This is a genomic window from Leifsonia lichenia, assembly GCF_054780215.1.
Window position 1 is genome coordinate 227,425 of sequence record NZ_BAAGWT010000004.1, and the last position, 55,515, is coordinate 282,939.

General features: G+C 69.0%; 54 protein-coding genes, 1 tRNA gene and 1 pseudogene (1 of these 56 only partly in view). 26 read left to right on the plus strand and 30 right to left on the minus strand.

The genetic code is table 11. From position 1 onward, the window contains the following. The 10 genes from atpD to ACYVGI_RS11595 form a co-directional block, all read right to left on the minus strand. On the minus strand, positions 1–1,076 hold the 5' portion of the coding sequence (gene atpD, locus ACYVGI_RS11550) for a F0F1 ATP synthase subunit beta (RefSeq protein ID WP_055892055.1). The gene continues 388 nt to the left of window position 1, outside the view; 1,076 of the gene's 1,464 nt are visible here — the first part of the coding sequence; it begins with the start codon at positions 1,074–1,076; its stop codon lies beyond the left edge, outside the window. Positions 1,077–1,117: 41 nt separating this feature from the next. Next, the gene (locus ACYVGI_RS11555) at positions 1,118–2,017 is read right to left on the minus strand and encodes a F0F1 ATP synthase subunit gamma (protein ID WP_055892052.1); all 900 of its coding nucleotides are present in this window, start codon (positions 2,015–2,017) and stop codon (positions 1,118–1,120) included. Positions 2,018–2,062: 45 nt separating this feature from the next. Then, a complete protein-coding gene (gene atpA / locus ACYVGI_RS11560; protein WP_460632761.1) occupies positions 2,063–3,700 on the minus strand; it encodes a F0F1 ATP synthase subunit alpha in 1,638 nt (545 codons plus the stop codon). 23 nt (positions 3,701–3,723) lie between these two features. After that, positions 3,724–4,518 (minus strand): F0F1 ATP synthase subunit delta, encoded by a 795-nt coding sequence (locus ACYVGI_RS11565; RefSeq protein WP_460632762.1) that lies wholly within the window; start codon positions 4,516–4,518, stop codon positions 3,724–3,726. Next, on the minus strand, positions 4,518–5,072 hold the full coding sequence (locus ACYVGI_RS11570; protein WP_055894311.1) for a F0F1 ATP synthase subunit B: 555 nt from the start codon (positions 5,070–5,072) through the stop codon (positions 4,518–4,520). Before ACYVGI_RS11570 ends, ACYVGI_RS11565 begins: the two co-directional genes overlap by 1 nt. 35 nt (positions 5,073–5,107) lie before the next feature. Then, positions 5,108–5,332 (minus strand): ATP synthase F0 subunit C, encoded by a 225-nt coding sequence (atpE, locus tag ACYVGI_RS11575; RefSeq protein ID WP_055892042.1) that lies wholly within the window; start codon positions 5,330–5,332, stop codon positions 5,108–5,110. A gap of 51 nt (positions 5,333–5,383) precedes the next feature. Next, on the minus strand, positions 5,384–6,181 hold the full coding sequence (gene atpB / locus ACYVGI_RS11580) for a F0F1 ATP synthase subunit A (protein WP_055892038.1): 798 nt from the start codon (positions 6,179–6,181) through the stop codon (positions 5,384–5,386). A 172-nt stretch (positions 6,182–6,353) separates the two neighbouring features. Then, on the minus strand, positions 6,354–6,884 hold the full coding sequence (locus tag ACYVGI_RS11585; protein ID WP_460632763.1) for a hypothetical protein: 531 nt from the start codon (positions 6,882–6,884) through the stop codon (positions 6,354–6,356). Beyond that, entirely contained in the window at positions 6,881–8,149 is a 1,269-nt protein-coding gene (locus ACYVGI_RS11590) for an MraY family glycosyltransferase (RefSeq protein WP_460632764.1), read from the minus strand. The genes ACYVGI_RS11585 and ACYVGI_RS11590 overlap by 4 nt, the downstream gene beginning before the upstream one ends. Before the next feature lie 3 nt (positions 8,150–8,152). Beyond that, the gene (locus tag ACYVGI_RS11595; RefSeq protein WP_460632765.1) at positions 8,153–8,875 is read right to left on the minus strand and encodes an L-threonylcarbamoyladenylate synthase; all 723 of its coding nucleotides are present in this window, start codon (positions 8,873–8,875) and stop codon (positions 8,153–8,155) included. A 62-nt stretch (positions 8,876–8,937) separates the two neighbouring features. On the opposite strand from ACYVGI_RS11595, the gene ACYVGI_RS11600 reads away from it, so the two are divergent. Next, complete coding sequence (locus ACYVGI_RS11600; RefSeq protein WP_460632766.1) at positions 8,938–9,585, plus strand: HAD family hydrolase; 648 nt, start codon at positions 8,938–8,940, stop codon at positions 9,583–9,585. Positions 9,586–9,666: 81 nt separating this feature from the next. Here ACYVGI_RS11600 and ACYVGI_RS11605 read toward each other — a convergent pair whose 3' ends face one another. Both ACYVGI_RS11605 and ACYVGI_RS11610 read right to left on the minus strand, forming a co-directional pair. Continuing rightward, on the minus strand, positions 9,667–10,485 hold the full coding sequence (locus tag ACYVGI_RS11605; protein ID WP_460632767.1) for an ABC transporter permease: 819 nt from the start codon (positions 10,483–10,485) through the stop codon (positions 9,667–9,669). Next, positions 10,482–11,414, minus strand: a complete 933-nt coding sequence (locus ACYVGI_RS11610) for an ATP-binding cassette domain-containing protein (RefSeq protein ID WP_460632768.1) — start codon at positions 11,412–11,414, stop codon at positions 10,482–10,484. The genes ACYVGI_RS11605 and ACYVGI_RS11610 overlap by 4 nt, the downstream gene beginning before the upstream one ends. A gap of 91 nt (positions 11,415–11,505) precedes the next feature. Here ACYVGI_RS11610 and ACYVGI_RS11615 point away from each other — a divergent pair, with 91 nt between their 5' ends. After that, positions 11,506–12,480 (plus strand): TetR/AcrR family transcriptional regulator, encoded by a 975-nt coding sequence (locus tag ACYVGI_RS11615; protein WP_460632769.1) that lies wholly within the window; start codon positions 11,506–11,508, stop codon positions 12,478–12,480. On the opposite strand, the gene prmC is transcribed toward ACYVGI_RS11615, so the two are convergent. After that, on the minus strand, positions 12,477–13,355 hold the full coding sequence (gene prmC, locus ACYVGI_RS11620) for a peptide chain release factor N(5)-glutamine methyltransferase (RefSeq protein WP_460632770.1): 879 nt from the start codon (positions 13,353–13,355) through the stop codon (positions 12,477–12,479). The genes ACYVGI_RS11615 and prmC overlap by 4 nt on opposite strands. A 112-nt stretch (positions 13,356–13,467) precedes the next feature. Between prmC and cysK the strand changes: the two genes are divergently transcribed. Both cysK and epsC read left to right on the plus strand, forming a co-directional pair. Beyond that, positions 13,468–14,406 carry a cysteine synthase A gene (cysK, locus tag ACYVGI_RS11625; RefSeq protein WP_460632771.1) on the plus strand — a complete coding sequence of 313 codons (939 nt, stop codon included), beginning with the start codon at positions 13,468–13,470 and terminating at the stop codon, positions 14,404–14,406. Positions 14,407–14,412: 6 nt separating this feature from the next. Beyond that, positions 14,413–14,985: a serine O-acetyltransferase EpsC gene (gene epsC / locus ACYVGI_RS11630; protein WP_402848513.1), complete on the plus strand. Its 573-nt coding sequence runs from the start codon at positions 14,413–14,415 to the stop codon at positions 14,983–14,985. Between the two features lie 81 nt (positions 14,986–15,066). Here epsC and prfA read toward each other — a convergent pair whose 3' ends face one another. From prfA to argS, 8 genes are all read right to left on the minus strand, one after another. After that, positions 15,067–16,143: a peptide chain release factor 1 gene (prfA, locus tag ACYVGI_RS11635; RefSeq protein ID WP_055891997.1), complete on the minus strand. Its 1,077-nt coding sequence runs from the start codon at positions 16,141–16,143 to the stop codon at positions 15,067–15,069. 109 nt (positions 16,144–16,252) lie between these two features. Further along, the gene (rho, locus tag ACYVGI_RS11640; RefSeq protein ID WP_460632772.1) at positions 16,253–18,481 is read right to left on the minus strand and encodes a transcription termination factor Rho; all 2,229 of its coding nucleotides are present in this window, start codon (positions 18,479–18,481) and stop codon (positions 16,253–16,255) included. Between the two features lie 219 nt (positions 18,482–18,700). Next, entirely contained in the window at positions 18,701–19,663 is a 963-nt protein-coding gene (thrB, locus tag ACYVGI_RS11645; RefSeq protein ID WP_460632773.1) for a homoserine kinase, read from the minus strand. Next, positions 19,660–20,766 (minus strand): threonine synthase, encoded by a 1,107-nt coding sequence (thrC, locus tag ACYVGI_RS11650; RefSeq protein ID WP_460632774.1) that lies wholly within the window; start codon positions 20,764–20,766, stop codon positions 19,660–19,662. Before thrC ends, thrB begins: the two co-directional genes overlap by 4 nt. Further along, a complete protein-coding gene (locus tag ACYVGI_RS11655; protein ID WP_460632775.1) occupies positions 20,766–22,136 on the minus strand; it encodes a homoserine dehydrogenase in 1,371 nt (456 codons plus the stop codon). Before ACYVGI_RS11655 ends, thrC begins: the two co-directional genes overlap by 1 nt. Then, complete coding sequence (gene lysA, locus ACYVGI_RS11660) at positions 22,133–23,548, minus strand: diaminopimelate decarboxylase (protein WP_460632895.1); 1,416 nt, start codon at positions 23,546–23,548, stop codon at positions 22,133–22,135. The genes ACYVGI_RS11655 and lysA overlap by 4 nt, the downstream gene beginning before the upstream one ends. 176 nt (positions 23,549–23,724) lie before the next feature. Next, positions 23,725–24,516 (minus strand): LmeA family phospholipid-binding protein, encoded by a 792-nt coding sequence (locus tag ACYVGI_RS11665; protein WP_460632776.1) that lies wholly within the window; start codon positions 24,514–24,516, stop codon positions 23,725–23,727. A gap of 9 nt (positions 24,517–24,525) precedes the next feature. Continuing rightward, positions 24,526–26,205, minus strand: a complete 1,680-nt coding sequence (argS, locus tag ACYVGI_RS11670) for an arginine--tRNA ligase (RefSeq protein WP_460632777.1) — start codon at positions 26,203–26,205, stop codon at positions 24,526–24,528. Positions 26,206–26,362: 157 nt separating this feature from the next. Between argS and ACYVGI_RS11675 the strand changes: the two genes are divergently transcribed. Together ACYVGI_RS11675 and ACYVGI_RS11680 are read left to right on the plus strand one after the other, a co-directional pair. Next, the gene (locus tag ACYVGI_RS11675) at positions 26,363–26,983 is read left to right on the plus strand and encodes an iron ABC transporter ATP-binding protein (protein ID WP_460632778.1); all 621 of its coding nucleotides are present in this window, start codon (positions 26,363–26,365) and stop codon (positions 26,981–26,983) included. A 128-nt stretch (positions 26,984–27,111) separates the two neighbouring features. After that, a tRNA-Arg gene (locus tag ACYVGI_RS11680) sits at positions 27,112–27,187 on the plus strand. Positions 27,188–27,283: 96 nt separating this feature from the next. Here the strand turns inward: ACYVGI_RS11680 and msrA are convergent. Continuing rightward, positions 27,284–27,820, minus strand: coding sequence for a peptide-methionine (S)-S-oxide reductase MsrA (gene msrA / locus ACYVGI_RS11685; protein WP_460632779.1), 537 nt, complete (start codon positions 27,818–27,820; stop codon positions 27,284–27,286). Beyond that, the gene (gene msrB, locus ACYVGI_RS11690) at positions 27,817–28,278 is read right to left on the minus strand and encodes a peptide-methionine (R)-S-oxide reductase MsrB (protein WP_055891965.1); all 462 of its coding nucleotides are present in this window, start codon (positions 28,276–28,278) and stop codon (positions 27,817–27,819) included. Before msrB ends, msrA begins: the two co-directional genes overlap by 4 nt. A gap of 238 nt (positions 28,279–28,516) precedes the next feature. Here msrB and ACYVGI_RS11695 point away from each other — a divergent pair, with 238 nt between their 5' ends. Further along, on the plus strand, positions 28,517–29,245 hold the full coding sequence (locus ACYVGI_RS11695) for an alpha/beta fold hydrolase (protein ID WP_460632780.1): 729 nt from the start codon (positions 28,517–28,519) through the stop codon (positions 29,243–29,245). A gap of 35 nt (positions 29,246–29,280) precedes the next feature. On the opposite strand, the gene ACYVGI_RS11700 is transcribed toward ACYVGI_RS11695, so the two are convergent. After that, positions 29,281–30,513 carry a mechanosensitive ion channel family protein gene (locus tag ACYVGI_RS11700; RefSeq protein ID WP_460632781.1) on the minus strand — a complete coding sequence of 411 codons (1,233 nt, stop codon included), beginning with the start codon at positions 30,511–30,513 and terminating at the stop codon, positions 29,281–29,283. A 97-nt stretch (positions 30,514–30,610) separates the two neighbouring features. Between ACYVGI_RS11700 and ACYVGI_RS11705 the strand changes: the two genes are divergently transcribed. Then, the gene (locus ACYVGI_RS11705) at positions 30,611–31,606 is read left to right on the plus strand and encodes an SDR family oxidoreductase (RefSeq protein ID WP_460632782.1); all 996 of its coding nucleotides are present in this window, start codon (positions 30,611–30,613) and stop codon (positions 31,604–31,606) included. Positions 31,607–31,629: 23 nt separating this feature from the next. Here ACYVGI_RS11705 and ACYVGI_RS11710 read toward each other — a convergent pair whose 3' ends face one another. Then, the gene (locus ACYVGI_RS11710; RefSeq protein ID WP_460632783.1) at positions 31,630–32,019 is read right to left on the minus strand and encodes a RidA family protein; all 390 of its coding nucleotides are present in this window, start codon (positions 32,017–32,019) and stop codon (positions 31,630–31,632) included. 133 nt (positions 32,020–32,152) lie between these two features. Between ACYVGI_RS11710 and ACYVGI_RS11715 the strand changes: the two genes are divergently transcribed. From ACYVGI_RS11715 to ACYVGI_RS11745, 7 genes and pseudogenes are all read left to right on the plus strand, one after another. Further along, on the plus strand, positions 32,153–33,334 hold the full coding sequence (locus tag ACYVGI_RS11715; RefSeq protein ID WP_460632784.1) for an ROK family transcriptional regulator: 1,182 nt from the start codon (positions 32,153–32,155) through the stop codon (positions 33,332–33,334). A 95-nt stretch (positions 33,335–33,429) separates the two neighbouring features. Next, entirely contained in the window at positions 33,430–34,767 is a 1,338-nt protein-coding gene (locus ACYVGI_RS11720; RefSeq protein WP_460632785.1) for an ABC transporter substrate-binding protein, read from the plus strand. Between the two features lie 4 nt (positions 34,768–34,771). Then, positions 34,772–35,749, plus strand: a complete 978-nt coding sequence (locus ACYVGI_RS11725) for a carbohydrate ABC transporter permease (RefSeq protein WP_460632786.1) — start codon at positions 34,772–34,774, stop codon at positions 35,747–35,749. Next, positions 35,746–36,648, plus strand: coding sequence for a carbohydrate ABC transporter permease (locus ACYVGI_RS11730; protein ID WP_460632787.1), 903 nt, complete (start codon positions 35,746–35,748; stop codon positions 36,646–36,648). Before ACYVGI_RS11725 ends, ACYVGI_RS11730 begins: the two co-directional genes overlap by 4 nt. A gap of 2 nt (positions 36,649–36,650) precedes the next feature. Continuing rightward, the gene (locus tag ACYVGI_RS11735; protein ID WP_460632788.1) at positions 36,651–37,922 is read left to right on the plus strand and encodes a 6-phospho-beta-glucosidase; all 1,272 of its coding nucleotides are present in this window, start codon (positions 36,651–36,653) and stop codon (positions 37,920–37,922) included. Continuing rightward, positions 37,910–38,944, plus strand: a complete 1,035-nt coding sequence (locus tag ACYVGI_RS11740) for an N-acetylglucosamine kinase (RefSeq protein WP_460632789.1) — start codon at positions 37,910–37,912, stop codon at positions 38,942–38,944. The genes ACYVGI_RS11735 and ACYVGI_RS11740 overlap by 13 nt, the downstream gene beginning before the upstream one ends. Before the next feature lie 31 nt (positions 38,945–38,975). After that, positions 38,976–39,602, plus strand: a pseudogene (locus ACYVGI_RS11745) (protein-L-isoaspartate(D-aspartate) O-methyltransferase); the annotation flags it as partial. Positions 39,603–39,711: 109 nt separating this feature from the next. Here ACYVGI_RS11745 and ACYVGI_RS11750 read toward each other — a convergent pair. Next, on the minus strand, positions 39,712–40,458 hold the full coding sequence (locus tag ACYVGI_RS11750; protein WP_460632790.1) for a gamma-glutamyl-gamma-aminobutyrate hydrolase family protein: 747 nt from the start codon (positions 40,456–40,458) through the stop codon (positions 39,712–39,714). 169 nt (positions 40,459–40,627) lie between these two features. Between ACYVGI_RS11750 and ACYVGI_RS11755 the strand changes: the two genes are divergently transcribed. Genes ACYVGI_RS11755 through ACYVGI_RS11785 form a run of 7 tightly spaced genes read left to right on the plus strand, consistent with a single transcriptional unit; the run spans position 40,628 to position 48,077 of the window. Next, on the plus strand, positions 40,628–42,679 hold the full coding sequence (locus ACYVGI_RS11755; protein WP_460632791.1) for a TPM domain-containing protein: 2,052 nt from the start codon (positions 40,628–40,630) through the stop codon (positions 42,677–42,679). Between the two features lie 40 nt (positions 42,680–42,719). Continuing rightward, positions 42,720–43,496 carry a PspA/IM30 family protein gene (locus ACYVGI_RS11760; RefSeq protein WP_055891932.1) on the plus strand — a complete coding sequence of 259 codons (777 nt, stop codon included), beginning with the start codon at positions 42,720–42,722 and terminating at the stop codon, positions 43,494–43,496. A 52-nt stretch (positions 43,497–43,548) separates the two neighbouring features. Further along, a complete protein-coding gene (locus ACYVGI_RS11765; RefSeq protein WP_460632792.1) occupies positions 43,549–44,535 on the plus strand; it encodes an arginase family protein in 987 nt (328 codons plus the stop codon). Positions 44,536–44,557: 22 nt separating this feature from the next. Next, a complete protein-coding gene (locus tag ACYVGI_RS11770; protein WP_460632793.1) occupies positions 44,558–45,343 on the plus strand; it encodes a crotonase/enoyl-CoA hydratase family protein in 786 nt (261 codons plus the stop codon). A 52-nt stretch (positions 45,344–45,395) separates the two neighbouring features. Continuing rightward, positions 45,396–46,844 (plus strand): dihydrolipoyl dehydrogenase family protein, encoded by a 1,449-nt coding sequence (locus ACYVGI_RS11775; protein WP_460632794.1) that lies wholly within the window; start codon positions 45,396–45,398, stop codon positions 46,842–46,844. 4 nt (positions 46,845–46,848) lie between these two features. After that, a complete protein-coding gene (locus ACYVGI_RS11780; RefSeq protein ID WP_460632795.1) occupies positions 46,849–47,214 on the plus strand; it encodes a Fe-S oxidoreductase in 366 nt (121 codons plus the stop codon). After that, positions 47,211–48,077, plus strand: coding sequence for an SDR family NAD(P)-dependent oxidoreductase (locus ACYVGI_RS11785; protein WP_460632796.1), 867 nt, complete (start codon positions 47,211–47,213; stop codon positions 48,075–48,077). Before ACYVGI_RS11780 ends, ACYVGI_RS11785 begins: the two co-directional genes overlap by 4 nt. 76 nt (positions 48,078–48,153) lie before the next feature. Here ACYVGI_RS11785 and ACYVGI_RS11790 read toward each other — a convergent pair whose 3' ends face one another. Continuing rightward, positions 48,154–48,600, minus strand: a complete 447-nt coding sequence (locus ACYVGI_RS11790; RefSeq protein WP_460632797.1) for an SIP domain-containing protein — start codon at positions 48,598–48,600, stop codon at positions 48,154–48,156. A 105-nt stretch (positions 48,601–48,705) separates the two neighbouring features. Between ACYVGI_RS11790 and ACYVGI_RS11795 the strand changes: the two genes are divergently transcribed. Then, on the plus strand, positions 48,706–49,776 hold the full coding sequence (locus ACYVGI_RS11795; RefSeq protein ID WP_460632798.1) for an ATP-dependent DNA ligase: 1,071 nt from the start codon (positions 48,706–48,708) through the stop codon (positions 49,774–49,776). Between the two features lie 16 nt (positions 49,777–49,792). Here the strand turns inward: ACYVGI_RS11795 and ligD are convergent, their stop codons facing one another. Continuing rightward, positions 49,793–50,812, minus strand: a complete 1,020-nt coding sequence (gene ligD / locus ACYVGI_RS11800; protein WP_460632799.1) for a non-homologous end-joining DNA ligase — start codon at positions 50,810–50,812, stop codon at positions 49,793–49,795. Between the two features lie 147 nt (positions 50,813–50,959). Between ligD and ACYVGI_RS11805 the strand changes: the two genes are divergently transcribed. Continuing rightward, positions 50,960–51,631 (plus strand): endonuclease/exonuclease/phosphatase family protein, encoded by a 672-nt coding sequence (locus ACYVGI_RS11805; protein WP_460632896.1) that lies wholly within the window; start codon positions 50,960–50,962, stop codon positions 51,629–51,631. A 528-nt stretch (positions 51,632–52,159) separates the two neighbouring features. After that, on the plus strand, positions 52,160–53,599 hold the full coding sequence (locus tag ACYVGI_RS11810) for a lipase maturation factor family protein (protein ID WP_460632800.1): 1,440 nt from the start codon (positions 52,160–52,162) through the stop codon (positions 53,597–53,599). A gap of 83 nt (positions 53,600–53,682) precedes the next feature. On the opposite strand, the gene ACYVGI_RS11815 is transcribed toward ACYVGI_RS11810, so the two are convergent. Beyond that, the gene (locus ACYVGI_RS11815) at positions 53,683–54,306 is read right to left on the minus strand and encodes a hypothetical protein (RefSeq protein WP_460632801.1); all 624 of its coding nucleotides are present in this window, start codon (positions 54,304–54,306) and stop codon (positions 53,683–53,685) included. Positions 54,307–54,400: 94 nt separating this feature from the next. On the opposite strand from ACYVGI_RS11815, the gene ACYVGI_RS11820 reads away from it, so the two are divergent. Next, positions 54,401–54,703, plus strand: coding sequence for a DUF1905 domain-containing protein (locus tag ACYVGI_RS11820; protein ID WP_460632802.1), 303 nt, complete (start codon positions 54,401–54,403; stop codon positions 54,701–54,703). Positions 54,704–54,774: 71 nt separating this feature from the next. On the opposite strand, the gene ACYVGI_RS11825 is transcribed toward ACYVGI_RS11820, so the two are convergent. Then, positions 54,775–55,473: a hypothetical protein gene (locus ACYVGI_RS11825; protein WP_460632803.1), complete on the minus strand. Its 699-nt coding sequence runs from the start codon at positions 55,471–55,473 to the stop codon at positions 54,775–54,777. Positions 55,474–55,515: the final 42 nt, after the last annotated feature.

The following is a 55,515-nucleotide window of genomic DNA, read 5'->3' on the forward strand; positions in this document are numbered from 1 at the left end:
GGGTCGACGGCCGGGTACAGACCCTTCGACGCGATCTCACGGGAGAGCTCCGTGGTGGCGTCGAGGTGGGCGAACGTGGTCGCAGGAGCCGGGTCGGTGTAGTCGTCGGCGGGCACGTAGATCGCCTGCAGCGAGGTGATCGAGTGTCCACGGGTCGAGGTGATGCGCTCCTGGAGGAGACCCATCTCGTCGGCGAGGTTCGGCTGGTAACCCACGGCGGACGGCATACGGCCGAGCAGCGTGGAGACCTCGGAGCCGGCCTGCGTGAAGCGGAAGATGTTGTCGATGAAGAGCAGCACGTCCTGCTTCTGGACATCGCGGAAGTACTCCGCCATGGTCAGCGCAGAAAGGGCGACGCGCAGACGCGTTCCCGGCGGCTCGTCCATCTGGCCGAAGACAAGGGCGGTCTTGTCGAAGACGCCCGCCTCCTCCATCTCGTGGATGAGGTCGTTGCCCTCACGGGTGCGCTCACCGACACCGGCGAACACCGACACACCACCGTGGTCCTGCGCGACGCGCTGGATCATCTCCTGGATGAGGACCGTCTTGCCGACGCCCGCACCGCCGAAGAGGCCGATCTTTCCACCCTGAACGTACGGGGTGAGGAGGTCGATGACCTTGATGCCGGTCTCGAAGAGCTGCGTCTTCGACTCGAGCTGGTCGAACGCCGGTGGCTGGCGGTGGATCGGCCAGCGCTCGGTGATCTCGATGGTCTCGCCGGGCTCTGCGTTGAGAACGTCGCCCGTGACGTTGAACACCTTGCCCTTGGTCACGTCGCCGACGGGCACCGAGATCGGTGCGCCGGTGTCGCGGACCTCTCCGCCACGGACCAGGCCGTCGGTCGGCTTGAGCGCGATGGCGCGGACGAGGTCGTCGCCGAGGTGCTGCGCGACCTCGAGCGTGATCTCGGTCGACTCCTCGCCGATCGTGATCGTCGTCTTGAGGGCGTTGTAGATGCCAGGGATCGAGTCGTGAGGGAACTCGATGTCGACGACAGGGCCGGTGACGCGGGCGATGCGCCCGACGCCTGCCGGCTGCGCGGTCGAAGCCTGGGCTTCGGCGGTTGCGGTAGTCATGGTGTCTTCTCTTCTCGTTTGCTAAACGTGTGTCGTCCGAGTTACTTGGCGGAGCTCAGTGCGTCCGCACCGCCGACGATCTCGGAAATCTGCTGGGTGATCTCGGACTGGCGCGCGTTGTTGGCCAGGCGGGTGTAGTCGGTGATGAGCTTGTCCGCGTTGTCGCTCGCGGACTTCATCGCCTTCTGGGTTGCGGCGTGCTTGGAAGCGGCCGACTGCAGCATGGCGTTGAAGATACGGCTCTCGATGTACACCGGGAGGAGCGAGTCGAGCACGGTTGCGACGTCGGGCTCGAACTCGTAGAGCGGAAGGATCTGCTTGTCGCCGGGCTCCTCGACACCTTCCACGACCTCGAGCGGAAGCAGACGGACCACTTCCGGCTCCTGCGTGAGCATGCTCACGAAGCGGTTGTAGATGACGTGGATCTCGTCGACGCCGCCGTCCGACGCATCGCGAAGGAAGGATTCGAGGATCGCGTCGGCGATCTCCTTGGCCTGCTCGAACTCCGGAGCATCCGTTCCGCCCGTCCAGACCCGCTCGAACGCGCGACGGCGGAAGCTGAAGTATCCGCTCGCCTTGCGTCCGACCAGGAAGTAGACGACATCCTTGCCCTGGCTGCGAAGCAGCTCTGCGAGCTTCTCCGACTCCTTGAGCACGTTCGTGTTGAACGCGCCGGCGAGACCACGGTCGGAGGAGAAGATGACGATCGCTGCGCGCTCGATCTTCTCCGGCTCCGTGGTGAGGACGTGCTCGACGTTCGAGTACGTCGCCACCGCCGACACCGCGCGCGTGATGGCGCGGGCGTACGGCGACGACGCAGCGACTCGCGCCTGCGCCTTCTGGATGCGTGAGGCGGAGATCAGCTCCATGGCCCGAGTGATCTTCTTGGTCGTCTGGGCAGACTTGATCTTCTGCCGGTAGACCCGAAGTTGCGCTCCCATGTCTCTCCTAGGTAACTATCTGCTGTCGCCGGGCGGTGCCGCGGCTCAGCGCTTCGCCTTGACGATGCGCTCCTGGTTGACATCCTCTTCGGCGATCGCCTCGAACTCTTCGCGCCCGACCGATGCGAGGGGCTTGCCCTCGCCGGTCTGGAACTCGAGCTTGAACTTGTCGACCTCTGCCTCGAGCGTCGCGACGGTCTCGTCGGAGAGCTGGTTGGTCTCGCGCAGGACGTTCAGCACGTCCGTGTTGCGACGCAGGTGGTCGAGCAGCTCGGCCTCGAAGCGCAGCACGTCCTCGACGGCGACCTCGTCCAGCTTGCCGTTCGTGCCTGCCCAGATCGAGACGACCTGCTCCTCGACGGGGAACGGCGAGTACTGCGGCTGCTTGAGCAGCTCGGTGAGGCGTGCGCCGCGAGCGAGCTGACGACGGCTGGCCTGGTCGAGGTCGGATGCGAACATCGCGAAGGCTTCGAGCGAGCGGTACTGGGCGAGCTCGAGCTTGAGCGTGCCGGAGACCTTCTTGATCGACTTCACCTGCGCGTCGCCACCGACACGGGAGACCGAGATACCCACGTCGACCGCCGGACGCTGGTTGGCGTTGAAGAGGTCGGACTGCAGGAAGATCTGGCCGTCCGTGATCGAGATCACGTTGGTTGGGATGTACGCCGAGACGTCGTTCGCCTTGGTCTCGATGATCGGGAGTCCGGTCATCGAGCCTGCGCCGAGCTCGTCGGACAGCTTGGCGCAACGCTCGAGCAGGCGGGAGTGCAGGTAGAACACGTCACCGGGGTATGCCTCGCGTCCCGGCGGACGACGCAGGAGGAGCGAGACGGCGCGGTAGGCCTCAGCCTGCTTCGACAGGTCGTCGAAGATGATGAGGACGTGCTTGCCGCCGTACATCCAGTGCTGGCCGATGGCCGAGCCGGTGTACGGGGCGAGGTACTTGAAGCCGGCGGGGTCGGAGGCCGGAGCCGCGACAATGGTGGTGTACTCCATCGCGCCTGCGTCCTCGAGCGCGCCCTTCACCGAGGCGATGGTCGAGCCCTTCTGGCCGATGGCGACGTAGATGCAGCGCACCTGCTTGTTGACGTCGCCGGACTCCCAGTTGGCCTTCTGGTTGATGATCGTGTCGATCGCGATGGCCGTCTTACCGGTCTGGCGGTCGCCGATGATGAGCTGACGCTGGCCACGGCCGACGGGGATCATGGCGTCGATCGCCTTGATGCCGGTCTGCAGGGGCTCGTGCACACTCTTGCGCTGCATGACGCCCGGCGCCTGCAGTTCGAGTGCGCGGCGACCCTCGGATGCGATCTCGCCGAGACCGTCGATGGGCTTGCCCAGCGGGTCGACGACGCGGCCGAGGTAGCCGTCTCCGACGGGCACCGAGAGGACCTCGCCTGTGCGGGTCACCTCCATGCCCTCGACGATGCCGTCGAACTCACCGAGGACGACGACGCCGATCTCGTTCTCGTCGAGGTTCTGGGCCAGGCCCAGGGTGCCGTCGGAGAAGCGGATGAGCTCGTTCGCCATCACGCCGGGGAGACCCTCGACGTGCGCAATGCCGTCGGACGCGTCGATGACGTGTCCGACCTCGGTGGTCGCGGCCTTCGTGGGCTCGTACTTGGTGACGAAGTCCTTGAGCGCGTCCCGGATCTCGTCGGGGCTGATCGTTAGTTCTGCCATCGTTGTTCCCTATCTTGGGGCGGTCAGCCCGCCAGCTGAAGTCGTAAATCGGTGATGCGCGAGGCGATGCTGCCGTCGATCACGTCGTCGCCGATCTGCACACGCAGCCCACCGAGGATGGTGGGGTCGACGACCTGGTTGATCTTGAGTTTCTGTCCGTACTTCGCTGCGAGCCCTGCCTGCAGGCGCTCGGCCTGTGCAGCGGGGAGCTGCTTCGCGGTGAAGACCGTCGCGACCGTGAGGCCGGACTGGGCCGCCACGACGCGTGCGGCTTCGCGAAGACCTTCGCGGATGCTGCGGCCGCGCGGCTGCAGCACGAGCTGACGCACGATGGCGACGGTCTGCACGGACGCCTTGCCGTTGAGCAGACGCTCGACGAGCTCGCTCTTGGCCGTCGGGTCCGCGAGCTTGCTGCGCAGCGCGAGTTCGAGCTGTGCGTCGGAGGTCACGGCGCCCCCGAACGCGAACAGCTCTGCTGCGATGTCGACACCCGCGGGCGCCGACTGGGCGATCGACCGGACACCGAGCTCTTCGATCGCGGCGAGGACGTCGTTCTGGCTCGACCAGCGCTCAGCGGCGATCGCGCCGAGGAGCTCCACGGCCGGAGCCGAGAGCGAGGCGAAGACGCGCTGCACGAGCGCGGTCTTGCCGGCAGGGTCTGCCGATGGATCGCTGACCACTGCTCGGAGCTGGGCGGAGTCTGCGACGACTCGTCCTGCGGCGAACAGGTCTTCGGCCGTCGCCAGATCGGCCTTGGAGCCCTGCGCGGCGAGAGCCGACACGGACCTGGCCAGTGCTTCTCTGGAGGCGCTTCCCATTACTTGTTCGACCCTGCCTTTTCGCTGGCGTCCAGGTCGGCCAGGAAGCGGTCGACGATCGCCTGCGACTTCTTGTCGTCGTTGAGAGCCTCACCGATGACACCGGATGCCAGGTCGATGGCGAGCGAGCCGACCTCGCTGCGAAGAGCGACGACGGCGGACTGGCGCTCGGCCTCGATCTGCGCCTGGGCGTTGGCGGTGACGCGGGCGGCCTCGACCGTCGCGTTGTCCTTCGCCTCGGCGACGATCTTCTGACCGTCGGTGCGAGCCTGCTCACGGATCTTGGCCGCTTCGGCGCGTGCGTCGGCGAGCTGGGCGGTGTACTCCTCGAGGAGCGCCTCCGCCTTGTGCTGAGCCTCGTCGGCCTTCGCGATGTTGCCCTCGATCGCCTCTGCACGCTCGTCCAGGAGCTTCTTCACGCGAGGAAGCACGAGCTTCCAGAAGAAGAACAGGATGATGAGGAAGCAGATCAGCGAACCGATGACGTCGTACCACTCGGGGATGAGCGGATTACGCGGTGCCTCCGTTGCGGCGATAACCACACCGTGGAGCATCATTCCTCCTTACTGAGAGAGATAAAGAGGGCTGATTAGGAGGTGAAGATGAAGTAGGTAGCGATACCGATGAACGCGAGCGCCTCGGTGAATGCGATACCGATGTACATCAGAACCTGGAGACGGCCGGCGAGCTCGGGCTGGCGAGCGACGCCCTCGATCGTCTTGCCGACGACGATGCCGACGCCGATGGCCGGGCCGATGGCCGCGAGACCGTATCCAACGGTGGCAATGTTGCCGGAGATAGCAGCGATGTCCACGTTATGTGTTTCCTTCCGTGATGGCGTTCCGTGCGAGTGCGCGGAACGTTATTAGTGTTCCTCGGCGACTGCGAGCTGAATGTAGACAGCCGTGAGCAGTGCGAAGACGTAGGCCTGGAGGACTGCGACCAGGATCTCGAACAGGGTGAATGCGAAGCCGAACGCGAAGGTGCCGATTCCGAAGAGCGACCACCAGCTTCCGGCGGTGAAGAGGAAGAACGCCGTCGCGCTGAAGAACAGCACGAGGAGCAGGTGTCCGACGACCATGTTCATCAGGAGTCGGAGCGTCAGGGTGATCGGACGCAGGACGAAGGTCGAGATGAACTCGATCGGCGTGACGATGATGTACAGCGCTTTCGGCACACCGGGCGGGAACAGCGAGTTCTTGAAGAAGTTGCCTGGGCTCGCCTTGATGCCTGCGTAGATGAACGAGATGTACGCGACGATCGCGAGCACCAGCGGAACACCGATCACCGAGGTGCCTGCGATGTTCAGACCGGGGATGATACCGGTCAGGTTCATGAACAGCACCATGAAGAAGATGGTGGTGAGGATCGGCAGGAAGCGACGGCCGTCTTTCTTGCCGAGCAGGTCTTCTGCGATGTTGACCCGAACGAAGTCGAGCCCCATCTCCACGACGGACTGGAATCGTCCTGGGACGATCTTCATGCGCCGGGTGCCGAGCCAGAAGATCAGGACGATGGCCAGAACCGCGATGAAGCGGATGACCATGATCCGGTTGACCTCGAAGCCACCGATGGAAAAGATTGCGGGCGGGAAGAACTCATCGATCGACGGACCGTGGAAGCTGCCATCATCGGAGCTTGCGGTCTGGACCAGCAGGTTCACAGCGTTAGCTAACAGCGCTATCTCCTGTTTCGGGGCGTCGAGCCAAAGCTCTCGCAGCGACGAACATTTGGACACCCGGGATCATGCGCCAAGTGGAGCCTGAGGCGCTATGCGGGTGGGGAATCACCACAACTCTACAAGAGTTTTCGCAGGGTAACGAATCGGACACAGGTCAGCGCTTCTCGCCGGGCAGCGTGACGTCGCTGACGTATGGCACGCGGGACCGGAAGACGACGATCATGTCGACGACGAGCGAGCCGATCACCCCCGCGATGAGGCTGAGGAACAGCACGACGGGGTTGATCCACGGCTGGTCTCTGAGCACGAACGCGAGCACGAGGAACAGCACGAATTTGAGCAGCCACCCGCCCAGCACGATGCCGAAGAAGAGGCCGACGAACAGGTCGGTGCCCACGAACTTGTTGGCGATCAGGATGCTCAGAGCAGTGATGCTGAGGAAGACGACGGCCATCGCTGTGCCGATGAGCGCGCTGGTGACGCCGATCCATCCAGCGAAGACCCCGCCGAGGATCATCCCGACCACGGCGATGATCACCGCGAGGATGAGGCCGTACTTGAGCACGTCCTTGAGGATGGGTGTGGAGGACGGCTGGGCGGGCGGTGTGGCCTGCGGTGCCGCTGGCGGTGCGACGGGTTCGGCGGGCCGGCCGTCGGCGGGGGTTCCGCCGTCGTGGTCGGTCATCGTGTCTCCTTGCTGAGCGGGGCGGGGGTGATGGTCTGCGCCGTCGTCGGGGCGGTGCCAGGAGCGTGCTCGCTCGCGGCGTCGAGCTGGTCGTAGCGGGCCGTGGCGTCTGCCTCGTCCGTGCCGGCCGGAGCGAGCTCCGCTGCGGCCTCGTTGGCCTTCCTGCGGCTCAGCGGGGCGAGGGTGAACGCGGCGCAGACCACCAGCCCGACGGCGATGAACACGATCGCCATCCAGTACGGGTCGAAGAAGAACAGCAGGCAGCCGATCGACAGCACGGCGGTCCAGCCGTAGAAGATCAGCACGGCGTGCAGGTGGGTGTGCCCCATGTCGAGCAGCCGATGGTGCAGGTGCTTGCGGTCGGCGCTGAACGGCGACTTGCCCGCGCGCAGCCGCCGGATGACCGCGAGCCCGAAGTCGAGCAGCGGCACGATCAGCACAGCGAACGGCAGGATGATCGGGATGAAGGCGGGGACGAGCGACGACTTGCCGAGCGTCTGCAGCGCCTCGGGGTTGATCGTGCCGGTGACCGAGATGGCCGACGTCGCCATCAGCAAGCCGATGAGCAGCGCGCCCGCATCCCCCATGAACATCTTCGCCGGATGCCAGTTGAGGGGGAGGAAGCCCGCGCATGCCCCGACCAGGATCGCCGCGATGACCCCGGCGAGGCTGAAGTAGTTCTGCGGGCTGATCTCGCGCTGCAGGAGGTAGGTGTAGACGAGGAACGAACCGTTGGCGATGAGCGCCACACCGGCGACGAGACCGTCGAGGCCGTCGATGAAGTTGATGGCGTTCATGACGAGCACGATCGCGAACAGCGTGATGATGATGCTCATCACGGGCGATCCGACCGTCAGGCCGCCGATCGGCAGCGAGTAGATCTGCACGCCAAGCCAGGCCACGAGCCCTGCGGCCACGAACTGACCGGCGAGCTTGGTCATCCAGTCGAGGTCCCAGATGTCGTCCGCGACGCCGATCACCACGATCAGCAGGGATGCGCCGAGGATCGCGAGGATCGGCCCGGAGTCCGAGAAGATCAGCGTCAGGACGCCGAACTGGCTCGACAGCAGCCAGGCGACGCCGAACGCGACCAGGATGCCGAGGAACATCGCGATCCCGCCGAGTCTGGGCGTCGGCCTGGTGTGCACATCCCGTGCCCGGATCTTCGGGTAGAGCCGGTACTTCAGGCTCAACTTGTAGACGACCAGGGACATCCCGAACGTGATGACGGCCGAGATGAGCGCGAGGGCGAGGAGGAGGGTCACGGCTCAGGCGTCCGTCGACGTCTCGGAGGGCTCCTCCGCGCTGTCGCCCGCGAGCTGGTCGCCGACGACGGCACGGATCTGCTCCGCCGAGATCACGCCGTGACGCAGGATGCGGAGCTTTCCCGTTCCCGCGGCCAGCGCAGTCGCATCGACGATCGTGGACGAACTGTCCTTGCCGTCGACGCGGTCGTAACCGGCGCCCGCCTCTCCCCCGTCGAGATACACGGAGACGGAGTCGGCGAGCATGGCCTCGGCTTCCGCGGCGGTGCGGGCGGCCGGGCGGCCGGTGAGGTTGGCGGACGAGACGGCGAGAGGACCGGTCTCGGAGAGGAGTTCGAGGGCGATGGTGTCGCTCGGCATCCGCAGAGCGACGGTTCCCCTGGTCTCCCCCAGGTCCCAGACGAGCGACGGCTGGGCAGGGAGCACGACGGTGAGCCCGCCCGGCCAGAACTCCTGGACCAGGTCGGTCACGGCCTGCGGCACGTCCTCGGCCAGCGCGGCCAGGGTGGGGATGCCCGGGATGAGGACAGGCGGAGGCGACTGGCGGCCGCGACCCTTCGCATCCAGCAGCCGTTGGACGGCGGCGGGGTTGAAAGCGTCCGCTGCGACGCCGTAAACCGTGTCCGTCGGAATGACGACGAGTTCGCCCCGCCCGATGGCGGCGCGTGCCAGCCTCATGCCGGAAAGGAGTTCGGAGTCGACCGAGCAGTCGTAGATGGGAGCCATGTCGGAACCATGATAGTTGAGCGATCAGGGCGTTCCCTGTCTGGAGGTCGATACTTGTGGTGATGGATGTCTACTTCTTCGACTGCGACAAGACCCTCTACGACTACGACTTCCACAAGCGCCTGCCGGCGCTGGCGAGTCTGGGTGGCGTGAGCCAGTACCATCTGGCGTCGAGCTGGTGGGCGGGCGGCTTCGAGCGCGCGGCCGAGATCGGCGAGTACTCCACCAGCGCCGAGTACCTGGATGCGTTCGCCGACGTGACGGGCGCGCGTCTCACCCTCGAGCAGTGGCAGGAGGCGAGAAAGGCCGCGATGACGCCCATCCAGGGCTCGATCGACGCCCTGCACGAGGCGGCGTCGCTCGGCACGGTTTCGCTGCTGTCGAACAACCCCATCCCGTTCAAGGACTCGCTCCCCGTGCTGACGCCGGAGATCGTCGACGTGCTGCAGGGCAACGACCTCGTCTCCGCCGTGCTCGGTGCGCGCAAGCCTGAGCGTCGCATCTATACCCGCGCGCTCGGACGCTTCGGCGTCCCCGCCGGCGACGCGATCCTGTTCGACGACTCCCTCGCCAACGTCGAGGGCGCCAGGGAGGCGGGGATGCACGCCTTCCACTTCACCAAGCGCGACGACGGAACCTTCGACACCGACGGCCTCCTCGCCGCCATCCACGCTTTCGCCGACCGCCCCCGCTCCGTCCCCGCCCACTGACCATCGAGCCGGGACTTGTGCACGCCTGCCCCCGGCGTGTCGCGTGCACAAGTCCCGGCTCGATTGCTGGGGGAGGAAGGGTCAGCGGCGGCCGGCCTTGCGGCGGAACTGCCAGGCGGCCCAGAGGTAGGCTCCGGCGATGATCGCGACGCACCAGCCGAGCGCCCAGAGCGGCCTGGTGCCAGCATCCGTGCCGAAGAGCAGGCTGCGGATGGTCTCGATGATGGGCGTGATCGGCTGGTTCTCCGCGATCCACTGCAGCCAGCTCGGCATCGTGTCCGTCGGGACGAACGCGCTGGACAGGTAGGGCAGGAACAGCAGGGCGAAACCGTAGCCGTTCGCTGCGGTCGGGTTCTTCGCAGCGAGACCGATGGCGGCGTACAGCCAGGTGATCGCGAGGATGAACAGCGCGATCACGCCGATCGCTCCCAGCCACTCTGCCGCGTCGGCGGTCGGCCGGAAGCCGACGGCCAGGGCGACGCCGATGACGACACCGGTCGCCAGCAGGTTGCGCACCAGGCTCGCGAGCACGTGGCCGGTGATGACCCCGTTGGCGTGCAGCGGCATGGTGCGGAACCGATCGACGATGCCGTTCGTCATGTCGTCGGCGACGTCGACCGCTGTGCTCGACGAGCCGAAGCCAGCGCAGAGCAGGATGATGCCGGGCACGACGTAGTTCACGTAGTCTCCGCCGCCGTCGATCGCGCCGCCGAACACGTAGGTGAACAGCAGCATCAGCATGATCGGGAGGAGGATCGCCATGGTCAGCGCCTCGACGTTCCGGACGGTGTGGCGGAGGCTCCTGCCGATGAACACAGTGGTGCTGGTCAGGCGGGAGACGGCGCGGTCGACGGTGGCGACCTGCGTGGCGGTGGTGCGGGGGTCCAGTGCGACGGTCATCGGGTGACCTCCATTTCTTCTGCTGCACGGGATGCGGTGGGTGCGGTGGACGCCGGCGTCGCTGCGCCGGAGGTGAGCGCGAGGAACACGTCGTCCATACTCGGTTTGCGGATGCTGACGCTCCCGCCTGGCAGGGCGGCCGCATCCAACTGGTCGATGGCGGCGCGCAGCCCGTGGACGGTGCCGTCCGTCGGCAGTTCGCGGACGATCTCGTCGTCGGCGTCCCTGAGCTCGACGACCTCTCCCCCGACGCGCGACTTGAGCTCTGCTGCCGTGCCCTCCGCCACGACGACGCCGTGGTCGATCACGGCGATGCGGTCGGCCAACTGGTCGGCCTCCTCCAGGTACTGCGTGGTGAGGAGGATGGTGATCCCCTGTGCGGCGAGGTCGAGGATCATCGCCCAGAGCGCCTGCCTGCTGCGCGTGTCGAGGCCGGTGGTCGGCTCGTCGAGGAAGATCACGGGAGGAGTCGCGACCAGGCTGAGCGCGAGGTCGAGTCGGCGACGCATCCCTCCTGAGTACGCCTTGACGCGTTTGCGGGCGGCATCGCCCAGGTCGAAGCGCTCGATGAGCTCTGCCGTCCGCGCCCGTGCTCCCGCTGCGGTGTAGCCGGAGAGCCGCGCCATCATGCGCAGGTTCTCCTCTCCGGTGAGCACGTCGTCCACGGCGGCGGACTGGCCGGTGAGGCTGATCGCGCGCTTCACGCCCTCTCTGTCGTGCACGACGTCGTGGCCGCAGACGCTCGCAGTGCCCTCGTCCGGAGCGACCAGTGTGGACAGGATGTTGATGAGCGTCGTCTTGCCAGCGCCGTTCGGTCCGAGCAGCGCGAAGACGCTGCCGGCGCTGACCGAGAGGTCGATGCCGTCCAGCACGCGCTGGTCGCCGAATGACTTCCGGAGACCGGCAATCTGGATCGCTTGAGCTGTCATGATCGGTTCCTTTCCGCGTCGACTCTTATTGAGTACGACGCAAACTGTTTATGGTGCACACGGTTTTGTTTAAGGTATACACAGTTCTAGGATGAGTGTCAACAACCGAAAGGGCGCGTTCATGGCCGATGCCGTCGAAGAAGCACTCCCCCGCGCCGTCGCGCTGAGCTGGGGGGTCGCCGAGCGTCCGCAGCGCGGGCCGAAGCGCGAACTGAGCATCGAGCGGATCGTGGATGCGGCGATCCAGCTCGCCGACGACGAGGGCCTCTCCGCCGTCTCGATGAGCAAGATCGCGACCACCCTCGGCTTCACGACGATGTCGCTCTATCGCTACGTCACCAGCAAGGACGACGTGCTCGCACTGATGCAGGACGCGGTCTGCGCCGTGCCGATCCCACCGGAGGACGAGGACGCCGACTGGCGCAGCGGCCTGCGGCTCTGGGCCATGGCGAGCATTCAGGTGATCCAGGCGCACCCGTGGTTCCCCGACATCCCGATCTCCGGAATGCCGCTGATGCCGAACAACCTCGCGGTGCTCGACTGGGGCCTGCGGGTGATGAAAGACCTGCCGCTCACCGAGCCGGAGAAGATGTCGACCGCGCTGCTGCTGAGCTCGTACGCGCGCGCCACCGCTGTGGTGGAGCGGGATGTGACCAGGTCACGGCAGGTCGACGGGCCGCCGAAGCGCGGCGAGGCGTTCACCGCCGCCCTCGCCGAACTGGTCACGCCGGAGCGATTCCCGAACCTGGCGCCGCTGGTGCTGTCCGGCGTCTACAGCGACGCGGAGGGCGAGGACGACCAGGACGACTTCGCGTTCGGGCTCGAACGCATCCTGGACGGCATCGAGCACTACGTCGCGTCGCGTCGCAGCGGCGAGGAGGTCGTGGCGTACGAGCCGCGCCCGGAGCCCGTGCCGAACGACAAGGCGATCCGCGAAGCAGCCAAGGCGCGCAGAGAGGCCGAGTCCCGGTTGCGGGAGGCGCGCAAGCGCGAGCGCGAGGTCATCGCGAAGGTGCGCGAGCGGATGGCCAAGGAGGCGGAGCGCCGCGCGCGCGAGCGCGGCTAGCGGATCGCCGTGGTGGTGCGGTCGCGCGTCGTGAGGTCGCGGTGGGTCGCGGCGGCACGCCAGCCGTCCGCGGTGAGCAGCTCCCGGATCTCCGCACCCTGCAGTTCGCCGTGCTCCAGCACGAGCGTTCCTCCCTCGTGCAGCAGGCGCTGGGCGACGCGCGAAATGGTGCGCACCACATCCAGGCCGTCCTGCCCGCCGTAGAGCGCGGCCGGCGGGTCGTAGAGCCGCACCTCCGGGTCGCGCGGGATGGCCTCGGCCGGGATGTACGGCGGGTTCGAGATGACGACGTCGACGGTCCCGTCGAGCTCAGGCAGTGCATCCGCCAGGTCGATGAACACGACGCGGGCGTTGGTCGCGCCGGACTCCTCGACGTTGCGCTTCGCCCAGATGAACGCCTCCGGCGAGTTCTCGACCGCGTGGATCCGCGCGTGGGGCACCTCGGTGGCCATCGCCAGCGCGATCGCCCCGCTCCCCGTGCCCAGGTCGACGCCGATCGGCTCTGCACTCGGCACAGCACGCAGAGCGTCGATCGCGAACTGCACGACGTGCTCGGTCTCCGGCCGCGGCACGAACACGCCGGGGCCGACGGCGAGCTCCAGCGAGCGGAACGGCGCCCGCCCTGTGATGTGCTGCAGCGGCTCCCTGGTGGCGCGGCGCTCGGCCAGCTCGTGGATGCGCGACACGTCCGCATCCCGAACCGTCGCATCCAGGTGGATGAGGGCCTGCACCCGTCCGCGCCCCTCGCCGAGCACATGGCCGACGAGCAGGTCGGCATCCACCTCAGGGTCGGGGACCCCTGCGCGTGCGAGGACGGCGACGACCTCGTCGCGGACAGCGCGGACGGTGGGCTCTGATGGCGCTTCGGATGACATGGCCCATCGAGCCTACGGCACGTCAGGCGGCGTCACACAGGCCGCCGCCCTCCCGGACGGAATAGAGTTGTAAGGCTTTCACACCGTCCACCAGCGTCAACGAGGAAGAGCCATGACAGGTCACGTCTACGACAACATCACCGAGGCGGTCGGGAAGACCCCGCTCGTGAAGCTCAATCGCATCGCGGAGGGCGTCGGGGCGACCGTGCTCGCCAAGCTGGAGTTCTACAACCCGGCCGGCAGCGTCAAGGACCGCATCGGCGTCGCCATCATCGACGCGGCGGAGAAGGCAGGAGCGCTGCGACCAGGCGGCACCATCGTGGAGGGCACGAGCGGCAACACCGGAATCGCGCTCGCGATGGTCGGCGCAGCCCGCGGCTACACGGTGATCCTCACCATGCCGGAGACGATGAGCAAGGAGCGCCGCGTGCTGCTGCGCGCGTTCGGGGCGCAGATCGTCCTCACCCCCGGTCCGGAGGGGATGCGCGGAGCGGTCGAGAAGGCGAAGGAGATCGTCGCCAACACCGAGAACGCCATCTGGGCGCAGCAGTTCGCGAACGAGGCCAACCCCGCCATCCACCGGGCGACGACCGCTGAGGAGATCTGGGCGGACACCGACGGCGGCGTCGACATCTTCGTCGCCGGAGTGGGAACGGGCGGCACCATCACGGGCGTCGGCCAGGTGCTCAAGGAGCGCAAGCCGGGCGTGCAGGTGGTCGCCGTGGAGCCGATCGACTCCCCCATCCTGAACGGCGGCAAGCCGGGGCCGCACAAGATCCAGGGCATCGGCGCCAACTTCGTGCCGGAGATCCTCGACACGACCGTCTACGACGAGGTCATCGACGCGTCGTTCGACGACGCGATCGACATCGCCAAGAAGCTGGCGAGCGAGGAGGGCATCCTCGCCGGGATCTCGTCGGGCGCGATCGTCTGGGCGGCGCTCCAGCTCGCCAAGCGGCCGGAGAACGCGGGCAAGACCATCGTCGCCATCGTGTGCGACACCGGTGAGCGCTACATCTCGACCCCGCTCTGGGCCGACCTGCTGGACTGACCGGCGTTGGCGTTCATCTCCCGCGTCCGTGAGGACATCGCGAACGCGCGCAAGCACGATCCTGCTGCGCGCAGCGGCTTCGAGGTCTTCACGGCGTACTCCGGGCTGCACGCGATCTGGTCGTACCGTCTCGCCCACCGGATGTGGCGGTCCGGCCTGAAGATGCCGGCCAGGTTCCTCTCGCAGTTCACCCGATTCCTGACCGGCATCGAGATCCACCCTGGCGCGACGATCGGGCGGCGCTTCTTCATCGACCACGGGATGGGCGTAGTGATCGGCGAGACCACGTTCGTCGGCGACGACGTGATGCTGTACCACGGCGTCACGCTCGGCGGGAAGGGCAGGGGCCACGGCAAGCGGCATCCCACCATCGGCAACGGCGTGATCGTCGGCGCGGGTGCGAAGGTGCTCGGCGCGATCACGCTCGGGGCGCACAGCGTCGTCGGCGCGAACGCCGTCGTCATCCACGACGCGCCAGAAGGCTCGGTCCTCACCGGAGTCCCCGCTCGCGCCCGCCCTCGCACCGGCCACGAGCAGATCCCCGGCGACGACTGGATCGACCCGGCCATCTACATCTGACGTCCCCAAGCAATCGAGCCCAGGCTTTCTCCCCTTAAACGCGCGGAATACGGTGAAAAAGCCTGGGCTCGATTGCGGGGGTCAGTCGGTGGCGAGGTCGGCGAGGCGGGACTCCTCGTCGGCGGCGATGCAGGAGTCGATGACGGGCTCGAGGGCGCCGTTCATCACGGCGTCGAGGTTGTACGCCTTATAGCCGGTGCGGTGGTCCGCGATGCGGTTCTCCGGGAAGTTGTACGTGCGGATGCGCTCCGAACGGTCCATCGTGCGGATCTGGCTCTTGCGGACCGCGGCGGCCTCCGCATCCAGTTCCTCCTGCTGGCGGGCGAGCACGCGGGCGCGCAGCACGCGCATCCCGGCCTCGCGGTTCTGCAACTGGCTCTTCTCGTTCTGCATCGCCACGACGATGCCGGTCGGGAGGTGCGTGATGCGCACGGCGGAGTCGGTGGTGTTCACCGACTGGCCACCGGGGCCGCTCGACCGGTAGACGTCGATCTTGAGGTCGTTCTGGTTGATCTCGACCTCCTCCGGCTCGTCCACCTCGGGGAAGACGAGCACGCCCGCGGCGGACGTGTGGATGCGTCCCTGCGACTCGGTCGCCGGCACACGCTGCACGCGGTGCACACCGCCCTCGTACTTGAGGTGCGCCCAGACACCCTCAGCCGGGTCGCTGGAAGACCCCTTGATCGCGAGCTGGACGTCCTTGATGCCGCCCAGGTCGCTGGAGGTCTGCTCCAGGATCTCGGTCTTCCACTTCTTGGACTCCGCGTAGTGCAGATACATCCGGAGGAGGTCGGCGGCGAACAGCGCGGACTCCGCCCCGCCCTCGCCCATCTTGATCTCCATGATGACGTCGCGGCTGTCGTTGGGGTCGCGCGGGATGAGGAGCCTGCGCAGCTTCTCCCCCGACTCCTCCAGGCTGGCCTCGAGTCCCGGGACCTCCTCGGCGAAGGCCTCGTCTTCCGCCGCGAGCTCCTTGGCGGCGGCGAGGTCGTCCTCGAGCTGCTTCCACTGGTGATAGGCGGCGACGATGCGGCTGAGCTCGGCGTAGCGCCGGTTGACCTTCTTGGAGCGCACAGGGTCGCTGTGCAGTTCAGGGTCGGCGAGCTGCTCCTGCAGGTCGTCGTGCTCGGCGATCAGGCTGTTCACCGATTCGAACATGGGACTTCTTTCTGGAAGGGTCGGGCTTTCTGGAGGGGGACGAGCGTGTCCGGGAACGGAAAAGTGCCCGTCGACGTCGCGTGTGGCGACGTCGGCGGGCACTCCTCAGCTAGCGGTGGTCGTTCTCGTGGCCGTGCGAGTGCGCGGTGCCGTGGCCGTTGGCCGGCGCCGGCATCGACTTCTGCACCTGCATCAGGAACTCGACGTTGCTGGAGGTCTCCTTGAGGCGGCCGAGCACGATCTCGAGCGCCTGCTGCTGGTCGAGGCCAGCCAGGGCACGACGCAGCTTCCAGGTGATCTTGACCTCGTCGGCGCCCATCAGCATCTCTTCGCGGCGGGTGCCGGAGGCGTTGACGTCGACGGCGGGGAAGATCCGCTTGTCGGCGAGCTGACGCGAGAGGCGCAGCTCCATGTTGCCAGTGCCCTTGAACTCCTCGAAGATGACCTCGTCCATCTTGGACCCGGTCTCCACGAGAGCCGAGGCGAGGATCGTGAGCGATCCGCCGTGCTCGATGTTGCGGGCTGCGCCGAAGAAGCGCTTCGGCGGGTACAGCGCCGAGGCGTCGACACCGCCGGAGAGGATGCGACCGGATGCGGGAGCAGCCAGGTTGTACGCGCGTCCCAGGCGGGTGATCGAGTCGAGCAGCACGACGACGTCGTGGCCGAGCTCCACCAGGCGCTTCGCACGCTCGATGGCGAGCTCGGCGACCGTGGTGTGGTCTTCTGCAGGACGGTCGAAGGTGGAGGCGATGACCTCGCCCTTCACCGTGCGCTGCATGTCGGTGACCTCTTCCGGACGCTCGTCCACCAGGACGACCATGAGGTGAACCTCGGGGTTGTTCGTGGTGATGGCGTTCGCGATCTGCTGCATGACGATCGTCTTGCCCGCCTTCGGGGGCGCGACGATGAGGCCGCGCTGGCCCTTGCCGATCGGGGCGACGAGGTCGATGATGCGCTGGGTCAGCTTGCCCGGCTCGGTCTCGAGGCGCAGACGCTCCTGCGGGTAGAGCGGGGTCAGCTTGCCGAACTCGACGCGGCCAGCGGCCTCGTCGATGGTCTGGCCGTTGATCGAGTCGACCTTGACGATCGCGTTGTACTTCTGGCGGGCGTTGTTCTCGCCCTCGCGCGGCTGGCGGATGGCGCCGACCACGGCGTCGCCCTTGCGCAGGTTGTACTTCTTGACCTGGCCGAGGGAGACGTACACGTCGCTCGCGCCCGGCAGGTAGCCGGAGGTGCGGACGAACGCGTAGTTGTCGAGCACGTCGAGGATGCCGGCGACGGGGATGAGGACGTCGTCCTCGCTGATCTCCGGCTCGAGGTCGTCCGTTCCGACACCGCCGCGACGCTTGCGGTCGCGGTAGCGGCTGCGGCCGGAGCGGTCGTCGGCCTGGTTCGCGTCCTGGCCGCCGTTGCGGTTCTGCTGACCGTTGCGGTTCTGCTGGCCGTTCTGGCCGCCCTGCTTCTGGTCGTCGCGGTCGGCCTGCTGGCCCTGGCCCTGCTGGTTCTGCGCCTGCTGGCCGTCGCCGCTCTGCTGGCCGCCCTGGTTCTGGCCGTTCTGGCCGTTCTGGCCGCCCTGGTTCTGGCCGCCCTGGGCGTTCTTGTTGCGGTTCCGGTTGCGGTTGCGGCCCTGGCGGGGCTGCTGGTCGCCGTCGGCCTGGGCATCGCCCTGGACCTGCGCGTCGGCGGCGTCCTGCGCGCCAGCGCCGTTCTCGGCCTTCTCGCCCTGGTCCTGCTGGGCGTTCTGGTCGCTGCTCTGGCCGCGTCCGCGACGGCGGTTGCGCCCCTGGCCCTGGGCCTGCTCGGCCGGCTTGTCGCCCTCGGTGCCCGTTGCCTGCTGGGCGGCGGACTCGCGGTTGGCGAGCGCGGAGTCGAGCAGTGCATCCACATCGGGGATGAGCGACTCGACGCCGGTGGCGCCGGTGTTGACGTGCGTCGCTGCTGCGATTCCGGTGCCGTCAGCACTGGATGCGCGGCGCGAGCCACGGCGACGCGGCGCCTGCGCGGCGGGCGCGGCGTCTGGCAGCACAGCCTCGCCGACATGCGGCTCAGCGGAGAGCGGCTCTGCGATGAGCGGCTCGATGAGCACCTGGGATGCTGCGCGCGCGTTCTCCTGCCCGGCCGCCGGTGCGTCCGCGGAGTCGGCAGCAGGGGCGTCGGCGGTCGCGGAACCCGCGGCCTCCGTGCGCGCGGCGGCGATGGCCGCCACGAGCTCGCCCTTGCGAAGCTTGGTCGCTCCCTGAAGTCCCAACTGAGCGGCGAGAGCCTGAAGCTCTGCCACCTTGAGGGAGGTCAGGTCGCTGGTGTCCACGCCCCCGGCGTGGAGTTCGACATCAGTCACTGAAGAGGATTCCTTTCCCCCGACGCGCGATTCTCGCCGTCGTTCTGGAGCACTCGTCACATGAACTACCGCTTCTGTGGTGTCACCGAAAGGTACTCGGGTGCACAGGTAGGAGTGACGGCATGATTGCTAGAAATCACCCGAAGATCAGATTCGCTCATGAAGAGGTTTCTGCGGGTGCACGCACAGTTTACCACTGTTGCCGGACTGCTCTTGACGCTAGACGACCGGCGTGTCCGCCTGTCGCGCCGCGACCTGCGTCACCGTCGCTCCCTTGAAGTCGACGGCGAGCATCAGAGCCTGCCACGGCGTCTCCGAGTGCGCGGCCGCGAGCTCCGCCGCGGCGAGCCGCTGGCTCGGGTCGCTGCACAGCACGAGGACGGACGGACCGGCTCCGGAGACGACGGCGGCGAAGCCGTTCTCGCGCAGCAGCGTGATCAGCCGATCGGTCTCCGGCATCGCGGAGGCGCGGTAGCTCTGGTGGAGCTTGTCCTCCGTCGCGGCGTGGAGCAGCTCCGGGCTCTGGATGAGGGCCGCGACGAGCAGGGCGGAGCGCGAGACGTTGAAGACCGCATCCTCGTGGGGCACGGACTGCGGCTGCAGGCTGCGGGCGAGCGCCGTCGACATCACGTGCTGCGGCACGAGCACGAGCGGCGAGACACCACGGTGCACGATCAGCTTCTTGAACCGCGGACCATCCGGAGTGACCCAGGCGATCGTCAGGCCGCCGAACAGCGCGGGCGCGACGTTGTCCGGGTGGCCCTCCATGTCGTTGGCAAGGGCGAGCAGGCCCTGCGCGTCGATGTCGACGATGCCGTCGAGCAGACCCTTGGCCGCCATGATGCCGGACACGATCGCCGCGCCGGACGACCCCATCCCCCTGCCGTGCGGGATGCTGTTGCGGGCGACCAGGTCGAGGCCGGGCACAGGCACCCCGACCGACGCGAAGGTGTGCGCGATGGCGCGCACGACCAGGTTGGTCTCGTCGGTGGGCACCTCGCCGGCGCCGACGCCGATGACGTCGACGGTCGCGCCCGGCTCGTCGCGGACGGTCACCTGCAGCTCGTCGTAGAGCGCGAGCGCGAGTCCGAGCGTGTCGAAACCGGGGCCGAGGTTGGCGCTGGTCGCCGGGACCTTGACCGTGACGGCGCGGCCGCTCAGATCAGCGGCCTGGAAGGTCACGCGTTCGCCTTGTCGGCCGCCACCAGACCGAGCACGTCGGCGATGGTGGTGGTGTCGACGGGGACGACGGTGGGCTGCACGTCGGAGCCGTCCGCGGTGCGCAGCGCCCACTGGGGGTCCTTGAGACCGTGGCCGGTCACCGTGAGGACGACCGTGGCTCCAGCAGGGATGACGCCGGCCGCCGAGCGCTCGAGGAGGCCCGCGACGCTGATCGCCGACGCCGGCTCGACGAAGATGCCGACCTCGGCCGACAGGATGCGCTGCGCCTCGAGGATGTGCTCGTCCGAGATCGCGCCGAAGTAGCCGTCGCTGTCGTCGCGCGCGTTGAGCGCGAGCTCCCACGACGCCGGGTTGCCGATGCGGATGGCGGTGGCGATGGTGTCCGGGTTCTTCACCGGCTGGCCGAGGACGATCGGGGCGCTGCCCGCGGCCTGGAAGCCGAACATCCTGGGCAGCTTGGTGGCCTCCCCGCGCTGAAGCTCCTCGGTGTATCCGCGGTGGTACGCCGTGTAGTTGCCCGCGTTGCCGACGGGGACGATGTGGAAGTCCGGCGCGTCTCCGAGAACCTCGACGACCTCGAAGGCCGCCGTCTTCTGACCCTCGATGCGGTCGGGGTTGACCGAGTTGACGAGGTGGACCGGGTAGTTGGTCGCGAGGTCGCGAGCGATGTCGAGACAGTCGTCGAAGTTGCCCTGCACCTGCAGCAACTGCGCATTGTGCGCGATGGCCTGGCTCAGCTTGCCCATCGCGATCTTGCCCTCCGGCACGAGCACGACGGCCTGGATGCCCGCGTGCGTCGCGTACGCCGCCGCCGACGCCGAGGTGTTGCCGGTGGATGCGCAGATCACGGCCTTCGCGCCGTGCTCGACGGCCTTCGAGATCGCCATCGTCATGCCGCGGTCCTTGAAGGAGCCGGTGGGGTTCATTCCCTCGAACTTGACGAACACGTTCGCACCCGTGCGCGCGGAGAGCGCCGGGGCGGGAAGGAGCGGAGTGCCGCCTTCGCCGAGCGTCACGATCGGAGTGGCCTCTGTGATGTTCAGGCGGTCCGCGTATTCACGCAGGACGCCCCGCCACTGACGACTATTCGCTTTCTCGGGCATTACGATCCTTCGACTCGGAGTACGGATGAGATGGCTGTCACGGCGTCGCTCGCCGCGAGAGCCTCCACGGTGGCCGCAAGCGCGGCCTCCTCGGCCTCGTGGGTGCCGATAACCAGGGTAGCGGTGGGCGCGCCGTTGCCGTGAACCGGGGCGTTGCCCGCGATGACGGCTCCGGGGAGCTGGACAGGTCCCGTCGTGCTCGGAACCGACTGCTGCACCGTCTCGACACTCACCCCGCCATCGCTCAGGATGCGCGCGACCGCGGCGAGCACGCCCGGCTGGTCCGCCACATCCAGCGTGATCTGGTAGCGGGTGACCACGCGGCCGATGTCGAGCACCGGCAACTGCGCGTGCGTGGACTCGGCGACTCCAGGGCCGCCGACGACGTGACGGCGCGCGGCGGAGACCAGGTCGCCGAGCACGGCGGACGCCGTCTCCACTCCCCCGGCTCCCGCGCCGTAGAACATGAGGTCGCCTGCTGCGGCGGCCTGGACGAAGACGGCGTTGTGTGCACCGTGCACGGCGGCCAGTGGATGGTCGCGGCTGATCAGCGCCGGGTACACGCGGGCGGACACGCCCTCTTCGCCGGTCTCCTGGTCGGTGAGGCGCTCGCAGATCGCGAGCAGCTTGATGACGGAGCCGGCTTCACGGGCGGCGTCCACCTGCGCGGTGCTGACGGAGGTGATGCCCTCGCGGTAGACCGACTCCAGCGGAACCGTGGTGTGGAAGGCGAGGCTGGCGAGGATCGCGGCCTTCTGCGCCGCGTCGTACCCGCCGATGTCCGCGGTCGGATCGGCCTCCGCGTACCCGCGGTCGGTCGCGGTGGCGAGGGCGTCCTGAAGGGACTCGCCGTTCACATCCATGCGGTCGAGGATGAAGTTGGTGGTGCCGTTCACGATGCCGAGGATGCGGTTGACCCTGTCGCCGGCGAGGCTGTCTCGCAGCGGACGGATGATCGGGATGGCGCCGGCGACGGCCGCCTCGTAGTAGAGCTGAGCGCCGACCTGCTCGGCCGCCTCGAACAGCTCAGGGCCGTGGGTGGCGAGCAGCGCCTTGTTGGCGGTGATGACGTCCGCGCCCGAGTTGAGCGCCTGCAGCACGTAGCCGCGAGCCGGTTCGACGCCGCCCATCAGCTCGACCACGATGTCGGCGCCGAGGATGAGCGACGACGCGTCCGTGGTGAAGAGCTCGCGCGGCAGATCGACGTCGCGCTGCGCATCCACGTCGCGCACCGCGATGCCCACCAGTTCGAGCTTCGCGCCGATCCGGGAGGCGAACTCGTCGCCCTGCTCGAGCAGCAGCCGCGCCACCTGCGATCCGACGGAGCCCGCGCCAAGCAGGGCCACCCGGAGGTTGCGGTACTCGATCATGCCTGTGCTCCTTCGTACGCGGCGTCTCTCGACAGCAGGTCGGCCTCGGTCTCCGCCCGCACGATCACCCGCGACGCTCCGTCGCGGACGGCGATCACGGCGGGCCTGCCGAGATAGTTGTAGTTGCTCGCGAGCGACCAGCAGTACGCGCCGGTCGCCGGAACGGCGAGCAGGTCGCCAGGGGCCACATCGCCCGGCAGGTAGTCGGCGTCGACGACGATGTCGCCGCTCTCGCAGTGCTTGCCCGCGATGCGCACCAGCTCCGCCGGCGCATCCGACACCCGGTCGGCGATCCGCACGGAGTACTCGGCGCCGTAGAGCGCGGGGCGCGCGTTGTCGCTCATGCCGCCATCGACGCTCACGTAGCGGCGGATCGCGGTTTCGCCGTCGTCCTGGAACGCGACGGGCACGTCCTTGGTGGTCCCAGCGGTGTAAAGGGTGAGCCCCGCCGTGCCGATGATCGACCGGCCTGGCTCGAACGCCACGACGGGCAGCGGGATGCCCAGCTCTGCGCAGCGGGAGGCGACGGTCTGCGCGATGGTCTCCGCGAGCTCCCCGATGGGCGCAGGATCGTCGACGGAGGTGTACGCGATGCCGAACCCGCCGCCGAGGTTGAGCTCCGGCACCGGCCCGTCCGCGAGCAGCCCGGTGTGGACGGCCAGCAGCCGAGCGGCCGACTCCGCGAACCCGTCCGACCCGAAGATCTGCGAGCCGATGTGACAGTGCAGGCCGAGGAAGTTCAGCGAGCCGCGGCCCCTGATGCGCGCGACGGCCTCCGGCGCTGCCGCCAGGCCGATCCCGAACTTCTGATCCTCGTGAGCGGTCGCGAGGAACGCGTGCGTGTGCGCGTGGACCCCGCTGTTGACGCGCAACCGCACCGACTGGATGCGCCCGTGCCTGTCCGCAGCGTCTGCGACCCTGTCGATCTCCTGCAGGCTGTCGATGATGATCGCTCCGACGCCGAGAGAGACGGCCCTGTCGATCTCGGCGAGCGACTTGTTGTTGCCGTGGAAGCCGAGCCGCTCCGGGGCGACACCGGCCGCGAGCGCGACAGCGAGCTCCCCACCGCTGCACACGTCGATGTTGAGCCCGGCGTCCGCCATCCAGCGGGCGACCTCGATGCTGAGGAACGCTTTGCCCGCGTAGTACACCTTCGCGGTGCCGCCGACGCGCTCGAAGGCGCCGACGAGAGCGGAGCGGACCTCGGCGGCGCGCTCACGCGCATCCACCTCGTCGACGATGTAGACGGGGGTGCCGTACCGGGCGGCCAGCTCGGTGGCGGCGACGCCGCCGACGACGAGCTCCCCACCCTGCCTGGCCGCGGTGCGCGACCACAGGCCGGGATGCAGGTCGTTGGCGTCGCCGGGCACGGCGAGCCAGCCGGGGGCGAGTGGATTGGACACAGAAGCCATGCGTTCGTTGATTGCCACAGGGAAAACCTCACGGAATGAATCGAGTGGGGGTCTCTCGGAGGCGAGCGGACCCGGATTGGTCCCTGAAGCCGGTGGAGAAGTACCGGAAGTCTATCGGGGGCCGGACACCGGATTCGTCCGTGTTACGACCGGGCGGCCGTGGGACGACGCCGCCCTCAGCAGCTCCCCTTGCTCTTCAACGACTTCTCGTTCACCACGAAGTTCTCCGCGTTGAGCGTGACGGTCGCCATCCCCTTCGTGATCGCGATGTCGTTGACCAGCACGCCGTCCGGGAGGTACTGGGCGACGCAGACCGGGATCGGGCCGCGGTTGGTCAGCGCCTTGACCAGGGTGGAGAGGTCGAGGGCGCCGGAGCCGCCCGTGGTGACCTTCGCATCCACCGGCTGCAGGTTGACGGTCTTGCCCGCCGCCTCGGGAGCGACCGTTACCTGGTAGCCGATCGGCAGGCCGAGGAGCGACGCCGTGCCGTCGTAGCTGAGCGTTCCGGCGCCGAGGGCGAGGTCGCCGTCGACGCCGGGGACGGTGACGAGCTTGTTCAGGGACGACTGCGAGATCGTCAGCGAGCCGGCGATCGACTCGACCGGCTTGGAGAAGTCGGACGGGACGCCGGTGGCCGTGATCGTCGCGTCGATCGGCGAACCGTTGACCGAGAGCTTCGGGGCGTCGAGCACGACCTTCTCGAACCGGCCGCTCAGGTATTGCTGCAGCACGGAGACGCCGCCGATGTGCGTCGAGACGTCGCCCTTCACCTCCGCCGGAAGGCTCTTCTCCACCTCGGCCGAGATGCGCTGCTCCGCCACGGAGCGCACGATGGCGTCCGCGACGAAGAACAGCGCGACGAGCGCCACGATCGGGATGACGATCCAGAGCACCAGGCGCAGCGTGCGACGCCGCTCGGGCGGCTGGGCGGTCTCGAAGACCACGTCGGTCGACTGCACGTCTGTCATCTTTCGGAGCTACATTCTGTCCGGAGCGGAGACCCCGAGCAGTCCGAGGCCGTTGCGGATCACCTGGCCAGTGGCGTCGTTCAGCCACAGGCGGGTGCGGTGCAGGTCGGTGACAGGCTCGTCGCCGAGCGGGATGACGCGGGTTGCGGCATACCAGGTGTGGTAGAGGCCGGCGAGCTCCTCGATGTAGCGGGCGACGCGGTGCGGTTCGCGCAGCTCGGCCGCCTGCGCGACGATCCGCGGGAACTCCTGGAGGCCGCCGAGCAGAGCGGACTCGCTCTCGTGCGTGAGCAGCTCGGGCGCGAACGCGCTGCGGTCCACCCCCGCCGCTGCCGCGTTGGTGGCGACGGAGCGGGTGCGGGCGTGAGCGTACTGCACGTAGAAGACGGGGTTCTCGTTGCTGCGCTTGCTCAGCAGGTCGAGGTCGATGTCGAGCTGCGAGTCGCTGGAGGAGCGCACGAGCGCGTAGCGGCCCGCATCCACACCCACCGCATCCACCAGGTCGTCGAGCGTGACGATGGTGCCGGCGCGCTTGGACATCTTGACCGGCTCGCCGTCGCGCACCAGGTTGACCATCTGGCCGATCAGGATCTGCAGGTTGACGTTGGGAACGTCGCCGAACGCCTCGACGGCGGCCATGAGACGGCCGACGTAGCCGTGGTGGTCGGCGCCGAGCATGATGAGGTTCTGCTCGAAGCCGCGCTCGCGCTTGTTCAGGTAGTAGCCGAGGTCGCCGGAGATGTATGCGGGCTCTCCGTTGGACCGGATGATGACGCGGTCGCGGTCGTCGCCGAACGTGGTGGTGCGGAGCCAGACGGCGCCGTCCTCCTCGAAGATGTGGCCCTGCTCGCGCAGGCGCTCGATGGCGCGCTCGACGGCGCCGGACTCGTGCAGCGAGTCCTCGTGGAAGTAGACGTCGAAGTCGACGCCGAAGCCGTGCAGCTTCTCCTTGATCTCGGCGAACATCAGCTCGGTGCCGACAGAGCGGAACACCTCCTGCTGCTCCTCGCGCGACAGCGTGGAGAGGTCGCCGTCGAAGCGCTCGACCACCTGGGCGGCGATGTCGCCGATGTACGCGCCGCCGTAGCCGTCCTCCGGGGTCGGCTCCCCGAGGTATGCGGCGAGCAGGCTGCGGGCGAATCGGTCGATCTGCGAGCCGTGGTCGTTGAAGTAGTACTCGCGGGTGACGTCTGCGCCCTCGGCCTGCAGGATGCGGGCGAGGCTGTCCCCGACGGCCGCCCAGCGCACGCCGCCCATGTGGATGGGGCCGGTCGGATTGGCGGAGACGAACTCCAGGTTGACCAGCAGGCCGTCGTAGAGGTGGCCGTTGCCGTATTCGTCACCGGCCTCGACGATGGTCTTCGCCAGCAGGCCGGCCGCAGCCGCATCCAGCCGGAAGTTGATGAAGCCAGGACCGGCGACCTCTGCCGAAGCGACGCCGTCGATGGATGCGGCGGCCTCGGCGATCTCGGTGGCGAGCTCGCGCGGGTTGGCGCCCACCTTCTTGGCGAGGCGCATGGCCACGTTGGACGCCCAGTCGCCGTGTTCGCGGTTCTTCGGGCGCTCCAGCGGAACGTCGTCGATGGTGACGACGACGGGCTCGGCGTCGTCGCCAGCTCCCTGTCGTCGCGCGTCGACAACGGAGGTCACGATGTCGAGCAGGGCGGCGGAGAGGTCAGCAGGAGTCACGGTGAACGATTCTACCGGGCACCGGCTGCATCGATTGCCTAACGAACGGGCATCGGCGGCCGGTCCTCACCAGGAGGCTTGATAGGGTCATCGCGATGTGCGCCGACGCGCATCCTCTCTCATCGAATCCCGACCATCCGACGGAGAACGAACACGCATGGCCAAGCCCCACCGCACCGCCCTCCGAGCAGCCGCCCCGCTCGTCGCGATCCTCGCCTGCACGCTGGCGCTGAGCGCGTGCGCCGCACCGTCGAAGAGCTCGGGCGACGCGACGACGCCGCCGGCGCAGAACAACGCGGGAGGCACCTCCGCGCCGAGCGCGACGCCGACGGCGAAGCCGAGCGACCCGCCGACGCCGGTGACGCTCACCTGCGACCAGATCGTCACGGCCGACCAGCTCTACGCGTACAACCCCAACTTCGGCGCGGACCCCGGATACCAGGCCAAGGACGGCAGCCTCGAGAAGCAGATCGCCGACTGGAAGGGCGCCACCTGCGCGTGGCAGAACCAGACGAGCGGCGACGTGATCGAGGTCGCCATCGCCCAGCCGCCCGCGAGCGATCTCGAAGGCCTGAAGAACGCGGCCGTCACCGCCGCCACCCCTGTGCCCACCTACGGCGTCCCGCCGGAGGTCGAGGGCTACTTCAAGCAGGGAACCGCCGGTCAGGTGCAGGTCTTCCGCGGCCCATACTGGATCGTCGCGGACTCCACGGCGTTCTTCGAGCCGGGCGACGCCGCTCCCCTGATGCAGGACATCCTCGCGAACGTGCCGAAGTAGCGCGCACGAGTCGTGCCGAAAGCGCGGTCACGCGCTCGCGGACCGCGCCTTTCGCACGAGTCGTGAGCGCTTCTCGCGGGCGTCACGGGGCGCACGCGCGGGATGCTAGCCTGGATGGGCACTCCCTGGCCCCCATAGCTCAGGGGATAGAGCGTCTGCCTCCGGAGCAGAAGGCCGTAGGTTCAAATCCTACTGGGGGCACCAGAAACTACTGGGCGCACCAGAAACGACTGGGGGCACTGAAACGACACGAGGCCGTCCCGAACCGGGACGGCCTCGTTCGTTTGCGAACTGGTCGCGCTACGACGCGACGTCCTCACGGTGCGGGAGCTTCCAGTCCGGGCGCACGTAGTGGCAGGTGTACCCCCACGGGATGCGCTCCAGGTAGTCCTGGTGCTCCGGCTCCGCCTCCCAGAACGGGCCGGCAGGCTCGACCTCGGTGACGACAGGGCCAGGCCAGAGGCCGGAGGCGTCGACGTCGGCGATGGTGTCCTCCGCGATGCGGCGCTGCTCGTCGTTCTCGTAGAAGATCGCAGAGCGGTAGCTGGTGCCCACGTCGTTGCCCTGACGGTTCTTCGTCGACGGGTCGTGGATCTGGAAGAAGAACTCCAGCAGGTCGCGGTAGCTGATCTTCGACGGGTCGAAGACGATCTCCAGGGCCTCCGCGTGGGTGCCGTGGTTGCGGTATGTCGCGTTCGGCACGTCCCCTCCTGTGTAGCCGACACGGGTGTCGAGCACGCCGGGGCGCTTGCGGATCAGGTCCTCCACTCCCCAGAAACAGCCGCCTGCGAGGACGGCCTTCTCGGTGCGAGGCGTGGTGGGTGTTGCGTCGGTCATCGGGTGACCTCCTCATTCTCGAACAGGTGACGGTAGTCGCCGTATCCCTCGGTGTCGAGGTCGGCGAGCGGGATGAAACGGAGGGCTGCGGAGTTGATGCAGTACCGCAATCCTCCCTCTTCTGCTGGGCCATCGTCGAACAGGTGACCGAGATGGCTGTCTCCGTGGGCGGAGCGGACCTCCGTGCGGACCATTCCGAAGGTCCTGTCGCGCTTCTCGACGATGTTGGCCGGGTCGACGGGCACGGTGAAGCTCGGCCATCCCGAGCGGCTGTCGTACTTGTTCACCGAGGCGAACAGCGGCTCACCGGAGACGATGTCGACGTAGAGACCCGCCTCCTTGTTGTTCCAGAACTCGTTGCGGAAAGCGGGCTCCGTGGCCTCCTGCTGCGTGACGGCGTACTGCTCGGGGGTCAGGCGGGAGACGGCATCCTGGGTCTTGCGGTAATCGTGTGACACGTGGTCCTCCTCGACTTAGGTTCCGGCCGGGCTGGCTGCTGGGCCGTCAGTGGGTAGAACACGCGCCGCCGCGTGGTTGGTCCCGGTGAAACTGTGGGTTTGCTGGCAATGGATGCCCCTGTTCGGCGTTCACCGCGCTGGTCTAGTCTGTGCACGTTCCATCACCATCACACCCACCGCTGCTCACGCGGTAGCCCGATCGGAGTGGCCGCGGACCGGCACGAACGAAGGAACCTCCATGTCCGCGAAACCCACCATCGTCCTCGTCCACGGCGCCTGGGCCGACGCCTCCAGTTGGAACGCCGTCGCCACCTCCCTGCAGCAGCAGGGCTTCGACGTGCTCGCGCCCACCAACCTCCTGCGCAACCCGATCAGCGACTCCGCGTACGTCGCCTCGTTCGTCGCCCAGCGCACGACAGGACCCGTGGTGCTCGTCGGCCACTCGTACGGCGGCGTGGTGATCAGCGGCGCCGGGCTCGGCGGGGGCGACGTCAAGGCGCTCGTCTACGTGGATGCGTTCATCCCCGAGGAGGGCGAGACCGTGTTCTCGATCCTCGGCGGCTCGGGGTCTGCGCTCGATGTGCCGGACCCGACCGCTGTGCTCGACATCGCCGGCTACCCCGGCTCGCCGGACGGCGACGCCGAGGCGTTCCTCAAGCCGGCCACGGTGCACACCGCGTTCGCGCAAGACCTGCCAGAGGCGGATCGCCTGCTCATCGTCGCCGGCCAGCGCCCGATCACCCTCGGCGCGAACACGACGCCGGTCGGCGCGCCGGCCTGGCGCAGCCTGCCGAGCTGGGCCGTCGTCGGCACGGAGGACAAGGTGATCCCGCCGGCGACCCAGCGCAGCATGGCCGAACGCGCAGGCTCGACCATCACCGAGGTGGCCGCGTCGCACGTGTCGATGGTGTCGCACCCTCAGGCGGCGCTCGACGCGATCCTCGCCGCCGTGGATGCGGTGAGCTGAGCCGGAGCGGACGGGCGGAGGGACGGCCGCGCAGGTCAGCGCGCCCGGTCGACCGAGTCGTCCAGGTCGCGCAGTTCGCCCACGTCCCGGTCGTCCCGGTCGTCCTCGCGGACGACCGGGATCGACTCGGTGAACTGCGCCGCCCTCTGCTCCCCGTCCGGTGTGCCGCTGAACAGGCGCGCCTCCTGCTGAGCCCTGGCGCGCGGCGGAGGGGTCTGCTGCTCCGGCGGCTCCACCATCTCCACGCGGGTGCGCGGGAGCGACGCCGCACTGTACCGCTGCATCCAGTCGATGAGGCGTTCGCGCACGAGGCAGCGCAGGTCGAACAGGGTCGGCGCATCCCGTGCGGTCACCAGCACGCGCACGCGCACCCAGCCGGAGACCGCATCCGTCACCTGCAGCACGCCGGTGCGGCCGTCCCACAGGTCGGTGGCGGCGAGCACCCTGTTGAGCTCTGCGCGCATCCCGCCTGGCGACACCCGCCAGTCGAGGTCGAACTCGACGGAGCCGAGCAGTTCGCTGTGCTGCCTTGTCCAGTTCTCGAACGGCTTGGTGGTGAAGTAGCTGGAGGGCAGCACCAGTCTGCGGTCGTCCCAGATGTGCACGACGACGTAGGTGAGGGTGATCTCCTCGATGGTCCCCCACTGCTGCTCCACCACCACGACGTCGTCGATCCGGATGGCGTCGCTGAACGCGAGCTGCAACCCGGCGAACAGGTTCGCGAGCGTCGACTGGGCGGCGACACCGGCGATGATCCCGACGACCCCTGCCGATGCGAGGATGCTCGCTCCCGCCGCCTGCAGGGCGGGGAAGGTGAGCAGGATCGCGCCGAGACCGACCACCACCGCTGCGACGATGGTCAGCCGCCGGATGATGAGCACCTGCGTTCGCACTTTCCTCGCGTAGCGGTTGTCCGGCACATCCAGCCGGTAGCGGGCGAGCCCCAGATCCTCGACGTAGACGGCGAGCGCCGCCGCGAACCAGACGCCAGCGGCGATGGTGAGGATGAGGAAGGTGTGATGGATCGCCTCCCGCCACCCCGCAGGAACGTCGGCGGGCAGCGTGAGGGCCACCGCGATCCACAGCACGATCACCATCAGCAGGACGCGGAACGGGATGCGCGCCCGCGCGATCAGCATGGCTGCCCACCCCTTCCGCCGCGCGATGGCGCGGAAGACGGCTCCGACGACGGCGGTGATCAGCACGGCGGCGATGATCGCGGCGACGCAGGCGATGGCGAGACCTGGCCAGGAACGCAGGACGAACACGGGTGCTCCCTTCGGAGGATCGGGTGTGCCCCGGAGTGTACGCGCGGGGCTACGCTGAGACCTCTGGGGGAAATCGACGACGAAGCGAGGAGAACGCATGGCAGCGACACGGTCACTCTTCATCGGCGGTACGGGGGTCATCAGCTCCGCCTGTGTCGCCCGATCGCTCGAGGCGGGACACGAGGTGACCGTCATCAACCGCGGCAACTCGGCTGTGCGGCCGCTGCCGGACGGCGTGGAGGTGCTGCACGCCGACATCCGCGATCCGGAGAGCGTCCACGCCGTGCTCGGCGAGCGCAGCTTCGACGTGGTGTCGGAGTTCCTGGCGTTCACGCCCGAGCACATCCAGACCGACTTCCGGCTGTTCGAGGGCAGGGTCGGGCAGTACGTGTTCATCAGCTCTGCATCGGCGTATCAGACGCCGCCGTCGCGCCTTCCCGTCACGGAGTCGACGCCGCTCCGCAACCCGTTCTGGCAGTACTCGCGCGACAAGATCGCGTGCGAGGACCTGCTGGTCGAGGCGTACCGCGAGCGCGCGTTCCCCGTCACGATCGTGCGTCCGTCGCACACATACGACCGCACGTCCATCCCGACCAGCGGGCACTGGACCGACCTGGCCAGGATGCGCCGCGGAGCGCCCGTCGTGGTGCACGGAGACGGGACCAGTCTGTGGACCATCACGCACAACACCGACTTCGCGGTCGCGTACGTCGGCCTGCTCGGGCGTCCGGAGGCAGTGGGCGAAGCGTTCCACATCACGTCCGACGAGGCGCCGACCTGGAACCAGATCTACTGCTACCTGGCGGAGGGCCTCGGCGTCGAGGCTGAGCTGGTGCACGTCTCGAGTGCGTCGATCGCCGCTGTCGTGCCGGAGCTGGGGCCGGGCCTCATCGGGGACAAGGCCAATTCGATGGTCTTCGACAACAGCAAGGTGAAGGCGCTCGTGCCGGAGTTCCGCGCGCGTGTGCCGTTCGCGACGGGCGCTGGCGAGATCGTGGAGTGGTTCCTCGCCGATGCGTCTCGGCAGCGTCTCGACCCCGACCTGGATGCGTCGTTCGACCGTCTCGTGGAGCACGCCCGAGCCTTCGGGTGATGCGGCGCAGCCTCTGATCCAGCTCAGTCCGGCAGCACGGCCACCGCTTCGATCTCCACGAGGGCGCCCGGTCGCGCCGGCGTGACCGCGAGCACCGTCACGGCGGTGCGGTGCGCTCCCCACACGGTGCCGGTCGCCGCGTACGCCTCGCCGGGGTCGATGCCGACGGCCAGATAGATCGTGAGCTTGACCACGTACTCCGGCCCCGTGCCCGCCTCTGCGAGCACGGCCAGGACGTTTCGGAGCGCCTGCTCGGTCTGCGCCTGGAGCCCGTCGAGCAGGATTCCCTCCGCGTCTGTGCCGTTCTGCCCGCCGACGTAGAGCGTCGGCCCTGCCTGGGCGATCATCCCCTGAGCGAAGGCCGGGCTGGCGTGCAGGCCCGGCGGGTCGATGGGTGTCGGTCGTGCGGTCATGGCTGCTCCCCTCGCTGCTGTGCGTGCATCCATCGTCGCGGAGACCACCGACATCGAAACACCCTCTTTACTATTAAGAAACTTTCCTGATACATTCACACCGCACGATTGTTCCAACGAAGGGATGTGCGCGATGGCCACCAGACCAGTGCCGGGGACTCCGTCCTGGCTCCGCGAGACCAACGACCGCACAGCCCTGTCCCTGCTGCTCGAGCACGGCGTGCTCACCCGCAACAGGATCGGCGAGCTCTCCGGCCTCTCGAAGCCGACAGCGGCCCAGATGGTCTCCCGGCTGGAGACCGCCGGCCTCATCCACGCCGTCGGCGAGGTGTCAGGTGGACGCGGCCCGAACGCGGCCAGCTACGCCGTGCGCACCGACCGCGTGCTCGGCGTCGCCATCGACATCGACGCCACCACCATCCGGTCGACGGTCGTCGATGCCAGCGGCACCGAGCATCCCATCGCCGAGACGCCGCTTCGGGTCTCCGACGCCGACCGCACGCCGGAATCCGACGTGCGCGCGGCGATCGACGGAGCCTGCGAAGCCGCAGGAGTCGCCAGCGACACCGTCAGCGCGGTCTGCATCGGCGTGCAGGGCGCACTCGACCCCCGCACGGACGAGCTGACCTTCATCGAGACGCTGCCCGGCTGGCCGATGCAGGGCATCACCGCGCACCTCGAATCCGCGCTCGGCATCGCCGTCCACATCGACAACGACGTGAACCTCGCCGCCATCGCGGAACGCACGGACGGCGTCGGTCGCGACACGGGCGGCTTCGCGCTGCTCTGGATGGGAGACGGCCTCGGCCTCTCCGTCGACCAGGGCGGCTCCGTCCACCGCGGGGCGTCGGGAGGCGCCGGCGAGATCGGCTACCTGCCCATCCCCCGAGCCGCCGCAGAGCTCGACCAGGACGCCCAGGATCTGCAAGACCTGATCGGCGGGCCGACCGTCGCCCGCCTCGCCGAACGCCACGGGATGCACGCGGCCGAATACACCGCCGCCGTCGAGGCCATTCCCACCTTCCCCGCCAGGGATGCGCTGCTCGCCGAACTGGCGCCGCGGATCGCCGTCGGGGTGGTCCCCGTCCTCGCTCTGCTCGACCCGGAACTGGTCGTGCTCGGCGGGCCGACAGGACGCGCGGGCGGCGACGCGCTCGCGGAGCTCGTCAGCGCCGAGCTCCGCGCCTCCTGGGGGACGTCCACCGTCGTCGCGACCGGCGTGCCGGCGCATCCCGTGCTCCGCGGCGCGCGGGAACACCTGCTCGCGGAGGTGCGCAACGCGCTCTTCGCAGAAGTGTCGAGGATCTCCGCCTAGCGCGGAGGACCGGCAACGCTCCATCGCAGCACCCGCACCACTGCATCACCTGTCCATCGAACGCATCACGAACCGGAATCAGTGAGGAACCACCCGTGAAACACCGTCAACGTCACATCATCGCCACCGTCGCGGTCGCCGCGGCGGCGGCCCTGACCCTCGCCGGGTGCTCCGGCGGCGGCAGCAGCGCCTCCTTCGACGCGAGCACCCCGAAAGAACTGTCGGGCACCGTCTCGTTCTGGCACTTCTTCTCCGACCGCGAGGCCAAGGTCATCCAGTCGGTCGTCGACGACTTCGAGAAGGAGAACCCGAAGATCAAAGTCGACGTTCACTCCGGCCAGGACGACGAGAAGCTGCAGAAGGCCATCGCCACCGGCAGCAAGGTGGATGTCGGCCTCTCGTACTCGACGGACATCGTCGGCAACTTCTGCTCCAACGGCGCGTTCCGCAGCCTCAACAAGGTGATCGAGCGCGACGGCGTCGACATGAGCCAGTTCTCCGCCACCGTCAAGTCGTACACGGAGTTCAAGGGCACCCGGTGCGCGATGCCGATGCTCGCCGACGTCTACGGCCTCTACTACAACAAGGACCTGCTGTCGGCCGCAGGCTTCACCGCCCCGCCCAAGACGCTGTCCGAGCTGGAGACGATGGCGGACAAGCTGACCACGTTCAACCCGGACGGATCGATCAAGACGCTCGGCTTCAACCCGACCATGGGCTGGTATGAGAACGCCGCTGCCCACTACGGCCCCGCCGCCGGAGCCGACTGGCTCAAGCCGGACGGCACCAGCGCGATCAGCTCCAGCACGGGCTGGACGGAGCTGATGGAGTGGCAGAAGGCATACGTCGACAAGATCGGCTGGGACAAGCTGAACACCTTCACCTCCGGCCTCGGCCAGGAATTCTCCGCCGACAACGCCTTCCAGACGGGCCAGGTCGCCATGAACATGGACGGCGAATACCGCACGGCCTTCATCGCCGACCAGGCCAAGAAGCTCAACTACGGCACCGCTCCCTTCCCGACCGCCGACGACCACACCGAGCTGTACGGCGGCGGATACATGACGGGCAACATCATCGGCATCTCGAAGGGCTCCAAGAACCCGGAGCTCGCCTGGGCGCTGCTGAAGTACCTCACCACCGACACGGATGCGGTCGTCAAGCTCGCCAACGGCCTCAAGAACGTGCCGACCACGAAGGACGCGCTCAACTCGCCGAACCTCGAGGTCTCCGAGCAGTACAAGACGTTCCTCGATGTCGCATCCAGCCCGAACGTGGCCACCACCCCCGCAAGCCCGCTCGGCGCCGGATACCAGCAGTCGTTCCAGGACTTCTGGAACAAGTACCAGAGCCAGGGCGGCGACCTGCAGGCCGGTCTCAAGAACGTCGACAAGCAGATCAACGACGCTCTCGCACTGACGACGGGTCCGTAAGGACATGACGTCAACGGCAATCCGGGAGGGGCGGGCGACACGCGTCCGCCCCTCGCGGGCCCGCACCAAGCGGAAGCTCGTCACGCTGGCGCTGCTCGCGCCGGCACTCCTCGGCCTCGTGATCTTCTTCGTGTACCCGCTGATCGCATCCGTCTACTACTCGTTCACCCGGTTCGACCTCGTGTCGCCTCCGCAGTGGATCGGCCTGCGCAACTACCAGTACCTCTTCACCCAGGACCCGAACGTCTGGCAGGCCACCCTCAACACGCTCTGGTTCGTGGTGATCTGGGTGCCGGTGAAGGTGGCGTTCGCGCTGCTGATCGCCGGGCTCCTCGCAAGGGCGAAGCGCGCATCCGGGTTCTGGCGCACGCTGTTCTACCTGCCCGCCCTCGTGCCGCCCGTCGCGAGCGTCGTGGCGTTCGTGTTCCTCTTCAACCCCGGAACCGGACCGGTGAACCAGGTGCTGAAATTCTTCGGCATCCAGGGTCCGCTGTGGTTCAACGACCCCGCGTGGTCGAAGCCGTCGCTCGTGCTCCTCGGCGTGTGGGTGATGGGCGACATCATGATCATCTTCCTCGCCGCCCTGCTCGACGTGTCGAAGGAGCAGTACGAAGCAGCATCCCTCGACGGGGCGAACGGCCTGCAGAAGGTGCGCTACGTGACGATGCCGAGCATCACGCCCGTACTGCTGTTCTCGGTGGTCACCGGGGTGATCGCGGCGATCCAGTACTTCACGGAGGCGGCGGTCGCCTCCGGGGTCGCCTCCGGCAAAGCCGTGATCGGCGAGGGCATCAGCAACAATCTCGGCTACCCGGACGGCTCCCTGCTGACGTACACCCAGTGGCTCTACGTCCGCGGCTTCGGCACGTACCAGCTCGGCTACGCCTCCGCCCTCGCGGTGCTGCTGTTCGTCGTGGCCGCCGTCATCCTCATCCTCCTGCTTCGCCGGTTCAAGGCGTTCACCCCGGAAGGCGCACAATGACCTCCGCAACCCTGACCAAGCCGCCAGCGTCACCAGCCAGGCGAGAGGGGCGCATCCCGACCCCGCGGTCGCTTCGCAGCCGCAGGGTGCTCGCCTGGATCGCCGAGCACATCGTGCTGGTCGCGCTCGGCATCCTGTTCGCCGCCCCGATCGTGTTCGTGTTCCTCACCTCGCTGATGTCGAGCGAGCAGACGCTGACCGCATCCATCTGGCCGCAGCCGTTCCAGTGGGACAACTACGTGAAGGTGTTCACGACCGTCCCGCTGCTGCAGTGGTTCGGCAACTCCGCGCTGTATGCGATCCTCGCCACGGTCTTCATGCTGGTGTCGAGCGTTCCGGCCGCATACGCCCTGGCCAAGATCAAGTTCCGCGGCTCGGGCGTGCTGTTCACGGTGATCATCATCGCGATGCTGCTCCCGCCGCAGGTCACGGCCATCCCGATCTACGTGATGTGGTCGCAGCTCAACCTGACGGGCACGCTGTGGCCCCTCATCCTGCCGAACCTGCTCGGCGACGCGTTCTCGATCTTCCTGCTGCGCCAGTTCTTCCTCACCATCCCGAGCGAGTACGCGGACGCTGCGCGGATCGACGGCAACGGCGAGTTCGGCGTGCTGTGGCGGGTCGTGCTCCCGATGGCGAAGCCCGGCATCGCTGCCACGGCGATCTTCATGTTCTTCAACTCGTGGAACGACTACTACGGCCCCCTGCTGTACACCTCGGAGAACCCCGCAGCCTGGCCGGTCGCCTACGGCCTGGCGTCGTTCCGCGGGGTGCACGGCACCGACTGGGGGCTCACGATGGCGATGACGATGCTCGTCACCATCCCCGTCGTCCTCATCTTCTTCTTCGCCCAACGCGTTTTCGTGGAGGGCATCACACTCACAGGCGTGAAGGGATAGCAGTGAAACTCGCAGTCGTCGGTGGAGGATCCACCTACACTCCCGAACTCATCGACGGGTTCGCCAGGATGCGCGACATCCTCCCCATCGAGGAGCTGTGGCTCGTCGACACCGATCCCGACAGGCTGCGGCTGGTCGGCGGGATGAGCGAGCGGATGTTCCGCGCGGCAGGGCACACCGGCCGCATCGTTCCCACGAGCGACCTCGTCGCCGGTGTCTCCGACGCGGACGCCGTGCTCATCCAGCTCCGTGTCGGCGGGCAGCAGGCCCGCCACGGGGACGAGACGTTCCCGCACGAGTGCGGCTGCATTGGGCAGGAGACCACGGGGCCTGGCGGCTTCGCCAAGGCGCTGCGCACGGTTCCGGTCGTGCTGCGCGTCGCCGACGCGGTGCGCGCCCACGCCAAGCCGGACGCCTGGATCGTCGACTTCACCAACCCCGTCGGCATCGTCACCCGCGCCCTGCTGCAGGAAGGCCACCGCGCTGTCGGCCTCTGCAACGTGGCCATCGGCTTCCAGCGCCGCTTCGCGAACCTGCTCGGCGTCGACCACACGCAGGTCACGCTCGGCCACGTGGGGCTCAACCACCTCACCTGGGAGCGCGCAGCCTTCGTGACGGATGCGGCGGGCACCAGGGATGCGCTCCCCGGCCTCCTGGCGACGCACCTCGACGAGCTCGCCTCCGAGATCGAGCTGCCCGCCTCGCTGATCTCCATGCTCGGCAACGTGCCCAGCTACTACCTGCGCTACTACTACGCGCACGACGAGGTGCTGCGCGAACAGCTCGGCTCCCCCACCCGCGCCGAGGCCGTGCAGGAGGTGGAGCGCGCACTGCTCGACCTGTACGCCGACCCGTCCGTCGACACCAAGCCGGAACAGCTCGCCAAGCGCGGAGGCGCCTTCTACTCCGAGGCCGCCGTCGACCTGATCGCGTCGCTCACCAGCGACCGCGGGGACACCCAGGTGGTCAACCTGCGCAACGACGGCTCGCTGCCGTTCCTGCCGGACGACCACGTGATCGAGGTGTCGGCCACGGTCGGCGCCGGCGGCGTGACGGCGCTGCCGATCGACCCGCTGCCCGACGACATCCGCGGGCTCGTCTCGCACGTCGCGGGGTACGAGCGGCTGGCGCTGGAGGCGGCGGTGCACGGAGGACGCGAGCGGGTGGTGAGGGCGATGCTGGCGCATCCACTGGTCGGACAGTACGAGAAGGCGGAGAAGCTCACCGACCTGCTCATCGCCAGGAACAGGGACCACCTGTCGTGGGCGAAGTGAGCGGGGCGAGCGCAGTCGGCGCGGCGAGCGGGCCCATCGCCATCGCGGTCGACGGCGGAGGGTCGAAGACGGACGCCGTCGCGATCGAGCTCGACGGCACCGTGATCGCGAGCGCACGCGGCACGACGTCGAGTCCGCACATCATCGGGATGTCCGAGGCGGCCGCCCTGGTCGACGGGCTGATCGAAGACCTGCTCGCGCAGACGGGTGACCGCCCGATCGCGGCGGCGAACATCTACCTGTCCGGGCTCGACCTCCCCGCCGAGGTCGCAGCGTTCCGCGAGGGCATCGCCGGGTACGCGTGGGCGGACGCAGTGGTCGACAACGACCTGTTCGCGCTGCTGCGCGCCGGAACCAGCGAACAGGATGCGGTGGCCGTGGTCTGCGGCACCGGCATCAACTGCGTCGGCGTGCGCGCGGACGGCGAGGTGGTGCGGTATCCCTCCCTCGGCATCATGTCCGGCGACTGGGGAGGCGGCTGGCACCTCGGAGAGCAGGCACTGTGGCACGCAGCCCGCGCGGTGGACGGGCGCGGACCGGCGACGAGACTCACCGCGGACATCCCGGCGGTGTACGGGCTGGAGGGCGTGACCGAGGTCATCGAGGCGCTGCACTTCGAGCGCATCCCGAACAGCGACCTCTCCCGCATCGCGCCGTCCGTGCTCGACGCCGCACGGGCAGGGGATGCGGTGGCCGGCGCGCTCGTGGACCGGCAGGCGGAGGAGATCGTGGTGTTCGCGGCGACGACGCTGCGCAGGCTGAACCTGCTCGACCGGCCGGTGCCCGTGGTGCTCGGCGGCGGGGTGATCGGCGCACGGGATGCCAGGCTGCTCGGCGCGATCGAGGCCGGGCTGGCCGAGCGCGCGCCGCTCGCGCACATCGAGCTGGTGACGGCGGCGCCGATCCTCGGAGCAGGGCTCCTCGCCCTGGAGGCCGCTGGAGCGGATGCGGAGGCGCTGGACGCGGCGCGCGAGCAGTTGGCGTCGCGGCAGGCCGCGCATCCCGTTGCGGTAGTTCAATAGGGGGACGAACACCGAATTCGCCGACGAACGCAGGCGGATGGTCGAGCAGCAGCTCGTCCCCCGCGGGATCGAGGACCAGCGGGTCCTCGACGCGATGCGACGTGTGCCGCGGCACCTGTTCGTGCCGGACGAGCAGGCCGGGTACGCCTACGACGACCATCCCCTCCCCATCGGCGACGGCCAGACCATCTCCCAGCCGTACATCGTGGCTCTGATGCTCGAAGCGGCGAAGATCGGGCCGGAGGACGCGGTGCTCGACATCGGCACGGGCTCCGGATACGCGGCCGCCGTCGCGGCCGAGCTCGGGCACCGCGTCGTCAGCGTCGAACGGCATCCCGACCTCGCCGTCACAGCGGCGGCGACGCTCGAAGCGCTCGGCTACTGGGTGAACGTCGTCACCGGCGACGGCACGCTCGGCTGGGCGGACGGCGCCCCGTACGACGCGATCATCGCGGCGGCGACGGGTCCGACTGTGCCGCGCGCCTGGCTCGACCAGCTCGCGCCTGGCGGCCGCATCGTCATGCCGATCGGCCGCACGGGAGGCGCGCAGCACCTCGCCGCGTACACGCGCGCACCCGACGGCACGCTCGCCGAGACGAACCTCGGCGCGGTCGCGTTCGTCCCCCTGCTGGGCGAGGCGGGCTGGCCGGGCGCCTGAGCGGCGCCCGCCGCGCGGCATTGAGTGGTCCCGAATTGCCGTTGTCGCCGTGCGCGCACGGCAATTCGGGACCACTCAATGGCTGGGGATGGGGAGGGCCCGGGGGGGGCTAGGCGGCGATGGAGTCGGCGGCGGCGGCGAGCCTGAGGTGCGCGAGGAGCGCGGTGAGCTGGCCGACCGGTGCGCCCGGGTCCTCCGGGTGCCACTGCACGGCGATCACGGGGGCCGTCTCGTGCTCCAGCGCCTCGACGTGACCATCGGCGGCGCGGCCGGTCACGCGGAGGCCGGAGCCCACCGCATCCACGGCCTGGTGGTGGGCGCTCTGCACGTCGACGCGGGTCGAGCCGAGCAGCTCCGCTGTGCGGCTGTCCGCTTCGACCTCGACGGGATGCGACGCCATGATCTCGTGGACGGGGACACCGTGGTTGCGGTGCGCCGTCTCCTCCCCGAGGTGCTGAACGAGGGTGCCGCCGAACGCGACGTTGAGGATCTGCAGGCCGCGGCAGATGCCGAGCAGCGGCGTCTCCCGCTCGACGGCGCGGCGCACGAGCGCGAGCTGGGCGGCATCCGCCGTCTCCAGATGGCGGCTCTCCCCCTCGTAGCCGGTGCTGCCGCCGTAGAAGCGCGGCGCGATGTCCTCGCCGCCCATGACGACGATGGCGTCGGCCGACTCTGTGCGGCTGAGCAGCGCATCCACACCGTCGTCTGCTGCGAGACGGGAGACGACCCAGCCCTGCGACTCCGCCTCGGCGATGACAGCGCCGACGAGGAGCTGGACGTAGCCGTGGTATTCCGGGTCGTGACCGCGGAAGCGGGTGGCCTCGACGACCGCGAGCGAACGACCCTGGATGCCCATGCCCGCTCCTCTCCCGTCGTGGCTGCCTGCTCCATTGTGTTCGGGCCGCACCCGTCGGCGCATCCCGCACGTAACAGGCTGCAACAGTCGGGCGGCACAGGAGCCCTGGCGCGCCCTCGCGAGCCCCCAATAGACTCGGCTGGTACCACCGACTCGAGAGAGCGAGCAGATGCACCGACGACGCGTACTGGGCGGGTTCCTGCTGACGATCGGGCTGATCTTCGGCACGGCGTCGATGGCGAGCGCAGCCGATCCCATCGACCTGGGCTCCGGTCACGTGGTGGATCAGGCCGGCGTCGTCACGTCGCAGGTGTCGGCCATCGAGGCGGCGACAGACAAGCTGTACTCGGACCACAAGATCGATCTCTTCGTCGTCTACGTCGACCGGTTCAGCAACCCGACGGATGCGGCCGACTGGGCCAACGAGACGGCCGCGCGCAACAACCTCGGGCCGTCCGACTATCTGCTGGCCGTCGCCACCGACGGTCGCGCGTACTACCTGTCCGGCGACGACGCCGGACCCGTCTCCGCCGATCAGCTCACCCAGATCGAGCAGAACGACATCGAGCCGAAGCTGCGCGCAGGAGACTGGTCCGGCGCGGCCATCGCGGCGGCCTCCGGGCTCGGGGACGCGGTCGGCGGAGGAGGCGGCGGCGCGAGCTTCTTCTGGATCTTCATCGTGGCGGTGATCGTCATCGGGGTGATCATCTTCTTCGTCGTTCGCTCGCGGTCGCGCAAGAAAGTCTCCGCCGGCGGCCCGCAGACGCCGCAGAGCGAACTGCAGACCATCCCGCTGGTCGACCTCGAACGGCGGGCGGGCTCCGCCCTCGTGCAGACCGACGACGCCATTCGCACCAGTGAGGAAGAGCTCGGCTTCGCGACGGCGCAGTACGGCGCAGACTCGGTCGTCCCGTTCCAGGCGGCACTGGATGCGGCGAAGGCGCAGCTCAGAGACGCCTTCACGCTCAAGCAGAAGCTCGACGATTCCGAACCGGACACCGAGCAGCAGAAGCGCGAGTGGAACGCCCAGATCGTCCAGCTCTGCCAGGCGGCGAACGATGCGCTCGACAAGCAGGCGGACGCGTTCGACGAACTTCGGTCGCTGGAGAAGCGCATCCCGCAGGCGACCGCAGAGGTGCAGGCGGCGGCGCAGACCGTGCACGGCCGGCTCGAGCAGTCGACGGCGACGTTCGCGGCGCTGTCCGCGAAGTACACGGAGGCGTCGCTGGCGACCGTGCACGACAACATCGACCAGGCCACGGAACGACTCACCTTCGTCGGCACCGCGCTCACCGCCGCCGCCGAGAAGAGCGCCGCAGGCGACACCAGCGCGGCCGCCATCGGCGTGCGCGCCGCCGAGGAGTCCGTCGACCAGGCCAAGCTCCTCCTCGACGCCGTCGACAGGGTCGGGGCAGACCTCGGCACAGCACAGCAGACGATCGACGCCACCATCGCAGAGCTGGATCGCGACCTCGCAGAGGCACGCACCATCGCGGCGGCGGACGACGCGAACGGCTCCGTCGCGGGGGCTGTCGCCGCCACAGAGCAGACCCTCGCCGACGTCAGGGCCAAGATCGCCGCCGGCCCGATCAACCCGCTGGAGATCGCGCAGCGGCTCGCCGCGGCCAACCAGGGCATCGACGGCGTGCTCCAGGGCGTCCGGGATGCGCGGCAGCAGGCCCAGCGAGCGCAGGCCTCCCTGCAGCAGACGCTGCTCGCCGCGCGCTCCAGAGTGTCGGCGTGCGAGGACTTCATCACGGCGCGACGCGGCGCTGTCGGGCCGGAGGCGCGCACCAGGCTCGCCGAGGCCGGCCGCCTCGTCGTGCAGGCGGAATCGACGGCGGTCACCGACCCGGTGTCCGCGCTCGCTCAGGCGCAGCGCGCCGCCCAGCTCGCCGAGGAGGCGACGCAGCTCGCGCAGCGCGACGTCGGCGGGTTCCAGCCGGACGCCGGCGGGCTCGGCGGGATGTTCGGCGGAGGCGGCTTCGGCGGCGGGAGCAGCGGCGGTGGTGGTAACGGCGCCATGGGCGCGATCCTCGGCGGCATCCTCATCAACTCCGTGCTCGGTGGCGGCGGCGGAGGAGGCGGAGGCGGCCTGTTCGGCGGCGGCGGCGGAGGCGGCGGAGGTCGCAGCAGCCGCGGCGGGGGCGGCGGCGGTTTCAGCTCGGGAAGTTTCGGCGGAGGAGGAACGCGCTCGCGCCGAGGCGGTGGAAGGTTCTAGGGCGCCTGACCGGGGGCCTGAAGCGAAAGGAAGAGGAACGATGGCAAAACAGTCTATTTTCGGGCGCATCTCGCAGTTGCTGAAGGCGAACGTCAACGCACTCATCGACCAGGCGGAAGACCCGGAGAAGATGCTCGACCAGATGGTCCGCGACTTCACCAACAGCATCGCCGACGCCGAGAGCGCGATCGCCGAGACGATCGGCAATCTCCGTCTGCTCGAAGACGACCACGCGGAAGACGTCGAGGCCGCATCCACGTGGGGTCAGAAGGCCCTCGCCGCGAGCAAGCAGGCGGACACATACCGTGCGGGCGGCGACGCGGCCAACGCCGACAAGTTCGACAACCTGGCCAAGGTCGCCCTGCAGCGCCAGATCTCCTCGGAGAACGAGGCGAAGGCCGCAGAGCCGCAGATCGCCGCTCAGACCGAGGTGGTGGACAAGCTCAAGTCCGGGCTCAACGGCATGAAGACCAAGCTCGAGCAGCTCAAGAGCAAGCGCTCGGAACTGATCGCACGTGCCAAGAGCGCACAGGCGCAGTCGCAGGTGATGGATGCGGTCAAGAGCATCGACATCCTGGACCCCACCAGCGAGGTCGGCCGGTTCGAGGACAAGATCCGCCGCGAGGAGGCGAAGGTGCGCGGTGCATCGGAGCTTGCGGCATCCAGCCTGGACGCGCAGTTCAATCAGCTCGACGACCTCGGCGAGCTGACCGAGGTCGAGGCCCGACTCGCCGCCCTGAAGACCGGCGGAGCGCCGGCGCAGGCCGCTGTGACGGCCGACCCCGCGTCGTCGGCTCCGTACACCCCCGGCCAGTGACTGCACGCTGCGCCCTCCCGGGTGCCGGCCACCGGATGGATGCGGGCCGCCGATGAGCGGCGCATCCTTCCTGGTGGTGCCCCAGTGGCAGGGCTCCGGCTCGTCGAGGGCGATGCGGCTGATCGACGGCGCGGAGGCGATCAGGGGCGACCTGCCCGCTGCGGCGACCACGGTGGTTTCCGTGCCGGCCGCGGCGGGCGAATCGCTCGGCACGGGCGTGAGCAGGTTCTCCGCGCTCGCGACCGTGCGCGACGCCGCTGCAGCGGAGCTGATGCTGCTCGAGGCGCCCGTGGTCACGATCGGCGGAGACTGCGCCGCCGACCTCGCGAGCGTGCAGCACGCCGTGGCCGGCGCGCCTGCCGGATCGGTGGCGCTCGTCTGGTTCGACGCGCACGCGGACATCAACGACGTCGGCTCTTCGCCGTCGAGCGCCTTCCACGGGATGGTCGTGCGCGCCCTCCTCGGCGACGCACCCGATGGGCTCGCGTCCACCGGCCAATCGCTCCTCTCCCCCGGCAACGTCGTCCTCGCCGGGACGCGCGCTCTCGACGACGGCGAGTCCGCGTACATCGACGAGACGGGCATCCGGATGCTCGGCCCGGCGGAACTCGACGATCCGTCGGTCATCGTCGCCGCCGTCGAGGCGACGGGGGCGACCTCGGTCTACGTGCACATCGACCTCGACGTGCTCGACCCAGCGACCATCAGCGGGGTCGGCTATCCGGAGCCGTTCGGGGTGCAGCCGGAAGCGCTGTGCGACGCCGTGCGCGCGCTGCGCGGCCGGTTCGCTCTCGCCGGTGCAGCGATCACGGAGTTCGCACCGGAGTCGCCGGATGCGGCCGGGCACGACATGGCGGTGATCCTGCGGATCCTCGGCGCGCTGACCGGGCGACTGGAGGCGAACGGCGGCGGGGCGACAGCGGACGGGTCCTCCGGGGGCGGGTCCTCCACGGGAGAGTCCTCCACGGGCGGGTCCTCCACAGCGGGCTCTGCTCGCCATCTCTCCACAGATCCTCGCGCTGCCGATGACGGGTCGTGACCGCCGAGGTAGCTTGGGAGACATGACCGAACCCAAGATCATCACCGAGCGGCGGGGTCACGTCCTGCTCATCGGATTCAACCGACCGGAGAAGCGCAACGCCGCCGACTTCGAGCTCCTGCGACAGCTCGCCGACGCATACGGCGTCCTCGAACGCGACCCCGAGCTGAGGGTCGGGCTGGTGCACGCGGTCGGCGACCACTTCACGGCCGGTCTCGACCTCGGCGACATCGGGCCGCGCATCGGAGCGGACGGGCTCACGATCGAAGGCCCGGACGGCATCAACCCGTGGCAGGTCTCCGGTCAGCAGCTCAGCAAGCCGGTCGTGATCGCGGTGCACGGCACCTGCCTCACCCTCGGCATCGAGCTGATTCTGGCGAGCGACATCGCCGTCGCCGCCCGATCGACCACGTTCGGCCAGATCGAGGTCTCACGCGGCATCCTGCCGTTCGGCGGCGCCACCATCCGGTTCCCCCGCGCCGTCGGCTGGGGCAACGCGATGCGCTACATCCTCACCGGAGACAGCTTCGACGCCCAGGAGGCCTACCGCATCGGCCTCGTGCAGGAGCTCGTCGACGACGGCGAGCAGATCGACAGGGCGCTCGCCATCGCCCAGAGGATCGCCGCCCAGGCGCCGCTCGCCGTGCAGGCCGCGCTCGCCAACGCAAAGCGCGCCGTCCGCGACGGAGACGCGGCGGCGGAGGCCGAACTGCAACCGTCGCTCGTGCGGCTCGCCACCAGCGAGGACGCCGCCATCGGGATGCAGGCCTTCCTCACCAGGACGGAAGCGGAGTTCGTGGGCCGCTGAGCCCGACGACCACTGCGGCGCCACCGAACACGGAGAAACGACAGGAGAGAGCATGAGCGGCAACGAGTACGACGTCATCGTGATCGGCGCGGGGGCGGTGGGCGAGAACGTCGCCGACCGCGCGGTGCAGGGCGGGATGCGCACCGTCATCGTCGAGGCGGAGCTGGTCGGAGGCGAGTGCTCGTACTGGGCGTGTATGCCGTCGAAGGCGCTGCTGCGCAGCGGCGCCCTCCTGCGGGCGGCGCAGAAGGTCGGCGGAACGCGCGAGGCCGTCACGGGCCGGCTCGACGTCGAGGCCGTGCTGCGGCGGCGCGACGTGATGACGAGCGATTGGAAAGACGACGGGCAGGTCGAATGGCTCAACGGAGCCGGCATCGACCTGGTCCGCGGGCACGCGGTGATCACCGCCGCCCGTGAGGTGACCGTGACGGCCGACGACGGCACGGTGACGGTGCTCACCGCCCGGCACGCCGTGGCCGTCTGCACCGGCTCGGCAGCGCTCCTTCCCGACGTTCCCGGGCTCCGCGAGAGCGAGCCATGGACGAGCAGGGACGCCACGAGCGCGCAACGGGTGCCCGTGTCGCTCGCGATCCTCGGCGGGGGCGTCGTGGGCGTCGAGATGGCGACCGCGTACGCCGGATTCGGCACCGAGGTGCACCTCATCTCGCGCAGCGGGCTGCTCGGCGGCAACGAGCCGTTCGCCGGGGAGCTCGTCGCCGACTCCCTGCGCGAAATCGGCGCGACGCTGCACCTGGATGCGTCACCGACGTCGGTCGCGCGCACGGACGACGACGGCTTCCTCCTCAGCCTCGACGACGGAAGCACCGTCGAGGCTGACGAACTGCTCGTCGCCACCGGCCGCATCCCGCACACCGCCGGTCTCGGGCTCGAAGCCTTCGGTCTGGAAGGCGGTGCCTGGCTGGCCGTCGACGACTCCATGCGCGTCCTCGGCGCGGACGGCGAGCCGGTCGACGGCGGCTGGCTCTACGGAGTCGGCGATGTGAACCACCGCGCCCTGCTCACCCACCAGGGCAAGTACCAGGCGCGGGCGGCAGGCGACGCCATCGCGGCCAGGGCGAAGGGCGCTGACGTCTCGCTGGAGCCGTGGGGCACCTATGTCGCGACCGCCGACCACCAGTCGGTGCCCCAGGTCACCTTCACCGACCCGGAGGTCGCATCCGTCGGTCTCACGGCCGCCGCAGCGGAGAAGGCCGGCTATCGCACCAGGGTCGTCGACTACGCGATCAGTGGCGTGGCGGGGGCGAGCATCGTGGCGGACAACTACGTCGGGCAGGCCAGGATGGTCGTCGACGAAGACCGCCAGGTGCTCCTCGGTGTCACGTTCGTCGGGCAGGACGTCGGCGAGCTCCTGCACTCTGCGACCATCGCCGTGGTCGGAGAGGTCCTGATCTCCCGGCTGTGGCACGCGGTGCCCTCGTACCCGACCCTCAGCGAGGTCTGGCTGCGGCTGCTCGAAGCATACGGCCGACCGAAGGAGTGACGGGATGCGCATCGTCACTCGCCTGCTGTTCGACTCCCCGATCAGTTGGCTCGGCTACCTCTACGCCACCGCGGTGGGTCTGGTCTGGGGCTTCGTCTGGAGCACGGGGCGCGTCGAGCGTCGCGCCGGTCTGTTCGTCTTCCGCGGGATGCCGCAGCGCACGTTCGGCAGAGGCGGCTCGTGCGTGGGAGGCTGTTACCTCACGGCGCAGAACGTCTCTGACGACATCCTCGAACACGAGGCCGTGCACAAACGGCAATGGCAGCGCTACGGCATGGCATTCCCGCTGCTCTACCTCGTCGCGGGTCGCGACCCCCTGAAGAACCGATTCGAGATCGAGGCCGGTCTCGAGAAAGGCGGCTACCGATGACTGCTGAGACAGACGGCTACCGGCGCACGATCGTCCTCACGGGGGCGAGTTCCGGAATCGGGGTCGTCGCTGCCCAGCGGCTCTCCGAGCAGGGCAACGAGGTGGCGGTCGTCGGCCGCAACCCCGAGCGCACCCGCGCGGTCGCCGAGAAGATCGGTGCTACGCCGTTCCTCGCCGACTTCGAGAGGTTCGACGACGTTCGCGCCCTCGCCAGCGCGCTGCTCGACCGGTACGAGACGATCGACGTGCTCGCCAACAACGCGGGCGGCCTCAACGCGAAACGCGAGCTCACGGTCGACGGGCACGAGCGCACCATCCAGGCCAATCACCTCTCTCCGTTCCTGCTGACCCACCTGCTGCGGCCCCGGCTGGAACAGACCGCGGCCGCTGGACGGGATGTGCGCGTCGTCTCCACTGCGAGTCTCGCCAACCGCTTCGGTCACCTCCGCCTCGACGACCTCGAGTTCGAGAAGAGGCCATGGCTGGGCGGCTGGCGCGCCTACGGCACGGCCAAACTGGCCACGATCCTGTTCATCACCGAGCTGGCGGAACGGCTCACCGGCACGGGCGTCGACGCGTTCTCCTTCCACCCCGGCACGATCGCGACCAACTTCGGCAGGACGTCGCCGCTCATCCGGTTCGGAGCCTTCGTCACGCGCAACACCTACGGCATCCCGGTGGAGCAGGGCGCGCTCCCCCTCATCCGGCTCGCGGGCGAGGCGCCGGTCGGTGCGCCGAGCGGGACATACTTCGACCGCCTCAAAGCCAACGGCGCCACCACAGCACAGGCGAGGGACGCGCAGCTCGGCCGCGACCTGTGGACGATCTCGGAGCAACTCGTGGGGGTGGACAGCCGGGTGTGACGCGGCCAGGCGCCAGTGGTGGGCGTCAGTGGTGGGCGCCAGTGCAGGCAGACGCGGGTCAGTGGTAGGCAGCGCGTCAGTGGTAGGCGGGAGCGACGATCGCGTCGGCGGTCATGCCGACGACCGACTGCAGGTGCTCGCGCACCTCTGTGACCAGGGCGAAGCCGCCGGTGAGGATCACGCGGGTCTCGCCGGGTCCGTCGCAGAGCATCTCGGTGGTCCAGGCGCGGACGGCGCGCGTCGCGGCCTCTCCCCTGGCACAGCGCTCTCCTGTCCCCGGGCGGCCGCTGCGATTGCTGCGGGTGAGCCAGGTGACCGTCATGCGCATCGGCGTGGCGAGCGCCACGATCTCCGACTCGTCCTCGACCTCGATGAAGACACGGCCGCGGGCGCACAGCGGGAGCAGAGAGAGTTCCGCCTCGAGCCCTGTCAGAGACGACTCATCGGCGACCACCAGGAACTGCACACGGTCGTCGTGGTGAGCTGTGGTCGCGGTGTGGGTCGCGTGATCGGGTCGGTACATCGTGACTTCAGTATAGGTCAGCCTTACCTAACCTTGAAGCTCTCCGAGCGGATGCCCAGCCACGCGCACCTTCCGCCCTCAGGCCCGACGCGGCATGATCGAGACATGGAGCCTACGGCCACGAACACCATCGCGCCCATGCTGGCGAAAGCCGTCCCGACCGTCCCCGAACCGGACAAAGTCGACGGCGGCCTCAGCTACGAACCCAAGTGGGACGGCTTCCGCGCCATCGTCTACGCGACCGCATCCACCTCCGGCGGCATCGACAGCGTCGAGATCGGCAGCCGCGGTTCGAAGATGCTCACCCGATACTTCCCGGAGCTCGTCGAGGCGTTCACGCGCATCCTGCCCGGACCCTGCGTGCTCGACGGCGAGATCGTCGTGCCGACAGGCGAGCCGGGAAGGCAGCGGCTCGACTGGGAGGCGCTGTCGCAGCGCATCCACCCCGCCGCCAGCCGCGTCAAACTACTGGCGGAGGAGACGCCGGCCACCTTCGTCGCGTTCGACCTGCTCTCGCTCGGCGACGAGTCGTACCTCGACCGGCCGTTCGGCGAGCGGCGCGCCGCCCTCGAAGAGTTCGCCGGCGGTCTGCCCGCCCCGATCGAGCTCACCAGGACCACCACCGACGTCGACCTCGCCAGAAAATGGCTCGTCGAGTTCGAGGGCGCCGGTCTCGACGGCGTCGTCGCGAAACCGCTCGCCGCACTGTACGCGCAGAACAAGCGCACGATGCTCAAGATCAAGCACCACCGCACGGCAGACGTCGTCGCGCTCGGCTACCGCATCCACACCAGCGGGCGCGGCGTCGGGTCGCTACTCGTCGGCCTGTACGGTCCGGACGGCGAGCTGCGCAACGTCGGCGGCGTCTCGGCGTTCACCGACAAGCGCCGCCTCGAACTGATCGACGAGCTCGACCCGCTCGTGCTCCGCGACGCCGATGGGCAGACCGTCACCGGCGAGACGGAGCGCAGCCGGTTCTCCTCTGGCAAAGACGTGTCGTTCGTGCGGCTGCGGCCAGAGCGCGTGCTCGAAGTCCGCTACGACCAGATGGAGGGGATGCGCTTCCGCCACACAGCGCAGTTCGAGCGCTGGCGTCCCGACCGGGATGCGCGCTCCTGCACCTACGACCAGCTCGACCGCCCGATCGCCTACGACCTGGCCGACGTGCTCGACTAGCGGCGCGCCTCCGCCGTCACGCCTTCTTCGCGCGACTCGGCTGCACGCGCGGCGGCTCCCCCGGCATCTTCGGATAGTCCGGGGGGAACGGCAGCTCGCCGAGGCCATTGTCGAGGTCGCGCTGCCACCAGTCGAGCAGCACGTCGATCGTGCCCGGCTCCTCGCCGAACGACTCCCACGGGTCGCCGACGGCCGCAAGGCGCTCGGGGATCGTGAGCACGGTGTGGGTGCGCGGGTCCGTCGACGCCAGCTCCTCCCAGGTGATCGGCGTCGCCACCGGAGCGTGAGCCAGGGCGCGCGGGCTGTATGCGCCCGCCATCGTCCTGTCCCTGTTGGCCTGGTTGAAGTCCACGAAGATGCGTTCGCCGCGCTCCTCCTTCCACCACGCCGTCGTCACCTTCTCCGGCATCCGCCGTTCGAGCTCGCGGGCGGCGGCGATGACCGCGTGCCGCACATCCAGGAACTCGTGCGTCGGCTCGATCGGGGCGAAGACGTGCAGTCCGCGGTTGCCCGAGGTCTTGATGAACGCATCCAGACCGGCCTCGCGCAGCACCGCCCGCAGTTCGACGGCCGCGGGGATCGCGTCGCCGAAGTCGGTTCCCGGCTGCGGATCGAGGTCGATGCGCAACTGGTCGGGGTTGTCCGAGTCCTCCGCGCGCGACGGCCACGGGTGGAACACCACCGTGTTCATCTGCACCGCCCACACCGCGGCGGCGGGTTCGTCGATGACGAGCTGTGGATGCGACCGCGCACTCGGGTACACCACCATCACCGAACGCACGTATTCCGGTGCGCCGCGCGGCGGGTTCTTCGAGAAGAACTGCTCGCCGTCGATGCCGTCCGGAAAGCGCTGCAACGACACGGGACGGTCGCCGTTGGCGCGCACGAACGCGTCGCCGACCGCCACGAAATAGTTCGCGAGGTCGAGTTTGGTGATGCCGAGCTGCGGCCAGAGCACGCGGCCCGGACTCGAGATCCGCACCTCTCGCTCGCCGTGCGGTCCCGGAACCGTGATGACAACTGCGTCGCCTGCCATGCTCACACCGTACCCGTCGCGGGGTCGTCGATGACAGTCGTGTGAATTCCGTGTGCGATGCGGCGTCAGAACGCGTGCGATCCCGAAAGTGGGTGAGAATGTTCTCGCACCCCCGAGGACGGAGCGTGCACGACCCGAGGAGTTCCCCTGAAGATCGTCAGCTACAACCTCCGCAAGCACGCGGCAGGTCACGAGCTCGCGGACATCGCGGCCACGTACGACGTCGACGCGCTCTGCCTGCAGGAGTGCGACAGCGAGATGCTGCCGGAGCGCCTCCACCACCTCGTCCTGGCGGACACCACCAAGACCAACCGCCTCGGACTCGCCGTCTATGTGCGCGAAGACCGCTACGACATCCTCGACACCAAGGTGTTCGCCGTGCAGAAGTCGGTGCACGACCGGGTGCTCGCCCCGGCCAACGAGCGGCTCCTCGCTGTGCGCCTGCACGACAGGCAGACCGACGAGGACGTGCTGGTCGGGTCGTTCCACGCGGCCCCGCTGACCGCATCCAACTCGTTGCGGCGCAAGCAGATTGCTGCGGCCCACGCCGGGATGCGGTCGCTGGCGGCCGACATCCCCTCCGTGATGGTCGGCGACTTCAACTACCCCTGGTTCATCCGCGGTCTGGAGCGTCACCTGACGACGGCGGGCTACGCGCTCAGCCGCAGCAGCGAGCCGACCTACCTGCGCTACAAGTTCTTCACCGGCTATTTCGACTTCGTCACCTCCACCGGCTTCGAGATCCAGCGAGTGGACGTGCTGCCGCGCGGCGCATCCGACCACCGCGCGATCAGCCTGGACGCCGAACTCGCCGCCTGACCCTCGCGCGCCGCGCCCGAGCAACGCTCGTGTTCGGCAGGAGATTCGCGCCCGCCGCCGCGGAACTTCCGTCCGAACGGAGCTGCGGGCGGCGTGTCGGGTGGATGCTCCGTCCAACGGTGAGACGCCGCGCAAGCGGCAGCTCGTGCCGAGCTATATTCCGGGCGACGCGGTGAGCGCGTCTCCGCCCGGAAGGAGAATCCAGGCGACACGCCGCCCGCAGCTCCGCCCGGACGGAGAATCCAGGCGACACGCCGCCCGCATCTCCGTCCGGAAGGAGATTCCGCCGACCGAGCTTGACAACTCCGTTCGGACGGAACCTGCCCCGCGAACGGCATGACCCGCGGGCCGCCTGAACCGCGCGCCGCATATCCCGCGGGCCGCCTACCCCGCGAACGGCCTGACCCGCGGGCTGCCTGACCCGCGGGCCGCCTACCCCGCGCGCCGCCCTGCCCCGCGGGCGGGGCACCTGGACCGCTGCCGCGGCCCGGCGTATCGTGAAGCGCGTTCCCTGGCGAGGTGGTGCGCATGGACGATCTCGGGTGGCTCGCCGCCGGCGACTACACGGTCGCGCGGGAGATCCTGGAGCGCGGCGTCGCCCTCATCTACCTGATCGCGTTCGTCTCTGCAGCCAACCAGTTCCCCGCGCTGCTCGGCGAGCACGGGCTGCTGCCCGCCCCGCGGTTCCTGCAGACCGCTTACGCGCGCAGGCAGCCGACCCTGTTCCGCTGGCGGTACTCCGACCGGATGCTCCGCACCGTCGCCTGGACGGGCGCCGGTCTGTCCATGCTCATCGTCGCCGGTGTCGTGCAGCTCGCGCCGACCTGGGTGTTCCTGCCCGTGTTCCTGGTGGTGTGGTTCCTCTACCTGTCGATCGTGAACGTCGGCCAGACCTTCTACGGGTTCGGCTGGGAGAGCCTGCTGTGCGAGGCGGGGTTCACCGTGGCCATGCTCGGCGCTCTCGACACCGCTCCCCCGGTCACGATCGTGTTCCTGCTGCGCTGGCTCGTGTTCCGGCTCGAATTCGGCGCGGGGATGATCAAGATGCGCGGCGACCGCTCCTGGCGCGACCTCACCGCCCTCTACTACCACCACGAGACCCAGCCGATGCCGAACCCGCTGAGTCGCACCGCGCATCTGCTGCCGAAGTGGTGGCACAGGGTGGAGGTGCTCGGCAACCACGTCGCGCAGCTCGTTGTGCCCTGGCTGCTGTTCGCTCCGCAGCCTGTGGCGAGCGTCGCTGCGGCCGTCGTCATCCTCACGCAGTTGTGGCTGGTGGCGACCGGCAATTTCGCGTGGCTGAACGTGATCACGATCGTGCTCGCGTTCTCCGCGGTCGACGACGCCGCGTTCTCGTTCGTGTTCGGCGGAGCCAGGACCGGCGGGATCGGGGCGGACGCCGTGTCCGGCTGGTACGCGGTCGTGGTGCTGGTGGCGAGCATCCTGATCGTCGGGCTGAGCTGGCAGCCGCTGCGCAACCTGTTCGCGCGCAGGCAGCTCATGAACGCGAGCTTCAACCGGTGGCATCTCGTCAACGCATACGGCGCGTTCGGCACGGTGACGCAGGAACGATACGAGGTGATCGTCGAAGGAACGGACGACGACCCGCACGACCCGGATGCGCGCTGGCAGGAGTACGCCTTCAAGGGCCAGCCGGGAGACGTGTCACGTCTCCCCCGGCAGTTCGCGCCGTATCACCTGCGGCTGGACTGGCTGATGTGGTTCCTCGCCCTCGGCTCGCGCGACACGGAATGGTTCGAGGTGTTCCTGCTGAGGCTGCTCGAAGCCGACCGGCCGACGCTGCGGCTGCTGCGCACCGATCCGTTCGGGGGCCGTCCACCGCGGGCGGTGCGGGCCAGGATGTTCCTCTACCGGTTCACGACCAGGGCGGAGAAACGCGCATCCGGAGCCAGGTGGATGCGCGTGGAGATCGCCGACCTCGTGCCGCCGGTGTCGCTGCGCGGCTGAGCGCGCAGCAGAGCGCGCAGCAGAGCGCGCAGCAGAGCGCGCAGCAGAGCGCGCAGCAGAGCGCGCGGCAGAGCGCGCGGCTGTCAGTACCCGCCGCGCTCCTCCTCCAGCTTGGCGAGGTCGCGCCAGATCAGCAGCCGCAGGCGGGCCGGTCGCTCCTCCTCGTAGTTCGCCTTCAGCGCCTCGACCCCCGAGAACGCGTCGAGGCCGGCCTGGATGGCGCGGCCGACCTCGTCCCAGGCGTCCTGCCTGGCGCGCTCGACGATCGTGAGCAACTCCTGTTCGGAGTCCGCCTTGGCACGCAGGCCGTTCGCCAGCGCCTTCGCCGCCTCCTCGCGGAGGGCCAGGTTGCTCGTGTCGATGTCACGGTAGTCGTGCGGATGCGTGGCGTCGCCGCCCAGCCCGACGACCGCGAGCCGCGACTCTGCCGCGCGCTCCGCCGCCTGGTCCTGCTCGTCGGCGAGCTCGCGCAGCATCTCCGCCGCCTGCGCGGTGTGCCTGGCAGGGTCGAACGGGTTGTCCTGCTGGATGGTGTCGACCACGATGTGGTTCTTCACCGCCATCCTCGTCGCGTAGTCGGCGAGGAGCATCCCCTCCTCCACGGACTGTTCGAGGGTCGGCGGGGCCGGTGCCTCGAGCGCGTCCTCGTCGAACGGCCGGGTGCGCGGCGTGACCGCGCGCTTGCGGAACCAGTTCGGCCAGCGCATCCCTCTCCTCGGATCGCAGGCGGCACGAAAGGAGCGGCGCCGCCCTGCCCTCCCATTCTGTCGGAAAACGGCGCGGGTGAGGCAGAGTGGTGACATGGCTGGTGTGCGATACGAGTTCGAGGCGGAGCTGTGGCGCTGGGAGGCGCGGCGCGACCTGTGGGTGTTCGCCAGGCTGCCGCTGGACGTGTCGGAGGACATCCGGCTGCAACCGCATCCCCCTGCCGGGTTCGGCTCGGTGAAAGTGATGGTGACGCTCGGCGGGTCTCGGTGGTCGACCTCGGTGTTCCCAGAGTCGGCGGACGGAGCGTACATCGTCGCGATCAAGGGGGCGGTGCGGGCGAAAGAGGGCGTGGGGCTCGGCGACGTGGTGCGTCTCGGGATCGAGACCCTGCTGTGATCGGGACCATGCTGTAAGACCTGCAGTGGTCGAAACCTGCAGTGGTCGAAACCTGCAGGTGCGGGAGGCGGTCAGGCCGCGAGCATCCCCGCCGTCATCGCGCACATGGCGACGGCGGACGCGACCGGCAGCAGGGCGACGCGCGGCCGGTGCGTGACGGCGACGCGCAGCGCGCAGGCCAGGCACGCGACGGAGAGCGCCGCGACGGCCACGGCGAGCGCGACGACGAGCCAGGAGCCGCCGAGGTGAGCGGCGTGCGCGGCGGCGGACGTGGTGGCGGATGCGGTGGAGGGCGCGGCAGCGGATGTGACAGCGGGCGCGGTGACGGCGGCGGACGCGGCGGCGGACGTGGTGACGGCGGCGGACGCGGCGGCGGACGTGGTGGCGGCAGCGGACGCAGCGGCGGCAGCGGACGCAGCGGCAGTATGCGCGGTGGCAGGGACGGCGTGGCCGTGGACGGCGGCGAGCACGAACATGAGCGCCATCGCGAAGGGCTCGAGGGCGAGGTGGGCGGTGTTGCGGCCTCGTCCGGTCGCGGCGACCACGACGGCTGTCACGAAGAGCACCACCGCCCACGGCGCACCGGGGATGGGCGCGACACCGAAGAAGGAGGCCACCATCGCGCAGGTGGCGAGCAGCGACAGCGCGGGCAGCCCGACCAGCGGCGCGGTCGCACTGCGACGCAGCCCCGCCCACCTGTCGGGCACGGTCGCCGGCGGGGCGGGCCGCCCCGCGAGCTCCGCCGCGCGCAACGCCGTCACACCGCTCATCCCGCCACGCTACGGCCGGGAGGCGCGCGACAGTGTGCTGCC

Bases quoted from the DNA above. Each gene is read 5' to 3' on its own strand.
- ACYVGI_RS11655 (WP_460632775.1), bottom strand. From the start codon at position 22,136: ATGATCGAGTACCGCAACCTCCGGGTGGCCCTGCTTGGCGCGGGCTCC.
- ligD (WP_460632799.1), bottom strand. From the start codon at position 50,812: ATGGCAGGCGACGCAGTTGTCATCACGGTTCCGGGACCGCACGGCGAG.
- ACYVGI_RS11595 (WP_460632765.1), bottom strand. From the start codon at position 8,875: ATGGCTCCCATCTACGACTGCTCGGTCGACTCCGAACTCCTTTCCGGC.
- ACYVGI_RS11795 (WP_460632798.1), top strand. From the start codon at position 48,706: ATGGAGCCTACGGCCACGAACACCATCGCGCCCATGCTGGCGAAAGCC.
- ACYVGI_RS11565 (WP_460632762.1), bottom strand. From the start codon at position 4,518: ATGGGAAGCGCCTCCAGAGAAGCACTGGCCAGGTCCGTGTCGGCTCTC.
- ACYVGI_RS11760 (WP_055891932.1), top strand. From the start codon at position 42,720: ATGGCAAAACAGTCTATTTTCGGGCGCATCTCGCAGTTGCTGAAGGCG.
- ACYVGI_RS11775 (WP_460632794.1), top strand. From the start codon at position 45,396: ATGAGCGGCAACGAGTACGACGTCATCGTGATCGGCGCGGGGGCGGTG.
- ACYVGI_RS11610 (WP_460632768.1), bottom strand. From the start codon at position 11,414: ATGACAGCTCAAGCGATCCAGATTGCCGGTCTCCGGAAGTCATTCGGC.
- ACYVGI_RS11825 (WP_460632803.1), bottom strand. From the start codon at position 55,473: ATGAGCGGTGTGACGGCGTTGCGCGCGGCGGAGCTCGCGGGGCGGCCC.
- ACYVGI_RS11605 (WP_460632767.1), bottom strand. From the start codon at position 10,485: ATGACCGTCGCACTGGACCCCCGCACCACCGCCACGCAGGTCGCCACC.
- prfA (WP_055891997.1), bottom strand. From the start codon at position 16,143: ATGTTCGAATCGGTGAACAGCCTGATCGCCGAGCACGACGACCTGCAG.
- ACYVGI_RS11820 (WP_460632802.1), top strand. From the start codon at position 54,401: ATGGCTGGTGTGCGATACGAGTTCGAGGCGGAGCTGTGGCGCTGGGAG.
- ACYVGI_RS11725 (WP_460632786.1), top strand. From the start codon at position 34,772: ATGACGTCAACGGCAATCCGGGAGGGGCGGGCGACACGCGTCCGCCCC.
- cysK (WP_460632771.1), top strand. From the start codon at position 13,468: ATGACAGGTCACGTCTACGACAACATCACCGAGGCGGTCGGGAAGACC.
- atpA (WP_460632761.1), bottom strand. From the start codon at position 3,700: ATGGCAGAACTAACGATCAGCCCCGACGAGATCCGGGACGCGCTCAAG.
- ACYVGI_RS11585 (WP_460632763.1), bottom strand. From the start codon at position 6,884: ATGACCGACCACGACGGCGGAACCCCCGCCGACGGCCGGCCCGCCGAA.
- ACYVGI_RS11730 (WP_460632787.1), top strand. From the start codon at position 35,746: ATGACCTCCGCAACCCTGACCAAGCCGCCAGCGTCACCAGCCAGGCGA.
- ACYVGI_RS11750 (WP_460632790.1), bottom strand. From the start codon at position 40,458: ATGGGCATCCAGGGTCGTTCGCTCGCGGTCGTCGAGGCCACCCGCTTC.
- ACYVGI_RS11615 (WP_460632769.1), top strand. From the start codon at position 11,506: ATGAGTGTCAACAACCGAAAGGGCGCGTTCATGGCCGATGCCGTCGAA.
- ACYVGI_RS11815 (WP_460632801.1), bottom strand. From the start codon at position 54,306: ATGCGCTGGCCGAACTGGTTCCGCAAGCGCGCGGTCACGCCGCGCACC.
- ACYVGI_RS11710 (WP_460632783.1), bottom strand. From the start codon at position 32,019: ATGACCGCACGACCGACACCCATCGACCCGCCGGGCCTGCACGCCAGC.
- ACYVGI_RS11675 (WP_460632778.1), top strand. From the start codon at position 26,363: ATGGCCAAGCCCCACCGCACCGCCCTCCGAGCAGCCGCCCCGCTCGTC.
- ACYVGI_RS11665 (WP_460632776.1), bottom strand. From the start codon at position 24,516: ATGACAGACGTGCAGTCGACCGACGTGGTCTTCGAGACCGCCCAGCCG.
- thrC (WP_460632774.1), bottom strand. From the start codon at position 20,766: ATGCCCGAGAAAGCGAATAGTCGTCAGTGGCGGGGCGTCCTGCGTGAA.
- msrA (WP_460632779.1), bottom strand. From the start codon at position 27,820: ATGACCGACGCAACACCCACCACGCCTCGCACCGAGAAGGCCGTCCTC.
- ACYVGI_RS11755 (WP_460632791.1), top strand. From the start codon at position 40,628: ATGCACCGACGACGCGTACTGGGCGGGTTCCTGCTGACGATCGGGCTG.
- lysA (WP_460632895.1), bottom strand. From the start codon at position 23,548: ATGGCTTCTGTGTCCAATCCACTCGCCCCCGGCTGGCTCGCCGTGCCC.
- ACYVGI_RS11765 (WP_460632792.1), top strand. From the start codon at position 43,549: ATGAGCGGCGCATCCTTCCTGGTGGTGCCCCAGTGGCAGGGCTCCGGC.
- ACYVGI_RS11600 (WP_460632766.1), top strand. From the start codon at position 8,938: ATGGATGTCTACTTCTTCGACTGCGACAAGACCCTCTACGACTACGAC.
- ACYVGI_RS11715 (WP_460632784.1), top strand. From the start codon at position 32,153: ATGGCCACCAGACCAGTGCCGGGGACTCCGTCCTGGCTCCGCGAGACC.
- ACYVGI_RS11785 (WP_460632796.1), top strand. From the start codon at position 47,211: ATGACTGCTGAGACAGACGGCTACCGGCGCACGATCGTCCTCACGGGG.
- ACYVGI_RS11810 (WP_460632800.1), top strand. From the start codon at position 52,160: ATGGACGATCTCGGGTGGCTCGCCGCCGGCGACTACACGGTCGCGCGG.
- ACYVGI_RS11570 (WP_055894311.1), bottom strand. From the start codon at position 5,072: ATGCTCCACGGTGTGGTTATCGCCGCAACGGAGGCACCGCGTAATCCG.
- ACYVGI_RS11770 (WP_460632793.1), top strand. From the start codon at position 44,558: ATGACCGAACCCAAGATCATCACCGAGCGGCGGGGTCACGTCCTGCTC.
- ACYVGI_RS11695 (WP_460632780.1), top strand. From the start codon at position 28,517: ATGTCCGCGAAACCCACCATCGTCCTCGTCCACGGCGCCTGGGCCGAC.
- prmC (WP_460632770.1), bottom strand. From the start codon at position 13,355: ATGTCATCCGAAGCGCCATCAGAGCCCACCGTCCGCGCTGTCCGCGAC.
- ACYVGI_RS11780 (WP_460632795.1), top strand. From the start codon at position 46,849: ATGCGCATCGTCACTCGCCTGCTGTTCGACTCCCCGATCAGTTGGCTC.
- ACYVGI_RS11705 (WP_460632782.1), top strand. From the start codon at position 30,611: ATGGCAGCGACACGGTCACTCTTCATCGGCGGTACGGGGGTCATCAGC.
- ACYVGI_RS11790 (WP_460632797.1), bottom strand. From the start codon at position 48,600: ATGTACCGACCCGATCACGCGACCCACACCGCGACCACAGCTCACCAC.
- ACYVGI_RS11555 (WP_055892052.1), bottom strand. From the start codon at position 2,017: ATGGGAGCGCAACTTCGGGTCTACCGGCAGAAGATCAAGTCTGCCCAG.